At 60.7% G+C, this 57013-nt stretch carries 55 protein-coding genes (1 of these 55 cut by a window edge); all 55 read right to left on the bottom strand.

Features of this window, described 5'->3' with window-relative positions; all coding sequences use genetic code 11:
* On the bottom strand, positions 1 to 468 hold the 5' portion of the coding sequence (locus tag DFT_RS26855; protein WP_081428179.1) for a DUF2188 domain-containing protein. The gene continues 120 nt to the left of window position 1, outside the view; the window shows 468 of its 588 coding nt (coding positions 1–468); it begins with the start codon at positions 466 to 468; the stop codon falls past the left edge of the window.
* Complete coding sequence (locus DFT_RS20120; protein ID WP_235506315.1) at positions 396 to 4817, bottom strand: acyl-CoA dehydratase activase; 4422 nt, start codon at positions 4815 to 4817, stop codon at positions 396 to 398. The genes DFT_RS26855 and DFT_RS20120 overlap by 73 nt, the downstream gene beginning before the upstream one ends.
* Positions 4818 to 4903: 86 nt before the next feature.
* Positions 4904 to 5932, bottom strand: a complete 1029-nt coding sequence (locus DFT_RS20115; RefSeq protein WP_011367012.1) for a putative ABC transporter permease — start codon at positions 5930 to 5932, stop codon at positions 4904 to 4906.
* A complete protein-coding gene (locus DFT_RS20110; protein ID WP_011367011.1) occupies positions 5929 to 9003 on the bottom strand; it encodes an efflux RND transporter permease subunit in 3075 nt (1024 codons plus the stop codon). Before DFT_RS20110 ends, DFT_RS20115 begins: the two co-directional genes overlap by 4 nt.
* Positions 9000 to 9494: a hypothetical protein gene (locus DFT_RS20105; RefSeq protein ID WP_011367010.1), complete on the bottom strand. Its 495-nt coding sequence runs from the start codon at positions 9492 to 9494 to the stop codon at positions 9000 to 9002. Before DFT_RS20105 ends, DFT_RS20110 begins: the two co-directional genes overlap by 4 nt.
* On the bottom strand, positions 9484 to 10491 hold the full coding sequence (locus tag DFT_RS20100; RefSeq protein ID WP_011367009.1) for a patatin-like phospholipase family protein: 1008 nt from the start codon (positions 10489 to 10491) through the stop codon (positions 9484 to 9486). Before DFT_RS20100 ends, DFT_RS20105 begins: the two co-directional genes overlap by 11 nt.
* Positions 10478 to 11695: an efflux RND transporter periplasmic adaptor subunit gene (locus DFT_RS20095; RefSeq protein ID WP_011367008.1), complete on the bottom strand. Its 1218-nt coding sequence runs from the start codon at positions 11693 to 11695 to the stop codon at positions 10478 to 10480. The genes DFT_RS20100 and DFT_RS20095 overlap by 14 nt, the downstream gene beginning before the upstream one ends.
* Entirely contained in the window at positions 11692 to 13167 is a 1476-nt protein-coding gene (locus DFT_RS20090; protein ID WP_011367007.1) for a TolC family protein, read from the bottom strand. The genes DFT_RS20095 and DFT_RS20090 overlap by 4 nt, the downstream gene beginning before the upstream one ends.
* On the bottom strand, positions 13164 to 13784 hold the full coding sequence (locus DFT_RS20085; RefSeq protein ID WP_011367006.1) for a TetR/AcrR family transcriptional regulator: 621 nt from the start codon (positions 13782 to 13784) through the stop codon (positions 13164 to 13166). Before DFT_RS20085 ends, DFT_RS20090 begins: the two co-directional genes overlap by 4 nt.
* A 148-nt stretch (positions 13785 to 13932) precedes the next feature.
* Positions 13933 to 14457 carry a gamma-glutamylcyclotransferase family protein gene (locus tag DFT_RS20080; protein ID WP_011367005.1) on the bottom strand — a complete coding sequence of 175 codons (525 nt, stop codon included), beginning with the start codon at positions 14455 to 14457 and terminating at the stop codon, positions 13933 to 13935.
* Positions 14454 to 15251 carry a glucosamine 6-phosphate synthetase gene (locus DFT_RS20075; protein WP_011367004.1) on the bottom strand — a complete coding sequence of 266 codons (798 nt, stop codon included), beginning with the start codon at positions 15249 to 15251 and terminating at the stop codon, positions 14454 to 14456. Before DFT_RS20075 ends, DFT_RS20080 begins: the two co-directional genes overlap by 4 nt.
* The gene (locus tag DFT_RS20070) at positions 15236 to 15757 is read right to left on the bottom strand and encodes a DUF5049 domain-containing protein (RefSeq protein WP_011367003.1); all 522 of its coding nucleotides are present in this window, start codon (positions 15755 to 15757) and stop codon (positions 15236 to 15238) included. The genes DFT_RS20075 and DFT_RS20070 overlap by 16 nt, the downstream gene beginning before the upstream one ends.
* 11 nt (positions 15758 to 15768) lie before the next feature.
* Complete coding sequence (locus tag DFT_RS20065) at positions 15769 to 16725, bottom strand: amidoligase family protein (RefSeq protein ID WP_028588142.1); 957 nt, start codon at positions 16723 to 16725, stop codon at positions 15769 to 15771.
* A 245-nt stretch (positions 16726 to 16970) separates the two neighbouring features.
* Positions 16971 to 17228, bottom strand: a complete 258-nt coding sequence (locus DFT_RS20060) for a hypothetical protein (protein ID WP_028588143.1) — start codon at positions 17226 to 17228, stop codon at positions 16971 to 16973.
* A 12-nt stretch (positions 17229 to 17240) separates the two neighbouring features.
* Positions 17241 to 20789: a DUF4815 domain-containing protein gene (locus tag DFT_RS20055; protein ID WP_054033041.1), complete on the bottom strand. Its 3549-nt coding sequence runs from the start codon at positions 20787 to 20789 to the stop codon at positions 17241 to 17243.
* Positions 20790 to 20804: 15 nt separating this feature from the next.
* Positions 20805 to 21338, bottom strand: coding sequence for a BW3TFN family phage tail fiber component (locus DFT_RS20050; protein ID WP_054033040.1), 534 nt, complete (start codon positions 21336 to 21338; stop codon positions 20805 to 20807).
* A gap of 12 nt (positions 21339 to 21350) precedes the next feature.
* Positions 21351 to 21806: a hypothetical protein gene (locus DFT_RS20045; RefSeq protein ID WP_200907117.1), complete on the bottom strand. Its 456-nt coding sequence runs from the start codon at positions 21804 to 21806 to the stop codon at positions 21351 to 21353.
* Entirely contained in the window at positions 21799 to 21930 is a 132-nt protein-coding gene (locus tag DFT_RS27050) for a hypothetical protein (protein WP_268750702.1), read from the bottom strand. Before DFT_RS27050 ends, DFT_RS20045 begins: the two co-directional genes overlap by 8 nt.
* 4 nt (positions 21931 to 21934) lie before the next feature.
* Entirely contained in the window at positions 21935 to 22924 is a 990-nt protein-coding gene (locus tag DFT_RS20040) for a hypothetical protein (protein ID WP_054033038.1), read from the bottom strand.
* A 10-nt stretch (positions 22925 to 22934) separates the two neighbouring features.
* Positions 22935 to 23528 carry a hypothetical protein gene (locus tag DFT_RS20035; RefSeq protein ID WP_054033037.1) on the bottom strand — a complete coding sequence of 198 codons (594 nt, stop codon included), beginning with the start codon at positions 23526 to 23528 and terminating at the stop codon, positions 22935 to 22937.
* Positions 23529 to 23538: 10 nt separating this feature from the next.
* Complete coding sequence (locus tag DFT_RS20030; RefSeq protein ID WP_054033036.1) at positions 23539 to 25113, bottom strand: phage tail protein; 1575 nt, start codon at positions 25111 to 25113, stop codon at positions 23539 to 23541.
* The gene (locus DFT_RS20025) at positions 25113 to 26573 is read right to left on the bottom strand and encodes a baseplate J/gp47 family protein (protein ID WP_200907116.1); all 1461 of its coding nucleotides are present in this window, start codon (positions 26571 to 26573) and stop codon (positions 25113 to 25115) included. Before DFT_RS20025 ends, DFT_RS20030 begins: the two co-directional genes overlap by 1 nt.
* A gap of 48 nt (positions 26574 to 26621) precedes the next feature.
* Positions 26622 to 27539, bottom strand: a complete 918-nt coding sequence (locus tag DFT_RS20020) for a GPW/gp25 family protein (RefSeq protein ID WP_054033034.1) — start codon at positions 27537 to 27539, stop codon at positions 26622 to 26624.
* Positions 27539 to 28429 (bottom strand): hypothetical protein, encoded by an 891-nt coding sequence (locus tag DFT_RS20015; RefSeq protein ID WP_054033033.1) that lies wholly within the window; start codon positions 28427 to 28429, stop codon positions 27539 to 27541. The genes DFT_RS20020 and DFT_RS20015 overlap by 1 nt, the downstream gene beginning before the upstream one ends.
* Positions 28430 to 28441: 12 nt before the next feature.
* Positions 28442 to 29344, bottom strand: coding sequence for a DUF2135 domain-containing protein (locus DFT_RS26850; RefSeq protein WP_235506290.1), 903 nt, complete (start codon positions 29342 to 29344; stop codon positions 28442 to 28444).
* 104 nt (positions 29345 to 29448) lie between these two features.
* Positions 29449 to 29757 (bottom strand): hypothetical protein, encoded by a 309-nt coding sequence (locus DFT_RS20005; protein ID WP_020886740.1) that lies wholly within the window; start codon positions 29755 to 29757, stop codon positions 29449 to 29451.
* 10 nt (positions 29758 to 29767) lie between these two features.
* Positions 29768 to 30031 (bottom strand): PAAR domain-containing protein, encoded by a 264-nt coding sequence (locus DFT_RS20000; protein WP_011366988.1) that lies wholly within the window; start codon positions 30029 to 30031, stop codon positions 29768 to 29770.
* Positions 30028 to 30402 (bottom strand): hypothetical protein, encoded by a 375-nt coding sequence (locus tag DFT_RS19995; protein WP_011700612.1) that lies wholly within the window; start codon positions 30400 to 30402, stop codon positions 30028 to 30030. Before DFT_RS19995 ends, DFT_RS20000 begins: the two co-directional genes overlap by 4 nt.
* Positions 30403 to 30414: 12 nt before the next feature.
* Entirely contained in the window at positions 30415 to 31464 is a 1050-nt protein-coding gene (locus DFT_RS19990; protein ID WP_054033031.1) for a phage baseplate assembly protein V, read from the bottom strand.
* Positions 31457 to 31876 (bottom strand): DUF1353 domain-containing protein, encoded by a 420-nt coding sequence (locus DFT_RS19985; protein WP_027182239.1) that lies wholly within the window; start codon positions 31874 to 31876, stop codon positions 31457 to 31459. The genes DFT_RS19990 and DFT_RS19985 overlap by 8 nt, the downstream gene beginning before the upstream one ends.
* The gene (locus DFT_RS19980; RefSeq protein WP_027182238.1) at positions 31873 to 32247 is read right to left on the bottom strand and encodes a YcbK family protein; all 375 of its coding nucleotides are present in this window, start codon (positions 32245 to 32247) and stop codon (positions 31873 to 31875) included. The genes DFT_RS19985 and DFT_RS19980 overlap by 4 nt, the downstream gene beginning before the upstream one ends.
* A complete protein-coding gene (locus DFT_RS19975) occupies positions 32240 to 33523 on the bottom strand; it encodes a phage late control D family protein (RefSeq protein WP_054033030.1) in 1284 nt (427 codons plus the stop codon). Before DFT_RS19975 ends, DFT_RS19980 begins: the two co-directional genes overlap by 8 nt.
* 66 nt (positions 33524 to 33589) lie before the next feature.
* Positions 33590 to 33880 (bottom strand): LysM peptidoglycan-binding domain-containing protein, encoded by a 291-nt coding sequence (locus DFT_RS19970; protein WP_022661714.1) that lies wholly within the window; start codon positions 33878 to 33880, stop codon positions 33590 to 33592.
* A complete protein-coding gene (locus DFT_RS19965) occupies positions 33877 to 34347 on the bottom strand; it encodes a CIS tube protein (protein WP_011366981.1) in 471 nt (156 codons plus the stop codon). The genes DFT_RS19970 and DFT_RS19965 overlap by 4 nt, the downstream gene beginning before the upstream one ends.
* 3 nt (positions 34348 to 34350) lie before the next feature.
* Positions 34351 to 34662: a DUF7768 domain-containing protein gene (locus tag DFT_RS19960; protein WP_054033029.1), complete on the bottom strand. Its 312-nt coding sequence runs from the start codon at positions 34660 to 34662 to the stop codon at positions 34351 to 34353.
* Positions 34663 to 34670: 8 nt separating this feature from the next.
* Positions 34671 to 38306 carry a phage tail tape measure protein gene (locus DFT_RS19955; protein ID WP_054033028.1) on the bottom strand — a complete coding sequence of 1212 codons (3636 nt, stop codon included), beginning with the start codon at positions 38304 to 38306 and terminating at the stop codon, positions 34671 to 34673.
* Positions 38307 to 38449: 143 nt separating this feature from the next.
* Complete coding sequence (locus tag DFT_RS19950) at positions 38450 to 39127, bottom strand: T4 family baseplate hub assembly chaperone (protein WP_054033027.1); 678 nt, start codon at positions 39125 to 39127, stop codon at positions 38450 to 38452.
* A 15-nt stretch (positions 39128 to 39142) separates the two neighbouring features.
* Positions 39143 to 39604: a phage tail protein gene (locus DFT_RS19945; RefSeq protein WP_011366977.1), complete on the bottom strand. Its 462-nt coding sequence runs from the start codon at positions 39602 to 39604 to the stop codon at positions 39143 to 39145.
* 15 nt (positions 39605 to 39619) lie between these two features.
* Positions 39620 to 41149 (bottom strand): phage tail sheath C-terminal domain-containing protein, encoded by a 1530-nt coding sequence (locus DFT_RS19940; RefSeq protein WP_054033026.1) that lies wholly within the window; start codon positions 41147 to 41149, stop codon positions 39620 to 39622.
* A 2-nt stretch (positions 41150 to 41151) separates the two neighbouring features.
* Positions 41152 to 41409 (bottom strand): hypothetical protein, encoded by a 258-nt coding sequence (locus tag DFT_RS19935; RefSeq protein WP_020886729.1) that lies wholly within the window; start codon positions 41407 to 41409, stop codon positions 41152 to 41154.
* A 12-nt stretch (positions 41410 to 41421) separates the two neighbouring features.
* Positions 41422 to 41970 carry a hypothetical protein gene (locus tag DFT_RS19930; protein ID WP_054033025.1) on the bottom strand — a complete coding sequence of 183 codons (549 nt, stop codon included), beginning with the start codon at positions 41968 to 41970 and terminating at the stop codon, positions 41422 to 41424.
* A gap of 59 nt (positions 41971 to 42029) precedes the next feature.
* Positions 42030 to 42515 carry a phage virion morphogenesis protein gene (locus DFT_RS19925; RefSeq protein ID WP_011700600.1) on the bottom strand — a complete coding sequence of 162 codons (486 nt, stop codon included), beginning with the start codon at positions 42513 to 42515 and terminating at the stop codon, positions 42030 to 42032.
* Entirely contained in the window at positions 42505 to 42864 is a 360-nt protein-coding gene (locus DFT_RS19920; RefSeq protein WP_054033024.1) for a hypothetical protein, read from the bottom strand. Before DFT_RS19920 ends, DFT_RS19925 begins: the two co-directional genes overlap by 11 nt.
* Positions 42851 to 43315 carry a hypothetical protein gene (locus tag DFT_RS19915; RefSeq protein WP_054033023.1) on the bottom strand — a complete coding sequence of 155 codons (465 nt, stop codon included), beginning with the start codon at positions 43313 to 43315 and terminating at the stop codon, positions 42851 to 42853. Before DFT_RS19915 ends, DFT_RS19920 begins: the two co-directional genes overlap by 14 nt.
* The gene (locus DFT_RS19910; protein ID WP_054033022.1) at positions 43302 to 43661 is read right to left on the bottom strand and encodes a hypothetical protein; all 360 of its coding nucleotides are present in this window, start codon (positions 43659 to 43661) and stop codon (positions 43302 to 43304) included. The genes DFT_RS19915 and DFT_RS19910 overlap by 14 nt, the downstream gene beginning before the upstream one ends.
* A gap of 18 nt (positions 43662 to 43679) precedes the next feature.
* Positions 43680 to 44543, bottom strand: coding sequence for an HK97-fold major capsid protein (locus tag DFT_RS19905; RefSeq protein WP_054033021.1), 864 nt, complete (start codon positions 44541 to 44543; stop codon positions 43680 to 43682).
* Between the two features lie 18 nt (positions 44544 to 44561).
* Positions 44562 to 44924, bottom strand: a complete 363-nt coding sequence (locus DFT_RS19900; RefSeq protein WP_054033020.1) for a hypothetical protein — start codon at positions 44922 to 44924, stop codon at positions 44562 to 44564.
* Between the two features lie 12 nt (positions 44925 to 44936).
* On the bottom strand, positions 44937 to 47345 hold the full coding sequence (locus DFT_RS19895) for a DNA adenine methylase (RefSeq protein WP_054033019.1): 2409 nt from the start codon (positions 47343 to 47345) through the stop codon (positions 44937 to 44939).
* Positions 47346 to 47448: 103 nt separating this feature from the next.
* A complete protein-coding gene (locus DFT_RS19890; protein ID WP_054033018.1) occupies positions 47449 to 47802 on the bottom strand; it encodes a hypothetical protein in 354 nt (117 codons plus the stop codon).
* Complete coding sequence (locus DFT_RS19885) at positions 47799 to 48311, bottom strand: hypothetical protein (protein ID WP_029917951.1); 513 nt, start codon at positions 48309 to 48311, stop codon at positions 47799 to 47801. The genes DFT_RS19890 and DFT_RS19885 overlap by 4 nt, the downstream gene beginning before the upstream one ends.
* On the bottom strand, positions 48308 to 52897 hold the full coding sequence (locus DFT_RS19880; protein WP_022661702.1) for a minor capsid protein: 4590 nt from the start codon (positions 52895 to 52897) through the stop codon (positions 48308 to 48310). The genes DFT_RS19885 and DFT_RS19880 overlap by 4 nt, the downstream gene beginning before the upstream one ends.
* Positions 52897 to 54444, bottom strand: a complete 1548-nt coding sequence (locus DFT_RS19875) for a phage portal protein family protein (RefSeq protein WP_235506288.1) — start codon at positions 54442 to 54444, stop codon at positions 52897 to 52899. Before DFT_RS19875 ends, DFT_RS19880 begins: the two co-directional genes overlap by 1 nt.
* 217 nt (positions 54445 to 54661) lie before the next feature.
* Positions 54662 to 56185 carry a terminase large subunit domain-containing protein gene (locus DFT_RS19870; protein WP_054033017.1) on the bottom strand — a complete coding sequence of 508 codons (1524 nt, stop codon included), beginning with the start codon at positions 56183 to 56185 and terminating at the stop codon, positions 54662 to 54664.
* Positions 56185 to 56463: a hypothetical protein gene (locus DFT_RS19865; RefSeq protein WP_054033016.1), complete on the bottom strand. Its 279-nt coding sequence runs from the start codon at positions 56461 to 56463 to the stop codon at positions 56185 to 56187. Before DFT_RS19865 ends, DFT_RS19870 begins: the two co-directional genes overlap by 1 nt.
* On the bottom strand, positions 56460 to 56732 hold the full coding sequence (locus DFT_RS19860) for a hypothetical protein (RefSeq protein ID WP_054033015.1): 273 nt from the start codon (positions 56730 to 56732) through the stop codon (positions 56460 to 56462). Before DFT_RS19860 ends, DFT_RS19865 begins: the two co-directional genes overlap by 4 nt.
* Positions 56733 to 57013 lie beyond the last annotated feature (281 nt).

Genomic DNA, 57013 nt, shown 5'->3' with positions numbered 1-57013 from the left:
TGTGGCCATGCCGCTCAAGGAACGCATCAAAACGGCCCTGCATGGGGCGATAGTAATTCTCAAGCCAGCAATGCACTGGCAGTACAAAGTAGGTCTCGGGGCTGTAGCTATCCCTCTCGAAGAGCCAGATTTTCGCTGAAGCGATATCGATCTCCGGGTACTCCGTCTGCCAATGGGACTGGAGCTCCGCCGCTCGTGTGGAGCAAAGCCAGGTGATCTCGGAAAAGATGAGCTTTCCACGTTCTGGATCTTTCCATCCTTGCCGTGGATGTAGAACTCGGTGCCTTGATTCTGGCTGATCTTGCGCCCGGCATCGACGGCATCCTGCTTCTCGTTTGACGAGCGGAGGGTTATGCCCTCTGCCTTCTGACCGTCAAATTCAGCAATGCTGCAGGTTACATGCCGACCCAGCGCTTCATCTGCCGCGTCTTCTCCCACAGTCCCAGGTTGGACGCCCAGGCCCTCCATTTTTCGACCTCCAAAGACGTGTAGGCGTTGAAAGAATCCAGTTCGCGCGGCCATGCATCGGGAATGGCAAATCTTCGAGCGGTCTTCTGCGCCGGCTGTGTTCCCACCTCGCGGTCCACCTCTTCCCGTGCGGCTGTCACCATAAAATGGAGGCGGTTCATCATGTTGACCTCGCTTGCCCCTGCATCCATGTCCAGTGAAAGTAGGTTCAGATGAGGAAACATCTCCCTGAGTTTGTTTTCCATGCCCCGCCCGGTGATGTGGTTGGCAATGCAGCCGAAGGGCTGGAGACAGACGATGTTGTCGATTCCTTCATTGAGCATGGCGATCATTTCAGCCGTAAGAAGCCATCCTTCGCCAAACTGATTGGCCAAACTGACTACCTCGCCGGTTATCGCCGCCAGTTTTCTTAAGTCATGAGCCTTTCTGTAAAAACGAAATCCCTGCATAATCCGCTCGATTTGGCCGACATGGTAATTTGAGTATATCTCCAGCAGCCTGTACTTGATACGATCCGCCAAAGAACGTTTAAAAAAGGCCTTTTGGTCGTAGGTCTCATTGATAAAGCGCTGGGCGAAAAAATTCTGTATAGGAGGAAGAACCACTTCCACCCCCTGGCCGGACAGCCAGTCGATGATATTTCCGTTGGAGAAGAAGTTATATTTAACGAAGATTTCTCCAACGATCCCGACTCTTGGGACAGTCTTGTCGTTGATCTCAACCCGGTTGAAGTCCGCCACGGCCCTTTTCAGAAGATTGAGAAGATAATAATAATCTGCATTCTCGATACCTGTTTCCATTTCAAAGAGATATTTTTCATGCAGGTTCTTGGATGTCCCGGGCACCTTTTCCCTGACCATTGTTGATAAATACATCCTGGCCAGGGGATCGGCGAAAATAATTCCCAAGCCCATCCGTTTTATCAGCCCCATTTTATCTATTTTAAACCACGGTTGTGCATTGATTTCCTCATTGGATATAGCGATTATCGGAACCTCATCCAGGCCGGCGGCGGCCAGTGCTTTTTTGATAAGCGACACGTAAGAGGATGCCCGGCATTGACCGCCGGTTTGGGTCATGACGACAGCGGTTTTTTCAGGATCGTACCTGCCTGATTGAAATGCCTTGATAATGTCGCCGGCTACCAGGACAGAGGGGTAGCACATATCGTTGTTGATGGTTTTAAGTCCCCATTCAACCGACTCCCTGTCCTGGGGCGGAAGGACTTCAACCCGGTGACCGAAGGGCCTGAAAGCCGACGGGACCAGCGGTGAATAGAAGGGTGAAAAATAGGGGGCGATCAGGGTTCTCTTTCCGGACTTGCCCACAACCGCCCGGCCCGTTTGCATTGTGCCGCCCCCTACGGCTCTCGTTTTGCCGTTCTTTTCCTTCACCGCTTCCAGCATGGAGCGCAGTCTGATCCTGACGGCGCCCACGTTGACGATTTCATCCATTTTGATCAAGGTATGAATCTTCCCGCCATGGCGCAGAATTTCTTTGACCTCATCGGCCGAAATCGCATCCGGCCCACAGCCGAAAGAGGTCAACTGAACCATTTGGGCATTCGCCGTGTTTGTTACCCACCTTGCCGCTGCGTACAGCCTGTTGGCATAGCTCCACTGGGTCAGGACATTGACATCTTCCAGAGCGACGGTATCTGCATTCAGGGGAAGCGCGGTTTCACTGACGACGTCCACGCCGAGTTCCGTCAATACATCCGGAACACCGTGGTTGACAAGCGGGTCTGCATGGTAGGGTCGGCCGCAGAGGACAACGGTTGTCCGTCTCTCGGCCTCCGACCTGACCAGCAGCGTTTTCGCCATGGACCTGAGTTCCGTCTTGTAATTCGATTGCGCCTTGACGCCCTTTTCAACCCCTTCCGATATCGTGCGGTAATTGATTCCAAACCGCCTGAAGAACAGATAAAGCTGATCTTTCAGCAAACCGAAATCCTTAAAGCTGACAGATGGATTGTCCAGGGGGATTTTGAATTTTTTCTCTGGATTGACAGCACTCTTCAATAGATCGGGATATCCGGTAACCACCGGGCAATTATAACTGTTTAAGGCATCTGCGTATTCTTCTTCCTCATAGACGACGGTCGGATAGAACAGCCTGTCGATGTCTTTCCCGGCAAGATCGAAAATATGCCCATGGGCAAGTTTGGCGGGGAAACAGATGTTTTCCGACATGACAGTGGAAGACCCCTTTTCATATAATTGGAAATTGGACTCGGACGAGAGAACCACCCTGAAGCCGCATGTGGTCAAAAAGGCGCACCAAAAGGGAAAGTTTTCATACATGTTCAGGCAGCGGGGGATACCGTAGGTGAAAATCGGTTCGCCTTCGGGTTCCGTGTTTCGCTCAAACAGGAGCCTTATCTGATCATCAATCAGGTTCCTTCCTTTGCGTTGAGCATCCGGATTGTTGCTGAAGCGCCGCTCGCATCGGTTCCCTGTATAAAAATGGTTTCCGTTGCTGAAAGTCAGCTTCAAAACCCTGCACTGGTTTTCACATCCCCGGCAGCGGATTTCCTTTTTTGAAAAACCACTTCCCATCACCAATTTCTCAAAAACCAGGTCGTCGGTCTCCCGTCCCGGCCGATCCGGACCTTTCAGCGCTTCTTGCTGCGGAGCAACGGCCGCCACAACATGCGCACGATGATTGGCAAGGGCTGTCAGGGCCGCACCGTAGGCTCCCATCAGCTCGGAAATATCCGGTCTCATAACCTCCTTGTTCAGAAGCACCTCCAAGGCGCGTAATACGGCTGGATTTCGAAATGTTCCGCCCTGAACTACGATTTTGTCCCCCAGGACATCGACGTCCTTCAGCTTCAGCACTTTGTACAGAGCATTTTTGATAACCGAATACGCCAAACCTGCCGAAATGTCGCCGACCGTCGCCCCTTCCCGAAGGGCCTGCTTCACTTTGGAGTTCATGAAGATGGTGCAGCGGGTTCCCAGATCAAAAGGTGATTTGCTATCGCATGCAATCTCTGCGAATTCCTGGACACTATACCCTAGCGAACGGGCAAACGTCTCAATAAAGGAACCACATCCCGATGAGCAGGCCTCATTGATCTGAATTTCAGCCACGGCGTTGTCATGAATATAGATCGCCTTCATGTCCTGCCCGCCGATATCCAGAATAAAGGATACATCCGGCTCAAAGCGCCGCGCCGCCCGGTAATGCGCCATGGTCTCAACCAGGCCGTCGTCCAACCCGAAGGCGGTTCTTATGAGACTTTCACCATAGCCGGTGGCCGCCGTTCTGGTGATCCGCGGGGCAAAGCCGGCAGAAACAAACTTTTTTCTGAATTCAGCCAGTCCCTTTTTTACCGCCTGGATGGGATCGCCGTTGTTGGGGCCGTAATAGCTCAGAACCAGTTTGCCTTTCTCATCGACAAGGACGATCTTGGTGGTGGTTGACCCCGAATCCACACCTAAAAAAAGATCTTTTCCTTTTGCCTCAGGCAGGTCAATCCTGGGAACCAAATTTCGCTCATGCCTTTTTTGCCATATTTCAAATTCGTAATTGCTTGCAAACAGGGGGGGCAGCCTTTTGGTGCCGCTGTTGGTTGCACGGCTGACACCTCTCTCGGACATGGATAAAAAATTGCTGATCCGGCCCCGACATGGTTTGCCATTGCGCACCATGGCCGCTCCCATGGCGGGAAGCAGTTCCGGATGATCCGGAAGTACCAGGTCATCCGGATGCTCAATGCCGAGCAGATTTGCAAAGGCTTTCCGCAGGATTGGATAAAATGTCAGCGGCCCGCCTCCGATCAGTATTTTTCTTTCCATCTCCCGTCCACGGGACAAGGCGGTTATCACCTGAAGGGCGACCGAATGAAATATGGAAGCCGCCACATCTTCCCTGGATACATGGCGGCTCAGCAGGGCCTGGATGTCGGTTTTGGCGAAAACGCCGCACCGCGACGCAATCGGATAAATATTCGTGGCTTTTCCGGCCAGAACGTTCAGTTCCGCTACATCAACACCCAGGAGAACCGCCATTTGATCGATAAAAGCACCGGTCCCGCCGGCGCAACTTCCGTTCATCCGGATATCGGGGCGGCCACTGCCGTCAAAGAATATTATTTTGGAGTCTTCTCCGCCGATTTCGATAAATGTCCTGGCTTCGGGGAAAAACTTTTCGATGACGTGCGCGGAGGCCACCACTTCCTGCACGAACGGCAGGCCGAAGAATTCGGCCGCACCCATCCCCGCCGATCCGGTAACCGCCAAATCAAGCTCCACGTCGCCAAGTTTCTCAAGGGCGTCATTGAAAATACGCCGTGTTGTTTCCACTGTTTTGCCCTGATGACGACAGTAGCGGAAAAATACCATGCCACCCTCTTTATCCAGGATAACCGCCTTGGCTGTAGTTGAACCGATATCGATCCCGGCAAAATAGAGACTTTCTGCATGGTTCTTCATCTTTTTTCATCTCCCGGTTCCGGATGAACGCAACGGGAGGCCGCCTCTGTGGGTTTGTCTTGTTTCTTCATGCTCAGATAGTCCCTTGCAGAGCAAAAGGTATCCACCAGAGAAACCACCAGCGATTCCATATGGCGCGGCGGTATAACAGTAAGCGGCCACATGTGTTTTTTAATAATATCCGCTTCTTTTTCGGTAAGACCGGTGATGCTGCGGGCGTTCTCAAGAGCGATAGTATGGTGCCGGAAACCGTGCAGCCTGGGTCCGTCATGCAGCCAGTCATAGTAGAAAAGATCGTGCAGCAACGCACCCCGGATAATCGCCCGGGTGTCAAGGGAAAGTCTTTTTCCCCAGCGAAAGCTCAGGCAGGCCACCTCCTCCACATGATCCAATCGGGTTTTCCCCCTGTGATGGTTATACTGCGCCAGTTTTGCAACCTCCGGCAGATCGAGAAGCGGCCTTGCCGTGTTGACGAATTCCGCCTCCATCAGAGTTTTCTCTTCCGGCGTCAGGCGGAGGAAACGCCCGGCTGCAACCGCCAGGAAATCCATCGACATGATTGAGATCGTTGCTCCGGCCACTATCCACTTGAAGACCGGTGAAAGCAGGACGAGCATGCTTTGATAGGGGGGCAAAACGGCATATTCAAAAGCGAAGGCCAGCAGTATCCAGTACAGGGAGAATTTTAGACAGATGTGCCCCCTGTAATTAAATCTTTGGTCCGAATAGTCCCACAGACGGATCTGGAAAAAGTATTGAGCAACCAATCCGGAGCCGAATTCGAGTCCGGTTGTGATTATGAAATAAGCGAAGGCCTTGGTTCCCCAATTGGATTCCTGCAGCAATGAAACCGCTGCCATAAGCATCACTGCGCCGGCACCGTAAAGGATGAGATACGGCCCCTTCAGGAGGCCGGGATTGACGAACCGCTTGTCACGCACGGAACGATAGGAGACCTCCAGCATCCATCCAAGAATGGAAAAAAAGGAGAAAGAAAAGAAGAAGTTTACAACATCGGCCGTCATTTTGCTTTACCCCGGTGAACCAGCGAATACATTAGCGGCACCAGAATCAATGTCACAAGGCCGCTGACCGACAGTCCCCCAATGACCGTGATGCCCAGTGCATTCCATATTTCAGAGCCTTCCCCTCTGGAAAGGGCTAATGGGACCATGCCGAATATGGTGGTCAAACTCGTCATGAGCACCGGCCTCAGGCGTGTTTTTCCGCCCGTGACCACCGCTTCGTTTAGCGTCATCCCACCTGCTCTCAGTTGCTTGGTATAATCCACGAGCACAATGGCGTTCTTTACAACAATGCCCATGAGCATGATTACCCCGATGAAGCTCATCAGGTTGAGCGGAGTGGCCGTGGCAACGAAGGCCCATATCACTCCGGCGAAGGCGAAAGGAACCGAAAACATGATGATGAATGGATCAACGAAATCCTCGAACTCCCCTGCCATGACCATGTAGACAAGGACTATTCCCAGAATCAAAAGGAGGGTCAGGTCGCGGAACGCTTTTCGCTGTTCCTCCACCTCCCCGCCCCATTCGATGGAAACGCCGGGAGGCAGGTCAAGAGAGGCCATCTTTTCTCGAACATCCCGTACCACATCCCCCAGAACCCTGCCCTGGACGCCCGCCTGAACCTTTGTGACGCGGGTCCTGTTTTTCCGGTCGATCTCCACGGGCCCAAAGGTTTCCCGAACAGACGCGACGTTCCGGAGCTTAATGGTCTGACCGGTCAGGGTGGTGATGGGGGTTTCCCCGATTTCACGAATCGTTTCCCGCTGGTCTTTTTTCAGTCGCAACTCGATGTCGAAGTCGTCACCCGCCTCCCGGAACTTCGTATCATCGAATCCATAGTAGTTGGTCCTCAATGCGTCGGCGACAAGCGCCACATTCAATCCCAGGGATGCCGCCTTATCCCGGTCAAGACAAATCCGCACTTCCGGCCGTGGTCTCTTTCTGCTGACAGAGACATCCACTGCGCCGGGTGTGGTTTCCACGATGCGCTGGATCTTTGCGGCGGCTTTGTCGGTCGTCTCGATATCATGGCCCAGAATATCGATGCTGATAGGCCGGCCGCCTCCCAGGAACGCCTTTTGGATGACGCTTACGGCGCTGGCGGAAAAATTCTCAACGCCCGGCAGTTTTATGACCTGCTCACGAAGCTCCGAAGCGACCTCCTTGGCATGGCGACTCCGTTCTTTTTTATCAATGAGACGCCCTCCGATGCGACCGATGCCGGTTCCCTCTTCAAAACCGAGGGCTGTTAAAAATCCTTTCTTGGTCTGACCTGCCAGGGCATAGGAGGCTTCCATTTCCGGAATGGCGTTCACCGCGTTGAGCATTTCTTCCGTGGTTCCGGCCGTGACCTCCACTCGGGTGCCCTGCGCCATCTCCAGGACCACCTCCACTTCCCCCGAATCCACTTCGGGGAAAAATTCCGTACCGACCAAAGGAATCAGTGCCAGACTGCCGATAAATACAATAACTATAAGTGAAAGCAAAATGTTACGGTGCCTTAGTCCCCATCCCAGGACGTGAGAATAACCGGCTTCGATTCCATTCAGCAAACGCTCGCTCCATACAAATACCGGATTGAGCTTTCTTTGATCCCGTGAACGGAGCAAACGGGAAGCAGCCATGGGGGTCAACGTCAATGAAATGAAAAGCGAGGCCAGAATCGTAATCAAGATCATGAACGCCAACTGACCAAAGATGATGCCGGCGATCCCTTTCACTAAGAGAAGAGGGGCGAAGACAGCTACAATGGTCAATGTTGACGCGGCTACCGCCATACCCACTTCGGATGTTCCCTCCACGGCGGCCAACTGCGGAGGCTTGCCATCGTCCACATGCCGCACGATGTTTTCAAGTACGACGATGGCATCGTCCACCACCATTCCCACAGCAATGGCAAGACTCATCATGGAAATGACGTTGATGGTATAATCCATGACGAAGAGGCCGATAAAGGCGACGATAATCGAAAAAGGAATTGCCATTGAGACGACCAGGCTGGTGCGAAACCGCCGGAGAAACAGGAAACAGACGACAATGACCAAAAGGCCTCCGACGACGGCGGCTTCGGTCAAACTATTGATCATCGCATAAATGTGATCTGAGTTATCCAGAATCCCGTGGATTTCGATATCCGCCGGCACTTCGGTCTTCAGTGTCTTGAGGCGATCTTTTATGGCTTCGATCACGTTGACGGTGTTGGTCCCGGACTGCTTCTGAATAATCAAGGCAATCGCAGGAAGCTTGCCGGAACGCGCCCACTCCTGCGGCTCCTCAAAGGCATCGGTGACCGTGGCCACGTCTCTGAGCCGCACAAGCGCGTCGCCGTTGCTTCCGATCACCGTATTTGCGATTTCCGCTGCATCCCGATAGCGCCCCGCCACTCTGATCTGGAGTTCATTCCTCCCGATCTTGACGGTGCCCACCGGAAGGTTCAGGTTTTCAGCGGCGAGAACATTTCTGATCTGCTGGACGGAAATGTGATAAGCATCTATTGCTTCGCGGTCGAAATGCACATTGATCTGTCTTTCCTGACCGCCGATATAGACGACAGCGCCCACGCCGGGCACACGCTTCAACGGATCGGCGATCTGCTTGTCCACAATTCTGTAAAGATCGGGACTGCTTTCTTCCGCCGTCACCGTCATGATGAGCACCGGCACCATGGAACTGCTGAACTTGAAGATAAAGGGGTCTTCCGCTCCATCGGCAAGGTCCGGCTTGGCAAGATCGATCTTCTCCCGGATATCGTTGACCGCAACATCCAGGTCGGTGCCCCAGTTGAATATGCAATTGACGATGGCGATGTTGTCTTTGGACTTTGACTCCAGCCGGTCGAGATTCGGTGTGGTGGAAAGCTGGTCTTCCAGGTACTTGGTCACCTCCGACTCAACATCCGTGGCGGAAGCCCCCGGATAGGGTGTGATGACACTCACGGCCGGAGGTTCAATATCCGGCAACAAGTCGAGGTTGAGCCTGAAAAAAGCCACGCAACCCAGCAATGTAATGGCAGCGAAAACCATAACGGTCGTGACCGGCCTGCGGACGGATATCTCCGGTAATTTCATTTCTGTTCCCCTTGCTTGTCGTCACCGTCAGCTTCAAAAAAGTCGACTTCCGTCTTAAGGTCCCGAAGGCATTTGCTTTGCTCGTGCGAACATATCCTGGCCCAGGCAATAACGCTGATCCAACCTGCTGCGACAAGAGAAAGGATAGCGGCGGTTTTTCCAGGAAAATGGGTTGTGATGGCCCAGATTGCCAGTGCCCCAGATGTGATTCCAACAATCAGCCAGACGAATAGATGGCAAGTGCACGGATCACGATCAGGGACCGGAGGAGAGAACCAAATCCGTTCCCCGATCTCAGTCCGTTCGAATTCTGCGTCATCAAGGTTTGTTTCAATTATCCTGTTCTTGAACTTGACAACGACAATCTTCCTTTCGGGCCGTCCACTGAATGATTCCATTCTTTTTTTCTCGATCACTTCTCCTTTGACCCTCAGAGAACGCAGACGATCAACGAGGCGTTTTTCTTGTAACTGACAAATATTAATTCCCATCTTCCGTCCTCCCCGGTAAAAAACCTCCTGGCAAATCTCTTTTGGCGGCACACTTCCATCTTTCTTTGAGCTGCACCATGGCTTCTCGGTACCCCTCGGCAATGGCCTCCTCGGCCCGATGGAATTCGAGAAAACGAACATCCCCCAGCTTCGGCCGAATCAGCAGATCGGGCGGATCGGTTGCCAATCTTGTTGCGGTGATCTGCACTTCCATAATATTGATTGCAGTCGTCAACACATCAAAGATATTTGGCACGGGGTCCCTTTGCAGCCACTGGCGCACTTGCGATAACGCGGGCGAACCGAATTCGCTGAGCCTGTTGGTCAGATCCTGCGCGATTCTCCATTCTGCGGGCTGGGGCTGAACAACCATACCTGCCACCGATGAATCAACCGGAGCGATGCCGGCGGTACTCCTTTTGTCGATAATGTCATGGTTCAAATCAACAGCGATGACGTAATCCGCTCCCATTTTCCTGACAGCGCTCACCGGCACGGGGTTGACCAGCCCTCCATCCACCAGAAAGCCGCCGTTTTTCCTGACCGGCGTGAAAATGCCCGGAACCGAGATGCTCGCGCGGATTGCCTCTATGAGGTCCCCTTTGTTCAACACGACCTCACGACCCGTGGCCAGGTCGGTGGCAACCGCGCAATAGCGGAGAGGTAATTCTTCAATGTTCATTTCTCGAACATGAGAACGAAAGAAATCGCTGATCTTCTTTCCATCAATGAGTCCCGACCTCGGAAAAGTTACATCCAGGAAGGAAACAATCTGTTTCCAGTCGAGCTGACGGGCAAAATTTTCCAGCACATCCATTTTGCCAAGGGCACATGCGGCCCCTACCAACGAACCAATGCTGGTGCCGGCGACGTACCTGATTTCTATTCCTGCCTCAGCTAGTGCCTGCAATACACCGATATGAGACCATCCCCGTGCGGAGCCGCTACCCAGAGCCAGGCCGATATTTTTCGGAAAACCTGAGCTATCGTCCGACATGTTCACCGCCGTTCTTCTTGAAAAGTTGTCCCCCAGAGTTATCCGTCCCATTCTTGTTCAAAATATCTTGCACGCTTACCTCCATGCCTGACTGTAAACGTCCCGCTCCGCTGGTGACCACTTTGTCATTCTCAACCAAGCCGCCCATCACTTCGGCAAATTGGTCATCCATGGCCCTAATTTCGACCGTTCGCTTATGGGCCTTATTTCCTTCCACCACAAAAACGTAATAGGTGCCGCTGCCGGGGAGGCGTTGCAAGGTTTCACGGGGAACGGCAAGGGACCTTCTTTTCTCTGCCGAAAGCTTCACCCTGGCATACATTCCGTCCACCAACTTCCCGGACGGATTCGGCACCTCGATTCTCATGCGGAAAGTACGCGTCTTTCGGTCCACCAATGGATTGATAACGGTTACTTTCCCTGAATACTCATGTCCCGGGAAGGCGTCTGTCGTGATCAGCGCAACAGTTCCAACGACAATCCGGCCAATGTCTGCTTCCGGCAAATCGACATCCAGGTTCAGAGATGTTTGGTCCACGATTAGCAGAAGTCGGCCGCCGGGAGCGACCGCCTGACCGATTTCCACATTTCTCTCCACGACAGCGCCGCCGATAGGCGATCGGATATCTGCATCCTTGAGATGTTCCAGCGCTGTCTCCAAGGCGGCCTTTGCCTGGTCCCTCTGTGCTCGGGCGTAGAACACCGCTTCCTTGGCGCTTTTAAAGGCCGCTTCTGATGCATCAAAGCGACTTTGCGGAATCACTTTTTCCTTCAGCAGTTCGATTGCGCGTCGGTATTCTTTCTCGGCCTGTTCAAAATGGGCTTCAGCCTGCGGAACTGCTGCTTCCGCAGCTGCTAGCGCCGCCCGGGCCTGCTTGACGCCGAGATCATAGTTTGTTCTGTCCAGTTTTATAACGACCTCACCGGCATTGACGCGCTCACCGATATCAACCAGAACCCGGCTCACCGTTCCTGCCACCTTGGGGCTTAGCGGACTCGTGTCTCGGGCTTTCAAGGTGCCGACGGCGCTGATTTCATCAGCGAATTCGTGCGGGACAACAGATGCGATTGTGACAGGCAACGCCTTGCCCGCCGCGTTCGGATCTTCATCTTTTTGCCATTGCTTCCTGGAAACTTGGACAGCCAAGAACGCAATAACAGCAGCCGCAATAGCAATGGATATATAGACTCCTCTTCGTCTCATTCGGCAGACTCCTTTTCCTTGATATCAGGCGGCTCTATCACCATTACGCCCACCGCTCGATGAAGGGCGGCAAGGGCAACGTTGTAATCAAAAAGAGCCTGTGTGTGATTCGCTTCAGCTCGACTTAAGGCCGTACGAACGTCCAGCACGTCGGTATTTGTGCCTTCTCCTGCCCGGTAGCTGGCTCTTGCCAGGCGGTAAGCCTCCCTGGCTGTCTTCAGTGCACTCTCAGCCGCATCGATATTCTTTTCTGCTTTTCCGAGGTCCAGGAAGGCTTGGCGCACTTCAAGACGAATGCGATCTGTCGTTTTATCTCGCTGGATTTTTACCTGAGCCCGTTGCGATCCCGCCTCTCTGACCTTGGCAGCGGTTTTCCCCCAATTCCAGAGGGGAAACTGCGCCCCTATTCCAACCGTCCAATGCTCTCCGCCTTCCAGATCCCGAAAATCGCCTTCCATATATTCGTAACGCCCTTCCAGGGCAATGGTAGGCAGGTATTCTCCCCTGGCCGCTTTAAGCGCCTGCTCCGCAGCTGCCATTTTGGAATCCATTGCAGACAGTTCGGGACGTTGCGAAAGGGCCAACTCGGTGAGAGACGAAAGATCCGCCCCCGGCCCGGGCGACCGCACCAAGGCTTCCGTCAAACGGACTGATTCTTCAAGGGGCATGCTCAGCAAGTTCTTAAGTGCAGAATATGCCAGGTCGACGGCGTTGTCAGCGCCATTCAGATCTTTGCGGGCATTGGCAAGTTCCGTTCGGGTGCGAAGCAGGTCAATTTCCGGATTCGCCCCTTTCTCCACCAGAATCGCCACGTCATGTTCATGCACATTGAGAAGATCGACGGCCTCCACGGCAACACCTTGAAACGCTTCGGCCAACTGTGCGGTCCGATAAGCGCGTGTAACCTGGAAAACGACTTCCTCTTCAACGGCCCTGTTCTCTTGAGCTTGAGCGTCTCGTGAATACTGGGATGCCTTGCGCGCCGCATTCAATCGCCCTCCCGTGAAAATGGGCTGCCGGATGACGAGCCCCGCCTTGTATTGATCACGATCCATGAAGGTCAATGATTGCGGTCCCATTGCAAAACTCAACTCCTCGTCCAGTCGTGTATAGGAAGCCTCCGCCCCCAAAAATGGGAGCATAGCCGATCTGGCCTGAGTTATCTTTGTATTGGCTTGAGTCAGGGCTTCCCGTGTAAGGCGGATATCGTAATTCTGTTGCAACGCTATTTTCAGGCAATCGCTTAACGAAAGGTGTATATTGCCATCCTTTTCGAGCTTGCGAAGCTCCTCAACGGGAGCAGAGGGACGATTGCCTTCTATTTCCGGCGATTTTTCGGCGATTGCATCGGAATGGCCGTGCAACGGCTCGGCGGCAGCGCTAATAGAAATACAACCCGCTGTCAGCAGCAATCCACCTCCCACCAGAAGCATAACCATGGTGCGAGCTGTTATCCTTAAGGCTTTTTTCATTCGGCCATCACCCCTTTGAGAAACATGTCACTGATCACCGGGGCATTCGCCTTGTATGAATGCCGTTCCGGATCTTCCAGCCAACAGAAGAGAAAAGCGTTGGTGATTCCCTCCAGGGCCACGGCCATATAGTAGGGGTTCAGATCGCGAAGCACGTTTTTGCGAATACCTTTTTCCAGTGTCGAAGCCAGTTGCTCTACCAGTTCGTCATAAAGCTTGCGAATGTCCTGATCGAGACCGGCCTTGATGTTGAAACTCGCACCCCGCGTTTCAGCAAAATAGAGCCGCAACGTGGCAACGTCATCGGCAAAGATCCCCGCTTTAGCGGAAATGTAGTCTTTGAGAATAGTCAGGACGTCACCTTCCCTCGAAAGGACTCCGCTCAGGGTATGATGATATTCCGCTGCCTTTTCCATCATGAGGGCCTTGTAGAGGTGCTCCTTGTTCTTGAAGAATTTGTAAAGCGTTCCGATGGCAAACTCTGCTCTTTCTGCAATCTCGTGCATGGATACGTTGTGGTATCCTTTCTTCGAGAAAAGCTCGAGTGCAGCGGCAAGCATCTGCCGACGATGTCTGCGTTTTTCTCTTTCCCGACGTGGGAGCTTCTCATCTTGCATTGCCTGACCTCCGTTTCCTTGGCAGCATAGAACATTTAAAAACGTGACGGCATGTTCATTTTATGACGTTATATTCTAACCAATACGCGCGTTGGCTCCTTGTGTCAAGCGGAAAACCAATAATCCGGATAAGGCCGCAAAGATCGGTTCACGGGCGTAACCACTGGCCACTGGCGACTCTTTCCGCGTAAGGCGGGCATGGAATCCAATAGGTCCAGGCTGGAATCGAGGTGCGACCGCATAGCACCGCCACCATCACCCGCTGGTACATGCTGTGCCCGCCGGGCCGGAAGCCTTCCAGCCGGTCGATGGGCGGCAGGTCGCGTTGCGGGTCGGTGAAGGTCACCAGCTCTCCGTGGATCAGATTCCAGTCGCCGGTCGGGCGTCCGAAGCACGGCGTGCCGATCTCCTGCTGTCTGCGGGCGTCGGCCAATGGATCAACACTGCCCCGGGCCAGGATCAGGCCTTCCGGCACCTCGATGGCCGGGAACCCGGCGTGGAGATGGTAGAGCCTGCCCCAGACCACGGCCTGTTCGATGCTGCGGGCCTGGGCGCAGAAGCGCTGATGGTTCCAATAGCCCCGTTTCAGGGTGCCGTAGACGAAGAGCCGGAGGATGGTCTCGGGACTGTCTTCCGGATTTGTGTTCAGCTTTGATGGTTCTCCAATGTTCATGCATTCACTCCTTCGGGCAGTGTCCCTTTGCGCTCCTGGGGTATGAAGCGGAATTCGCTGTTTTCGATGGCCCGCACATCCTTGTGGCGGATGGTGAGCATGGTCATGGGCGGCACCTCCAGCTCGCGCCAGCCCGGATCAAAGTCCACGGCAAAGTCGATGAAGGCTGGCTCCGAGGCGTAGAGCACCACCCGGTGCTGGCGGTGGATGCGCAGGCAGAGCGGTTTGTTGCCCTTGAGCACGGTGATGGTGCCGGGGTCGAGCCGCGAGGCCAGCACGGCGCTCATCTGGCCGCGACAGAGGGCGAGCGCCTTCTTCAGGCCCTCCTGGTCGATGGGGCCTTCGGGCGCGAAGCGGTCGGCCAGGCGGAAGATCAGCTCGCTGTCCACTTCGGCGAAGCGCGGCAGCCCGAGACGGCGGAACAGATAATCGGCGTTGTAGATGGTGCCGTTGTGGGTACCGATGACGATCCCGGCCCGGATGGGATGGTTGTTGCGGTTGTTGAACTCGTTGCCCCGGGTGCGCCAGCGGGTGTGGCCCATGAGGATGGTGGTCTCGTTGTCGACCTGCCCGAGCAGCTCCTGGAACGGCTTCTCGTAGACCAGTTCGTGCGCCCGCATCGGCCGCTTGAAGATCCGGTGGCTGCCGTCGATCTTGAGCCAGGCCAGACCGGAGGCGTGCGGGCCGCGCTCCTCGCTGTGCAGCAGCATGCGGATGAAGACCTCGCGCAGGTAATCCTGCTCGTCCGGCCGTCTGCGCTTGCGGCCGAAGATGATGCCTACTTGTCCGCACATGGAGCCGGGTCCTCCTTGCCGCCGAAGTTCTTGCCGAGCGGTCTTGTCCCATCGAGGACGAAGGCCGCGTACTCGCGCCGGTGGCCCGTCAGCCACTCGGCCACCTCTGGGTAGCCCATCTCGGCGGTCAGCCGGGTCACCTCCAGGTGGTCGAGCATGTTGGTGCGCCCGGAGAGCCGCACCGTTTCCAGGGCTTCGAGGAATCGTTCCGGCCAGGGATCGCTGGCCTTGTCGTCGGGCAGGAACTCGATCAGGCCGTGCCGCGCCAGGCGGGTGAGAAACTCGGCGGCCGCAGCGGCGGCGTCCTCCGGCAACGGCTGGGTCGGACCGCCTTCGATGCCGGAGAGCACCTCGGTCATGTAGTCCCGGGGCGCTCGGCTGGCGGTAAACGGCGTCTGGCCGCGCATCAACTCGACAACTTCGAGGCAGTCGGCGGCCTGCAGGGTTTCCCCGCTGCCGGGGATCGGTTCGCCGGAAAGCCGGGTGGAGCGGATCAGAATTTTCATGGAGCCCCTCCTTAAACAGTGAGGCCGGGAACTTGCCCGGCCTCGTTGGTGTGAGTGGTGGTTTCGTCCGGAAGGACCTCCTCCGGTTTAGGCCGTCCGTTCTTGAAGGCGGCGTCGCCGGGCATGTTGGCCATCAGATGCTTGCGGGCGGTCTTAAACTCGTCGCCGATCAGGCCGAGGTGGAGCAGGAAGACTCGAAAGTCGTACTTGGCGCTCTGGGGATCGAAGTCCCGCTTGCGGCTGGAGGCGGCCCGACCGTTGAGCGCCTTGGCGGCGACGGCGAGGCAGAACTGCAGGTAGGCCTTGATCCGTCCCGCGTGGAGGGTCGCCTCGAACCAGCGGAACTCCACCGTGCCCCGGTACCAGATGTTGTGCAGGTTGACCCCGTGGTAGCGGCTGTTGTCGTAGTGCTGGGGCTGGCGGTTGTGATAGCCGTACCAGATGCGGTTGAGCTGGTCCTTGGTGCGGGGGCGATGCTGTTCGATGCGCTGGATCAGCTCGTCGCTCACCGGCCGCGTGTAGCGGTTGAGCCGGTCGCGGCTGATGCCGAGGGCGTGGAGGATCAGCGGCTCCTGCTTGTAGATGATCTTGGCCAGGTTACCCAGGTGCCTGCCGTCGAAGGGCGCGGCGTCGATATGGATGTGGATGCCGCACTGGCTGTTGATCTTGCCTCCGGCGCGGCGGATGGCCCGGACCGCCTCCTGCAGTTGCGGGATGTCGTCGTAGCCGAGCACCGGGCTGACCACCTCGGCCCGCAGATGGGCCGGGACGCTGGTCAGGGAGGCGTCCCCCACCACCTTCCAGACGCGGCCGCGCAGGTCCTCGACCTCCCAGGGGTCATAGCTGCTGGGGATGCCGACATGGCGGACCGTGCCGCCCACCACCGAGTGGATGGCCCAGGCGATCTGTTCCCGGGTGCGTTTTACGGTCTCGATCTCGATCCCGTAGTGGATCTCTTTCAGGTTCATGCGTGCCTCCGTCGTTCGTGGCGCTTCTAAGTCGTTGTCAGGCAAGGCTTTTTAGCCTCCGCTTACACCATGAATGCTTCTTTCCGGACACAAATCAAGTAGAAGAACAGCCGAAGCCGACATTTAACACGTTTATTTTCAATGACTTGCGAACTAGGCCGGATTGGGCGGCGCACAGGCGGCAGAAACCCCGGAACGGGCTGGCCGTATCCGGGGTTTCTGGGTTGGCGGTGGCAGTGAGCCGGTCAGCCGGAGGCGGTATCAGCGGTGATCAGGCTGGCGTGCAGCTCGAGGTTGCGCGACTCGTCGGCCCGCATCCGCGCCAGCAGCGCCGTGAAGGCCTCCGCTTCGTCGGCCGGGAGCTTTGATGCCCGTTCCAGCCGCGCCAGGCGCTGGTGCAGGTTTTCGAGCAGGCCCAGGGCATGGTCGCGGATCAGCCCGTCGCGCTTCTCCTGCGGCGAGGGAATGAACTCGGTCAGGCCGCCTTTGCGTCGAACGATCATGGCCGTGCCTCCTTAGCTCAGGGTCGCGCCCAGCGAATGGATGCGCGGGTAGATCAGCGGCGTGCCGGTCATCTCGGCTTTGTAGCGCACCTTGTTGCCGGTGTTGTCGGTGAAGGTGCGCACCAGGGTGTACTCGGTCCAGTTCTCGTCGATGGGCCGGGTGTCCTGGATGGTCATCGCCTCCCAGGTCAGGCCGCCGTCGTTGCTGGCGAACCATTGCAGGGTGGTGCCACTGGGGATCTGCATCTGCACATAGGCTTTGGTCGATTCCACACCCTGGGTCAGCTCGTTCTCGCGGGTCAGGTAGGCCCCGGTGGTCTTGTTGAGGTAGCCCACCAGGTTGACGTCGCGAAAGTTGATGGCCGGAGTGTCGTTGGAAAGCGAGCTGCTCAGGCGCACGCGGATCTGGACCCGGGTGGCGAGGTTGGGCAGCCGTTCCTCCTCGGCGGGAACCATGGCGTCCCAGGTCACGCCGCCGTCGGTGGAGTATTCCCAGTCGAGACCGGTACCCTGGGGGATGGCCGAGTATTCGTCGAGGTTGATGTCGGAGAACTGCACGCCGGTGATCGGCTGAAAGCGAATCATCCCCTCGGACTGGAAGTTGTAGCCGTAGATCTTCATCGCCAGGTCGGAGCCGTTGAGCGGCGTCCAGGTCTCGGCGTTGGAGCTCTCCAGCAGCACGCCTTCCATATAGGTCTGCCGGGTGATGATGCCCCAGCGGCCCATCTTGCCCAGGGTGGCGGTGCGCACCTTGTAATTGGTGCTGTTGGTCAGCAGCACCACGGAATAGCTGGTGTTGGCCTCGGCGTAGAACGGGTCGTCGAAGCGAATGCGGGTCTCGCCGCTCAGGCTGATCTCGTTCGGGGCCAGCACTTTCTCGGCGAACACCACGCCGTTGGGCAGACCGGTGGTGACGCCGCGAATCTGCACCGTGACCGGAATGCTCGGGTCCCTGGCGGTGAACTGCAGTCCGATGCTGGAAATCACCTGGTTTTGGGTGAAGCTGAAAGTCTGGGCCAGCGGATCGCGGGGCACGAAGATGGTCTGGGTGCGCCAGACCACCTGCACCACGGGCACGCGGATGATGCGGTTCTCGATGATGCGCTCGATGCGGGTGATGACCAGCGGATCGTTGATCTGCAGGCTGGCCCGGGCCGAGTAGACGCCGTCGGCCATCTCCACGATGCGGTTGCCGTTGCGGGCGTTGGTCGGAATGGTGAAGGAGGCGCTGACCCGACCGGCCTCGTCGCTGATCAGGTTGCTGGCCATCACCTGGCCGTCGCAGCGCAGCACGATGCCGGACTTGCTCGGGGTGAAGTTGATACCGGTGACGGCGATGCCGGTCTGGCCGCGCCGCCCGAGGTTGGGCGTGATCTGCAGCATGGCCGGAGGCTTGTCGAACACGGCGTAGGGGTTGATGTTGCGCTCTTCGGACCAGTCGTTCTGTTCTACCAGCACGGTCTCGTTGCCCGGCAGCAGCGCCAGGCTGCCGAAGAAGCTGGCGTTGCTGCCCGCCTGATCGACCGAGAGCGCGTTGGAGTGCGGAATGCGGTCCGGCGCGACGAAGCGGGCGATCTCGTTCACCCGGGCGTCCCATTCGGCGTGGTAAATGTCCGACTGGGCGGTGTTCGAGAAGTCGTCCGAGTAGATGCCTTTCTTGGTCTGGGCGTCCCGGTTCTGCAGCTCATTGTTTATCTGGTACTGGGCATCGTTGTACTTCAGGTCCTCGACGTCCTGGATGATGTCGTGGATCTGGTCCATGGTGATGCGGGTCAGGCCGAAGTTGCGGATCTCCATGTCGGTGGAGTTGGGCGGGCAGTCGATGCTGCACAGCCCCAGGGCGTTTTCCGGGACGATGGGCAGCTTCGGAAAATCCGCCGGAGCCCCTTCCAGCCGCTTGATCTCGGTGGTGGTGGCGTAAACGATGTCGCGGCGGCCGAGGTAATAGTCATAATCCAGGCTGCAGTTGGAGCCGTTCACCGGCTGGTCGCCGAGGCTGCCACGCCCGAAGTTGATCACGTTGAGATTGCCCAGCTCGAGCTGGACCGGGGACATGGTGAGTCCGGCCGTGTTGGTAGCCGGAGGCGAAGCGGTGCCGATCTCCTCGACGCCGTCGTCGACGTAGGAGAGCGCCTCGCTGCCCAGCTCCATCAGGCGCTTGTAGTCGGTGCGTGCGCCGTTGGTAGCGGCCCGGTAGACGCGATAGCCGGTCGCGCCGCTGACCGGCAGCCAGGAGAGTTTGTTCATCTCCCCGGCTGCGGTGGCCCGGGCGATGACCGCAGCGGCGTTGAAGGCCGTCTCGCCGGTGGCGTTGTAAGCGGTCACCAGATAGAAGTAGTTTCCGGCCGCCGGATGGTTGGCCTGGCCGAACCAGCCGCTGTCCACATAGTCGGTACCCTTGACCATCTGCTTGGTGTAGGTCCAGCGCACCGTGTAGGTGGTGCCGATGGCCGGTTCGTTGCCGGAGCCGAGCCAGTCGACATGGTTGCCCGACTGCTGCCAGTCCACGCCCTCTTGGAAGATGGTCGCTCCCTGGCTGACCTCGAGGATGTCTACCACGGGATTGGGATCGAGCAGGTCTTCGCCGCCGCCCACCGAGCCGCGAGTGACGTTGCGGGTAATCTCGACGATGGCCTCCACCTGGGTCGTCTCCTTGAGCGGCGTGGAGTTAACCGGATAGCGGCGCTTGTTGATGTCGAAGGTCTTCTGCTCGCCGCGCACCGACTTGGTGGCGATGGATTTGGGCACCAGGGTCGAGGTGGGCAGGTCGCGCTGATGCCGGAAGCCCTGGATGTAGGCGCGTCCGGCGTTGGTGATCGCCTCTACGCTGTCGTCGTCGACGCCGCCGATAAAGGTGTCGAAGCCCCGCACCAGGTAGCTTCCGGCCTGGTCGAAGGTGCGCTCGGCGAGATTCTGAATCAGGGAATTGAGCCCCTCTGCGGCGGCGAATGAGAGCTGATCCTCGGTGATCGAGGAGACGGTGATCCGGCTGCCCGGCAGCGTGCCCAGCAGATCCCGCAGGTAGAGGTTGGACTTCTCCTGCACCGTGGGCGTGACGTCGCCGCTCTCGCGGTCGAACTTGTAGATCGGGATCACCCGGCGCTCGGCCACGTTGTTGGGCAGCGTCTGGCCGCTGGTATCCGTCGCCTTGAGAGAGAGAACCCATTTTTCCCGCTCTGCGGTGGGCTCGCCGGTGGCCGGATTGATCAGGGCCGGGTCCTGGGTGTAGCCGTAGTTGTACTTCAGCAGCTCCACGTAAACGTAATCGGCCCCGCTGGTGGTGGCCGGATCATAGGTCAGGGTCGCGCCGCTCACCTGTTCCAGATGGCCGTCGATGTAGACCACGCCCGGGGCCATGGTCAGGACGTTGGCGGCCGCGCTGACCTCGAGGCCCATGATGATGGAGCCTTCCTTGAACAGGATGTCGGCGATCTTGCGCCGCTCCAGGTTGATGATGTCCTGCTGCTCGTTGAGTTCGGAATCCAGCAGGTCGCGATCCTGATGGTAGCGGATGCGCTTGTAGTTCTTGGTCGGGTCGAATGTCTCGCGTGAGATGCTCATGTTTGAATCCTCCAGTTAGATCTTGATGATCCCGACCAGCTCCACGCGGGTGTCGGAAATCTTGTTGAAGTCGGGAATGTTCTTCACCTCGTACAGGTAGCCCGGACGCAGCAACTCGCCGGTCGGGTTGGTGTCCTGATGGAACACGCCTCCCATGGCGAGATCCCCGGTGACGCTTTGCACGTACTGCACGTCGCCGCCGAAGAAGCCGTATTCGCGGATGGTGATGCCGTTGGCCTCTGCCTCGTCGAAGCGGAAGAAAATGCCGATGGTGTTGGTCTCCTCGCCGGTTTCGAGGTAGCGCACGCCGTTGACCAGCAGCGCCCCTTCGGCGTCCTCCTTGAGGAAAGTCCGCTTGTAGTAGCGCTTGCGGGCGCGTTCGTTTCTGAGCCCGGTCTGACCGATGTCCGGCGCGGGCGGATTCTGCGGGTCGCTGAAGCTGGCATCCCCGTCGCCGATGGCGCAGTGGGTGATGCCGTCCACGGCCTGGCCGAGGAGGAGTTTGGCCGTCAGTATCCGGCCGGTTTTGACGATGAGTCCCAGTGCCATTGCTGTTCTCCTTTAGGTCTGAATTTCGTGGTCTTGATCGATGAGCACCGCGAACAGGATCTGGCGCGTGTCGGCCAGCAGCCCGGCCGGGATCGCGATGCGCTGAACGGTGTCGGAGCGGCTGATGTGTGCGCCGGATGTCCGGACGCTGGTGTCGATACTCCGCAGCCAGGGGCGCGTCACCCGCACCGCCGCGTCAACATCGACGCCCAGACGGCCATGGACGACGAGCCACAGGTCGGCGCTCCGGTTCAGGCGGTTGTTCACGCGAAGCGCGAGGTCGGATCGACGTTCGAGCCGATGGGCGACCCGCATTGCGCTGTCGGCCCGAACCATCACCGTGCGCCTGGCCGGTGCCCCGGAAAACAGCTCGAAAAGCGCTCCGGGTTGCGCCGCTCCAATGGCGAGCAGTTCCGGCCGCCGTGTGCCTCTGCGGGTGGTGATGGATGCCAGTTGTCCCTTATGCACGGCCACGGCGAATCCTCCCGCTGAGCTTGAGCGCCTGGCCCCGGTTCATGGACATAAGCGTTTCCGGACGACGCTGGCCGGTGATCGTGCTGATGGGTTTGAGCTTTCCGCTATGCGTTGCCATGGGGTTATTCCTTCACCGCGCACCAGCCGCCGGTGGTCAGGTTGAACACGCGGTAGCTGTCCGTTCCGATTTGAATGGTGTCTTCCGAGGCGACGTTGCCGCCGCCCACGGAGAAGATCTCGATGAGTTCGCCGCGCAGTTCCTGGTAGGCAGCGGAACCGGACATCGAGGCGAGCCAGGGAAAAAGGATGGTGGTGCCGTAGCGCATCTCCGGATCGGTTTCGCCCTGGAGACCGCCGTTGGCCGCGCCGCAGCGGCCCTGCTGGCCGGAGGCGGAAGTCCAGCCGTCGAACTTGTTCACGGCGTAGAAGGTGCCCGGCGCGTTGTAGTAACTGTTTATGACCGGCTGCGGGTCCTCGCCGATCTTTGCCCCCGAGGCGTAATCCCGAACGAGGGCCTCCACAGTAATGGTGTTCGGCGTGGCTGCGGTGTCGATGGCGCTCACCCGCACGCGTTCGATGCCCGCGTCGTCCTTGATCACATAGTCTTGTCCGGGTGTGACTACGGTGGCGTCGTTGACCTGAAGCACCACGCCGCTTCCGGAGGTGACCGCCGCCTGCGTGAGCGCGATGGCCCCGGACCAGAAGCGTTTCAGCAAGCCGCTGTAATGGCCGTAGTAGGTAGAGACGAGCTTGGTCACCACGAAAACGTGATCCAGGTCGGCGAACAGCCAGAAGATGAAGTCGGCGCTGTCCTCCACCCGCAGGTAGGTGTAACTGGTGTGCGAAGCCTCGTTGACGCCGGTGTGGGTGGCCGCGTCCCAATACTGGAATGCGGCGACGTGAATCCGCCCGGAGGTGGTGCTGATACGGAACTGCAGATAGACGTCCTCGGCCCCGGATTCCCCGTGAGACTTGAAAACGAAATACGGCTGCGGGTCGGCCGACTGGTCGTCATGCAGTGTCCAGCCGATGGTGGTCACCAGAAAGGTCCGCAGTTGATTGAGCAGGTCGAGCCGACCGTGGGCGAGTCCTTGAATGCTGTGGTATGCCATGGCGGCCTCCTTAGAGAATTGGGTTTTCCGTGCCGGTCAGGCGCAGCTTGATGTCGAGTTTGTTTTGCACCGGCGTGCCCGGGAGCACGGTGCAGCGCCGCCAGAAAGACAGCGTCTGCTGGAAGGCCTTGTCGCCGAGATTCAGCGGTGCGCCCTGGGTGGCGGTGTCGAGTCCGGCCTGGGTCAGGGATAGTCGGTACCAGACCGATTCGTCGGTGCCGGTTTCGTCGATGGGATCGAGCACCAGCCCGGTGTAGTCGTAGCCGGAATAGACAGTCGTCCCGGCGTCGTGCGCGGTCGGAGCGGTGTTGGCCACGCCCCGCTGAACGATGAGATTGACGGTTCGGCCGCCGCTTTCGACGAGCATCTGCTCGCCGTCGATGATGATGAGTTCGCCGTCGGCAAAGCGCGGTTCGGCCAGCGCGATGGCGGTCTGCGCCGCGTCGATGGCCGAGGCAAGGCCAGTCTGCTCGTTGGCGACGTAGAGTTGCCGATCCTTGATCTCGCCGTCGGTGCCGTTGTAGCTCTCGGCCTCGGGACGGCTGAAATCCCCCTCGGAAATCTGCTGGGTCAGCGCTTCGTCAAGATAGAGGTGAATTGCCATGGGTTCTCCTTCAGGTGGGCCACTGGGTGGCGCGATAGTTATTAGTGGCGGCCTCGAACCCGGCCTGCGTGGGCGCGTGCAGGTCCTGCTGACGGAACAGCCAGCGGTAGGACGGCCGCGACCAGCGGAATCCGGCCTGGTTGAGGCGCATGCGGCTGACGCGCATGGGGCGGGTCCGATCCACGGAAAGGCGCAGGCCGGTGGTGTTGAGCGGGCTTGCGCCCAGCTTCATGGTCTCGACCCGATGGCGCTGGAGAGAGCCCGTGTCCACGTAGACTTCAAGCGAGGCCCGTTCGCCGGTCAGATTCGCATTGCTCAGATACCGGGTGTTCAGGGTGTTCGCGTTGAGCCGGAACACAGGCCCTCTCCGCCGCCATCGGTCGATCCGGTCGACGGCCAAAGTGACGTCCGCGTCGCAGCCAGCGGTGGAGGCGAGCAGCAGATTGCTGATGCCGCCCTGGTTGGCGGTGAGGTCGAGACCTTCGTTGAGCCTGGCGCGGCCAAGCTGGAAGCAGAGGCGGTGCCGGGATTCCAGGGGCAGACGCAGGTCGTACTTGGCTTCCGCCCGTTCGACCGGTTCCGCCTGCGTGTCGAAAAAGAAGTCCTTCTGCCGAAAGCAGTAGCGCAGCTCGGTCTCGCCATGGGTCAGCGATTTGCGGTTGAGATGGCTCTCGCCCAGCCCGAAGCCGCTTTCCAGCACATCGCCTTCGAAATCGCGGCCGGTGTAGATGGGCGTGCAGAAGGAAACCCGGTCCTCCCCGATACGGGTGTACGGCAACCGCCAGTCGTTGAGGGCCTTGTGGTTCAGACGCACCCGGTTCTGGCGGCCGTGAAAACGGGAGACCTTCACGGCGGCCCGGTCGATCTCCGGGATCATCTCCGTGGTGCTGGTGAGCTGCAGCAGCTCCCAGGCCCTCTGCTTGTTGGTCAGGTGACGACATGAACCGAGCGAGGATCGTCCGAGGACGAAGGTTTCGTCGGGAAACGCCAGCACGATCCGGCGCACGGCGTTGGTATGCCCGAAATCGAGCATCGCGCCGCCTTCGATCCATTCCAGGAGGAACTGGAGCCAAAAACAGCGCGTGCCCGCCGGGTGGTGAAACACCAGGGCGTCGCGCAGCCCTTCGGTCTGGTTGAGGCACAGCACACGAAACACGCCGAGGCTGAACACCAGCCCGGGCAGCTTGGCGCTGCTGAGTCGGGAACGGGCATTGAGACGCAGAGCCGAGCGGAAGGTCTCCTGCAGTTCTCCCTGCCAACCGAGCGCGTCAAAGTCGCGTTCGATGGCCGGGATGGTGCCCTTGCGGCGATAGATTTCGACCGCCTCCCACACGCGGCGGCGCTGACAGTCCGGCGAACAGGTGCCGTCCACTTCGAGGCCGACCAGTCTCGCCAGCAGCGGCAGAAAGCGTTCGTCGCAATGATCGACGTCGAAGATGGTCGGGAAGTCGTCGATAGCCTGCTTGAGCTCGTCGAGCGTTCCGGCGGGAAGGCTCAGAAAGGTGCGCAGGTCACCGGCCTCGTCGTTGTGCTCGTAAAGCGGCGGCAGCAGGCCGAGCAGATTGTCCTTGAACCAATCCGACATCAACCGGCCCTCCGCAGATCGAGGTTGACGCTGCCGAGAACCGGGATTTCGCCGTGGCGCAGCAGGATGTCCTGCCTGGGCGCGTAGAGATGCATGTGGCTGACGCCACGCACGCCATCGATCAGGGCCACCAGGTCGGAGAAGTGAATGGTCTGGCCGAAAGAGACTTGGTCGAAGGAAAAGAAATCGGAGAGCGCGGCTTCGATGCGGCTACGCACGTTTTCCAGCGGTTCACCGGGCCAGACGTAGACCTCGGCGTCGATGGAAACGGGGCGGTAGATCGGATCGAACAGGTTGATCTCGACCGTGATGACCTTGCGGCGTTCGAGAAACTCCGCGAGGTCCCGCTTGAGCAGCGCCGAGGGCATTCCGCCGCCGTTGGGGGCGATGGCCAGTTGGACGTTGTAATAGCGAATGTTCTGGCAGGCATTGGTGTCGAGCACCTTGGCCTTGGCGACGCCGGGGTAACCTTCGGCGAGCGCCTGGTAATCCTCCAGGGTGACGGCCTTCCAGAGACTGCGCAGCTCTGCCGGTGCCTGTCTGCGGGCGTGTTCGAGGGCTTCCCGCGAAGCGCCGCCAGTGGCGGGAACAGGATTGGTGACGGTCAGGGAGACCTGGCCGCCGTCGAGGTAGACCGGGCTCAGCAGTTGGGTGATCCGATTCGGACCGAGATTGCCCTGGTCTCCGATGGTCTGCAGATAGCTGACGGTGATGGCGCTTCCCTGAGCGGGTACAGCGCCGCTTTGCCCGTCGCCGAAAATCAGGGTAGAGATGTCGAGGGCGTCCAGGTCGGCCATGAAATGACGGCTGTCGGCCAGGCTGTCCTGGAAATGATCGACCTCGCTCCAGGCGTCGTCCCCCACCGTAACGGTGATGGTGCCCTGGGCGATGGCGTCGCCGGTCAGGCGGATGCGCTGGAATGGCAGCCCCGTCGATGTGAAGGTCTCGGTGCGGCGCACGCCTTGACGGGCCGGGATGTCTACCGAGAGCACGCCTCGCGGGATCAGGCCGTCCTCGACTGTCTCGAAATCCGCCTCGCCGTCATTCAGCAAGGCGCGGCAGGCCGTACCCGCCGGAATGGTCAAATCCTTGCCAAGCGGAGCGGAGAGCCGAAAACGCAGCGTGGTGGTGGAGGCCACCGGCGAATCCAGCCGGTAGCCGATGAGCTTGCAGAGGTTGATGACGTTCTGCCGCTGGCGGGCCGTGGGCAGGAAGGCCTCCGCCGCCTGGGCGTCCAGGTAGTAGGCCAGCATGTCGCCCACGCCGCAGAACAGATCGAGCAGGACGACGCCGAGATCGGAGTGGTTGAAATCGGTCCAGCGGTCGGTGAGCTGCGGGATCTTCGCCAACAGCTCCTGGCGGATCGATTCGTAATCCTTGTTGATATATCCGATGCTTGCGCGGCCCATGGTCTCTCCGGTTTTCGGCGGGTATGCGAGAGCGCCTGATGCTCTCGCCACGCCGGTTACTTACCGGAAGGGGCCTGGATGTGTCGGAGGCGGGATGCCTCAGAGCGGGCCGCGCAGTTGCCAGACGGGATTGGGCTGCCCGGAGGTGTTGTTGAGGTAGTGGGATTCCTTCTTGCCCTCGAAATAGAACAGGCCGATGCGACCAGACTCCGACGTGGTGATCCGGTGAACGGTGCCAGCGGCGTTGTCTTCCGCCTGGCTCTGGGTGTCGAAGCCCAGACCGCTCGCAGCCAGATAGAGGGAATGCTCGCTCTGGGGCGTTTCCGTTTCAGGTGCTCCCTTGAAGACCAGGTAATGGCCGTGATTGTCACCCGGATCGCTAACGATCCATTTGCCGTTGCGATCCTGATAGGCTCCCTCGATGTAGGCGACTTCGTATTCCCCGGCTGGCCAGATGAAGGAATCGTCCGGATCGGGGCTCATCTCGGCTGCGTCGAACCAGAGCAGATTGAACAGCGAGCGCACGTCCGGCGACAGGCGCACGCTGCGCACCGGCTGCGGTTCCGGCTCGGGCTCCGGCTGGGGATAGCTGGGCGCGGGATTGTTCGGGTCTTCTCTGTAGAAGGGATAGACCAGGTTGCCGTCCACCTGGCTCTGGATCACCCGGTAGGCGATATGCACCAGCAGCAGGTTGCAGTCGATGTTCAGCGGCCGGTCGTCGAAGCGCACCTCCGTGATGATCACCCGCTTTTCCCAGCGCTTGATGGCGTCGATCACGTAATGGCGCAGCAGACCCTTGAGCACCTCGTCGTTCTGTTCGAACACCAGATCCTTCAGCCTGGAGCCGAACTCCGGATTCATGAACCGTTCGCCGATCCGGGTGCCGAGGATCTGCAGGATGCTTTCGCGGATATGTTCGTGCTCCCGCGAGGTGGCGGCCGAGATCTGGGTGCCGCCGGATACCGACTGAAACCGGAACGGGTAGCGCAATCCCTTGCCGAGAAAGTCATAGCTCATCAGGTACGCTCCTCGCAGTCGATGCCGCACTGTCCCGAGCAGCCGCTTTCCGAAGTGTCGTCGTCGATAGCTTCTCCCTGGAAACGGATCACCAGATCCAGGCCGCTCTTGAGCCCCAGGTGAATGGTTCCGTCCGCCTCGATCAGCCCGCCGTGGCCGGACTTGCCGCACTGGAATCCCTTGGCTCCCCCGGAAAGCAGACGAACGGTGATGGTCTCGCCGATGCCCTCGATGCGGCCGATGCCGATGATGTCGATTGGTCCGGCCGGGTTGATCAGGGTGATGAACCGCTCCCGGTGATCGACGTCGAGACGGATGCCCTCGGGCAGATCCACCGCGAAGCGTTCCGCGCCCATGGCGGTCGGATCGATCCCGGCGGGCAGTCCGCTGATACCGGCTGCCTCCCGGGTCGCGCTCAGATAGGACTCGACCAGGGTGTAAAGGCGTCCCGGGGCAACCTCGATTGCCGTGCCGGGTCCGGGGGTGACGACCTGCTGCTCCCCTGCGTCGATGACGCAGATTCGCTGATCGTCAGTGGTCCGCAGGATCATGCCGTCGGGCAAGGTGAAGAGCCGGTTGCCGTCCGGCAGATCCCGAGGTTCGGTGCCCGCAGGCAGTTCGACGAAGGGATAGAAATCGGGCTCCGGCTCGACCTGTACCTGATCCAGATACTCCTGCGTCCTGGCCTGCTGGGCTTCCAGATAGGCCTGGGCCTGGCCGCGCATCGCCTCCGAGGCGGCGTGACCGGCCTCCAGCAGCGTGCGGATGCCGGAAAGCTCCTCACGAATGCCAGACAGGTGATCGCAGAGCGCCCGCAGCACATACTGCTGCTCGCCGGAATCGGTCTGCTCGATGGTGGCCTGCAAGTCGGAGGGTTCTTCGGAAATCATGGACAGCCCCCATTACATGCCGACATTGGCGGGTTGGGATTGATAACTCATGGCGTTGACCGGCGTCACTGTTCCGGTCGCGCCGTCGATTTCGAACACGGTCCAGACCGTGCCCGGGGCGTTGGGAACGGCGAATGTCTGCTCACGGCCATCGTTCAGGAACACTTTCACCGATGCTCCGGACTGCGCCAGGCCGGTGCTCGGATTGGCGTTGCGGTTGGTGTAGTCGTGGACCGCGTAACGGTAGACGCCGGGGATGAGCCGATGGATGGTGATGGTCTCCGGCCCGTAGGAACTGGTGTCGTCCACGTCCAATTCCGCCGCCTCGTTTTCGATGGTGTGGGAATAGAACACATGGAACCTGCCGCCGAATGGCGTCGGTCCGGTGAGATGGGAATCGAGGTCCCTGGGGTTGAGTCCCCACTGCAACACAATACGGGCGACCTGGCCGTCGAGCTCGGGCGAGAGAACGATCTGGATGTCGCCGGAGGTGTTGGGGTCGGCGTTCACCCAGCCATGCCAGGCGATGTATCCCGGCGCGGTGACCTCCACGTAATAGAACCCCTCGGGTACGGACAGCTCGAACCCGCCATAGGCGTTGGCGAAGGTCTGGTACGCAGCCGGGCCGGTTTCCGAGCGGCGGAATTCGATCAGCGCGTTGCCGACACCGCTGGTGTTGAGGGCGTTGACCACCGTGCCACTGAGGAAAACCGATGCTCCGCTGGCAAAGTCCGGGTGGTCGGCGAACCAGGACGGATCGCGGACCTCCACCAGTACATGGCGGAGGCTGTCCAGGACCGAGGATCGCCAGACCATGAGCACGGCGTTGCCGATGGTCCAGCCGCAGCGAATGACGCCATCCGGCCCGATCTCCGCGACCTCCGGATTGCTGGAGGCAAAGACCGGAGCGTCCACGTCGCCGCGCAGGGAGAGCGGAATCCGTTGCTCGAACTCGCCAGCGGAGAGGCGGAAGGAACGAGGTTGAACCTCCCAGTGGCTGAAGGCTGGCGGGGTATCCGTCATGAAGGAACCTCCACCGGTGCGGAGACGCCGCCGCCATAGACCTCGACCTGAACGTGCCGCAGGCTGAGCCGCTCGGGCGAATCCCAGACCAGAATCATGGCCGCTCCGGGAACGAAGCCGCATTCGACATTGCCGTCCTCATCGACACTGGCCACGTCGGGATTGGACGATTCGAACACCGGCGCTTCGGGCAGACCACGGATCGAGAGCGGAATGCGCTGAACGAATGGGGATCGCGAGACCCGGATCAACTTCGGGAAGACATCCCAGTAGTGCGGTTCCTGCGGCTGTTCTAGATTGTTCATGGCGTTCCCCTCAGTTGTCGATGGTGTCGGGACTGCCGGTAACGATGATGGCTCCGCAGGCGGTGATGTCGCCGATGCGGGCGTTGGGCAATCCTTCGGTGATGGTGTCGAAGCTGCCGGTCACGATGGGCGTCACGCCATGCCCCGGAATAGGACAGACGTGAAGGTCCCCCATGCGGGCCACCGGCATGCCGTTGTCCAGCGTCCGGCTTGCTCCGGTGATGATGACGCCGCCGTGACTGCTGATGTCGCCGAGTCGCGCCTGGGAGCTCATGGGTTAACCTTCAGCAACAGATGGATCAGAAAGCCGACGAGTCCACCGATGGTGCTGCCGATGGTCAACACCAGGCCGACGATCTTCCACATGGTCTCGGTCCCCATTTTGGAGCCGACCCGGGCGTGCAGCCGGTCGATCTCCTCGGCGTGCCGGTGCAGATCGGAATAGATCGAGCGAACCAGCACCTCGACGTTTTCCTTGTCCGATTTCTTCTCGATTTCACGCTCGATCTTCTCGAGGCGGTCCTGGATTTCCCGGCGATGGTTTTCGAGGATGCTGCGGAATTCCTCCCGCCAATGATCGAAAGTCCGGGCCAGCAATTCCTCGCTGGCCGAGAGTCCGGAGGGCGTTGTTGTTCTTTCTCCCATGCAATGCTTCCTTCAGGTGTTGATCAAGACAGTGTTCGTCGAGCGAATGATGATGTTTCCGGCCACCCCATCCATGAACACGAGGCTGCCGGACTTGTCGGTGGCGCTGATGCTTTCCTGGCCGGGCGCGGCGTTCATGCGCACCACCTGACCTGCCTTGTCGGTGAGCCGGATCTGTTCGGCTGCGGCGGTGGAATCGACAAGGATTTCCTGAGTGCCGTTGAGCCCCCAGATGTGAACCTTCTCCCGACCCTTGGTGGTATCGATGAGGATCTTCTGCCAGCGGGAGCGGCCCTTGTCGCACGAGAGGATGTGGACCTTCTCCTTGTCCTGCCAGGCTTCGAGGATCACCTGCTGGCGGCAGAGGTCGGTAAGCTGGATGCGGGCGCGGGAGCCGACGATCTGCGAAACGATGTCGAGCTGGTCGCCTTTCTCGGCATCCTTCGTGCCTCGCCGCAGGGCGTTGCCGCTCTGCATTTCCGGCTTCACCTTCCCTTCCATGGTGAGGATCTGTCCGGCGCGGTCGATGATCCGCAGCAGCTCGTCGCCGTCGCGGTCATCGGCCAGGATGGTGTGGCCGGTCTCGGTCTTGAGCAGGACCTTCAGGCGCGGGCAGTAATACGGCGGATGGCCGTGGTACTTCTTGTGTTCGAGATCGTCGTGCCGGTTGGCCTGATGCTCGACCTTGTCCTCGCAGTCATGGCAGAAGGCATTCGCGCAGGTGCGCTTGGATTCCTCGGGCTGTTCGCCGGGATTGCTCCTGGCCAGCCAGACCCCGGTCCAGATCGGATACTGGACGACGCCGCCCTCGAACTCGGCCCAGACCGAGGCCCCTTCCTCGGGGACCAGGAACATGCCGGTGTCGTCGTTGCCGCCGTAGGGGAAACAGGGCGCGGCCCATTCGGACCAGTTCTCCCGCCCGCTGCCGAGCACGGCGGGGATTTCCAGGCGGACCCGGCCGAGGCGTTCGGGGTCGTTGTTGTCGCGCACGAAGGCCCGGTACTTGCCGTACCAGCGGTTGCGGTAGCGCTCCTCGGATTGACGGTCGCGGGTTTCAAGCATGCTCCGCCTCCCGTTTTCGACTGGCGTCCCAGGCCAGCCATCCGCCGAGGCGAACCGCCCAATACATGACCTGGCGTTTCCACAGAGGCACGCCCAGGGCCGCCATCAGTTCGAGAAAGACGCGGTCGGCCGCAAGCCGCGAAACCTTGCCGGTGTGGTAGAGATAGTCGTGAACGACGGCCGCCGGGGAATATCGTCCCCAGGGCGGCACCACGCGCCAGAACAGGCGCGGCACCGAGGCGAAGTCGGTCTCGAACCCGGCGGGCACTTCGATGATGCGGCCAGCGCCGGTGCGGACACGGAACGGCTGGGTCAGCCTCGCGGTCATTCCATTGGGCAGGATCTCCACCCGAAGCGGTCCGGAGAGACCCAGCGCGGTGCCGGAAAACAGGGTCTTGGTTTGGGCGCTCATGACCGCCACCTCGCCTTGCCCGACTGGCGCACGTCGAGATGGACCCAGGAGGCGTAGACCCCGATGCCGCCCTCGCGGAAGAGAGGGATCTCCTCGGCGATGACCGCCAGTGCGTCAGGCGAAACGCCAGCGGGACAGCTCACGTCGGCCGCCATGCCCAGCGTGTGGAAACTCTGCTCCGCGCCGCCCACCGCCTGGTTGTGCCGGTTGCAGCGGAAGCCGCTGGTGATGGACAGCGGTTTGCCGATGCGGTCGCGCAAGGCCTGCAGGGCGTCGACCAGGTCGGGATGGACCGCAGCCGAATGGCCGCAGCAGTTCTTGCCCTTGCAGACGAATTCCGAACGGTTGAAATTCTTGCTGAGATCACCCATTGCCGCCTCCTTGTGTGACCGCGCCGGAATCCGCGTCGATGGTCACCATGGCTGGCGGCTCGTTTTGCGGCGTGGGCGGGGCCTCCCTGTCGTTGGGTTTGCCCTGGGACTCGGCGGACTTGTCGCCCGCGCCCTTGCCGAGGGCGTTCTTCTTGAGTTTGAGTTCGCAGAGATAGCCAGCGCCGCTGATGCTGTGGCGCACCGAGTGGCAGTAGTAGATGCCGGAAAACTTCCGGCCCACGCCCTTGATCTCGACGTTCTTCTTGGCGCGTAGCTGGGGAATGCCGATGGTTGCCGCATCCGCCTCGACCTGGCGCAGCTCGGCCTCGCGGAACTTGCCTTCGGCGCTGTCCTGGGCGGGCTCCTGGCGCGGCTCTTCGTGAAAGCCTTCGGAGCGGTCGAAGCTGGGCACGATCTGCCCCGTCTCCTGTTCCTTGAAGCTGCCTTCGCCGGTGTTGCCGTCGACCAGATAGGTCTGCTTGCCCAGGGCCGTCCGCTCGGGCGTACTGGCGTTGTTGGCCTTGTGCTCGACCACGTCCTTCTTGCGCGGGTCGACGCCGACCGTCTTGGTCTCGACACCCGCGCCCTTGGCTCCCTGGGATTGGGTGCTGGGGCGGAACGAGCGCAGCAGGCCCTTGGTGTCGGTGAAATATTCGAGGGTCAGAAGCGGCGTCTGGTCGAGCTCGCGGGGATGGAAATGGAGTTCGTCGTCCTGGATGTAGAAGACATAGCCGCTCACGCCGTCGCCATCGCGGTCGCGGGCCTTTTCCGCTAGCTCCTTGAGGAACTGGGCATCCGAAATGTTGCTCTGGGTGACGCGGAGATGGGTTCCCTTGGTGGCCGTGACCACCGGGGTGAGGCCGTTGGCGGCAGCGACTTGTTCGGCGATTTCCGAATAGAGGATGCCGGGAGCGGGTTTCTGCCAGACCTTCTGGTTTTCCTTGCCCGCGAGTTTGAAGCCCTTGTCGTAGGCCTTGATGCGGATGGTCGGATCGCCGTTTTCCGGGAAGTCGTAATCGATGTCCTTGATGACCGCCTTCTTGCGCGGAGAGAGGTTCCCCACGTAGCCGAAGCGGGCCACGATCTCGTTGCCTTCCTGGAACAGCGGATCGTCGACGAACTGCAGGTTACGGTCGGTCACCGACAGCTCGAGAACATCCAGCTCCTCCTCGTTGTCGGTGAAAACGAACGAGGTGATCTCCTGGGTGATGTCCTTCGAGAGGTCGTGCCCCTCGATCTGAATCAGAAATGTCGGTTTGAAGGTATCCAGATCCATGCGTCTCTCCGGCGGTTCGCAGTTCCCTGCTTACTTACCGGAAGGCATGGCGAGGTGTCGGACGCTTCAGTCGAGCAGGCGCATCTGGACGTGTTCGCGGGAGGGAATGCGCAGCGCCAGGCCCGGCTCGAGCGCCAACGGAAAAAAGAGGTCGTTGTAGTCGCAGATGATCCACCAGAGCCTGGCGTCACCCAGATAGCGGTGCGCGAGCAGATCCAGACGGTCGCCCTCGACCACGGTGTGCAGGCGGTCGTCGTGTCTGGGGGTGGTGTCGATGCGCTGGCGCATTCCGAGGGAGGTGCCGTCGCTGTCCCGGTAGAGAACGCAACGGGCGTATCGGGAATCGCGGCCGATCATGAGCGCACCTCCGACCAGTTGATGGAACGGTCCACATATTCCTCGAGGACGATGTCCACCTCGGCGCGTTGCGGCAGCAGGTTGTCCCGGTCGAACAGGCCGAAGAAACGCGCCTTCACCTGCCGGACGATGCAGGTCACGCCCGGGTAGAGATCGCCGAAAATCAGCAGCACACGGTGCGGCGCGTTCTTGAGCATGGTTCCGGCGTGTTCCGGATATTGCAGCGAGCGGAGCCAGTCGACCTTCTGTTTGACCGGCCCCTTGAACAGCTCGACCTTGAAGGCAATCCGGCGCGGTTCCCCGGCGACGTACTGGTAGCGCGGGTGGCTCATGCCGGGGATCTTGATCGTCGCGTAGTCGGTCGACTTCTCGTCGCTGATGGAGTTGGGGTTGTACTGGAATTCGAGCCGCTCCCCCGTGTCGGCGTCCACCAGATATCCCTTGATGGGCTGTTGATCCCAGGCCATTGCTTACTCCTCGGCGATCTCGAGGATCGGCTTGCCCAGTTGTCCGGCCCGGTCGAGTTCCTGCCGCATGCCGCTGGAAATGCCGTTGCCGGTGAACGCCCACACCTCGTCGCAACATTCCATGTAGGCCAGACCGCAGGCGATGCCAGTCTCCCGCTGCTCGGGGACGCTGTCATCGGTGAATGTTGGATACAACAGGTGCGGCGCGAACGGCGCGTGACCGTTTCTCATGACCCGTCGGCAAAGCGCCTCTGCGACCTTCACGTTTCGGGCTATGTCACCCGCGAACGGGCTGCAGACAAAGATGCGTTTCATCGGTCCTCTCAAAGTGTTTCGTAGTTTCTGATCTTCCGCTCCCGAAGATCCTTGTAGACGGCCTCGGCCACCTTCCGGCCATCGATGTTGGTGGTCACGCTCAGTTCCACCGGGCGGTCGGCCAGACCATCGAGGCGCGAGAGCAGCGATTCCAGAAGCTCGCGCAGACCCGGACCGGCGTCCTCTCCCCACAGGGGTGTCGCGGGAGCGGTGCGGGCCGGAGTAATCAACCGTTCGGAAGGCACCGTCTCGGCGAGTCCGGATTGCAGGGGCTTCGCTATCGGAGTCGGAGCGGCCGTTATGGGCCGCTCGATCCCGGCCGGAGCCAGAGAGGCGTCTCCCTTTTCCAGTGCCGGTTCCACCGCGAACGGCTGGATATAGCTCTTACTTACCGGCTCGACGGCCGCCGCGACGGTCTGCACGGTACCGTTCATCGGTTGCGGAGGCGGCGCGGCCGTGGCCATGACCGGCTGGAGCATCAGCATGGCGCTGAGGGCCTTGGGCACCAGGCGCTCGTCCAGACGCGGCACGAGACTGAGCACGCTTTCGATGATGCGTTGGCCAATCGATTCGGCGGGCGGCGCAGCTCCGAGCGGTTGCTTCTGCTCGGCCACCTGCGGGACCGGTCCTTGGACTCCCAGCATGGCGCGAGCGGAGGACAGTAAACCGTTGGCAATCCCGGCGCTGCGATCCTTGATCGCCTGAATGCCCGCGCTCGCGCCGCTGGAAAGCCTTTGCCAGAGGGATTGCCCTTCGGTACCGGTACTGGCAAAGATTCGGCCCACAGCCCCGGGGACGGCAGACAGCGTGGCAACGATCCGGTCACGGACAGTGACGGCTCCCGTGGCCAGCGCGTCCCAGGTATTGACCTGGGGCGGCTTGATCGCCAGCTCAGGTGTGTCGCCAAACAGGGATTGTTTGAGACCGCCGAAGATGGCACCGGCCTTGGCCGCGACGGATTGAGCCCCGGAGGTCAGACCGTCCCAGAGTTTTCCGGCCATCCGGAAAGGAGCCGAGGCGGCGTCCATGAGGTTTCCGCCTGCCGTTTTGATCTGCTGCCAGGCTCCCGCAGCGGCCGAGAGAATCCCGCGAGCGGCGAAGCCGAACACTTTCGCGGGCAGCGTCTGGGTAAGGCTCATGCCGTCGGCGAGGGTTTTGAGCAGCGCGGAGCCGGAGGCGGTCAGGCTGGCGAGCGGTCCCTCGCGGGCGTCGGAAAACGGCAGCAGATTGCGCAGCTTGCCCAAGGCGTTCTTGAGCATGGTGAAGGGATAGGTCACCGCCGACCAGATCCCTTCACCCAGGGTGATCAGTAGCTTCTTGCCCGCCTCGAAAAAGGTGGTGTCCCCGGCGAAGAAGGAGCGCACGGTGGCAAACAGATCCCGCAGGGTGCTGATGATCGGCAGATTCAAAATCGCCTGGCCGATCTGCCCGGCGGCGTCGGCCACCAGGCGTCCGATGGAGGTGAAGATGCCGGAAATGAAATTCCAGACACCGACCACCACATCCCGCGCCCATCGGAACGGGGTGGCAAGAAAATCGTAGACAGCGCCGCCGATGGCCTTGAGACCGTCCAGCAGGGAGATGTCGCCGGTCAGCACCTGCCAGACGGAATAGACGATCTTCCCGGCGGCCATGAAGGCCTCGCCGATCATGCGCACGGGTAGCAGTAACTTGTAGATGAACTTGGCCGCTCCGACCAGGGACCCGACGATGATCTTGCCGACCCAGACCACGCTGCGCACCACCACCGCCAGGGCTCGGACGATGAGCGACAGGTTCCAGGCCACGATCTTCAGCGCGAATGCCAGCCCCTGCAGAAGCACACCGGCGACGGTGCCGATAACCGTGCCGAAGGTGCGCCAGGACGACCCGTCGGTGGCGCTGGCGGCCACGCCGAAGATCTCCACCACCGAAAAGATCGCGCTGGCCAGCGCCGCATAGGCGCTCATCAGGGTGCGGACGGTCGGTTCGAGGATGGCGCGGATGCGGCCAAAGGCATGGGAAAACGCGCCCCACAATCCGGCCAAGGCTTCGCGAACGCGATAATAGGCTTTGAAGACGGTGACCACGAAGCCCAGCAGTCCGGCGGATTCGAGCTTATGGGCCAGTTCGGCCGACATCTGCCCGACGCCGCCGCTGAGCGAGCCCACCAGCTCCCTGATCCCCCGGAAGACCAGCGAGACCTTGTTCCAGACCCCGGTGATGACATCCTGGATGCCGCCGAAATTGGTTTCCCAGGCGCGTTTTAGCAAATACACCGAGAGGATCACGCCAGCGATAATCGCGGTTACGGGCAGAAAATAGGTCGCGACCGCCGAACCCACTCCGGCGAGCGCGGCGCTGATGGCCACGAACCCGGCCTTGATGGCGGGCAGCATGAGTCCCACCATACCCACGGCGGCGGTGACGGCTCCGGCCACAACCAGAATGGTGCCGAGGGCCATAGACAGCCCCAGGACCACCCGGGTCACGCCCGGCATTGATTTAGCCATGCGTTGCAGAAACAGAATGAAGCGGGAGACGCCGTTGATCACCGGCGTCACCGCCGGTAGCAGAGTGCGTCCCAGGATTTCGCTGAGGTTAGCCACCTGCTGGCGCAGGAGCAGGAACCGGGCTCCGATGTCCTGGTTCATGGCGTCGGCCATCTGTTCGGTGACCGCCGTGCCGGTCTTCATGGCCCGGCCCACCGACTGGATATTGCCTTCGAGGCTCTCCATGCCCGCCGACATCTGCAGCAGGAACTTGACCGCCTCGTCGGAGCCGAAGGCCTTCTTCAGCTTCACCTGGGCGGCGGCGTTGGAGAGATCGGGGAACTGGCGCTTGATCTCCTGCAGGATGGGAACCACGCCCTTGAGGCGGCCGCTGGTGTCGGTGAAGGACAGGCCCAGCTCGTCACCGGCCTCGGCCGCCTTCATGATGAACGCCTTGTACAGCGTGCCCGCCTCGGAGCCGGGCATGGTGGTCTGGAGCTGGCCGAGCACGGCGAGCTGCTCGTTCAGGGGAATGTTGCTCGCGGCCGCCACCGCGCCGATGTTCTTGATGGCGTCGGCCATCTGGGTGCCGTTGGTCTTGAACGAGGCCACGGTCTGCGCCATGGCTCCGGAAAAGGCGGTCGCCCATTCCATGTCGTTCATGTCGGCCATGATGGGCTTGAAGATCCCGTAGGCCGTGGTGAAGGTGCCGACCATCTCCTGGGTCGTGGCCTTGGTGGCCTTGGCCGTCATGGCGGCCATGGAGGTGAAGACGCCCACCGCCTCGTCGCTGAGGTTGGACAGGGCCGATTTCACGTCGTAGGTGGCGGTGATGAACGCCGCCTTGTCGGCACCGGACCACTGGTTGGTGAAGGATTCTGCGGCGTCCTCGATGGCCCGGAGGTCCTGCACGCCGAGGGACGCCAGCTCTCCCAGGGCCTTCTGGGTCGCGGCGGTGGAAGCGACCAGGGCGGCGGGCACCGCCATCAGGGCCAGTCCCGCCCCCAGCATCATGGTCCCTTGCTGGATGCGGTCCAGGTTGCGGGTCATCCGCTCACTGGCATCCGCCACGGTGGAATCGAGGTCCATCATGGAGCCACGGATGCGCTGCGCGTTCTGCGAGAACGCATCCTTCATCGATACCACTATGCCCAGTCCGAGATCGCCGTTCATCTATCGCCGTTCCGTTTGCTCACGTTCAAAATCAAGCTGCCGCTCGAGGGCCTCGACGAACTGACGCCGGACCCTGAGCGGCAGCGAGCGGGTTTCCGACCAGCCCCAGTGCAGTCCGCCGTAAGCGAGAAAGAATGCGTCGCTTACAAGCGAACTCCGGGGAACAAAAAAGCCGGTTCGGCCTCCAGGCGGGTGCGGATCTTGGTGCCGCAGCCATCGCATTCGGTTTCGACCGAGGTGTCGATTCCCGCGTCGACCCGCGACATCTCCTGCCGCAGCGCGTTGCGGTCGCGCATCGACATTTCCGCCAGGCTCTTCTTGGAGGGAGCCTTGCCGTCGATGTCGAGGATGCGGATGAGCATGGCCGAACTGATGTTGGGCTCGCGCAGGCTGGCCAGGCGCTTTTCCTTGTGGCCGTCGAGATATCCGAAGCGGACGGCTTTCTTCGAGCCGGGCAGCTTGAAGACGAACTCGCGCTCCTCGCCGTAGGGGGTGACCTTGAGATCCTCGAGATTGACGGTCACGAAGTTAGTCATGCGGCAGGCGCTGTTCGGGCAGCTCAGCTCCAGTTCCACCTCGTCACCGAGGGAAATCTGGCGCAGGCGGACCAGGGCGAACAGCCGGTCACCCGAGAGCAGGTTCATCACCTCGGCGAGATCGGGATCGGTCTTCTCGCCCAGCCGGACGAAACAGTTGCGGAGCACCTGGTTGATCGCCTCTCCGGAGCGGATCAGGCGCTGGTTGGTGAGCAGTTCTTCCTCGGTCCCGGTCATTTCCCGGAGCTCGAGTTCAGTGCCGCTTGGCAGTTCAAAGCTGTACATGGTCGATCCTCCGGTTTAGGTCCAGTATTGGAAGCAGATGGTGAGCTTCTCGATGGTGTTCTCGGTGTTGCCGCCCTCGAGCTCGTCATATTCGAGCGCCTTCACCCAGGCCCCGTGCAGGGTCCAGCGGCGGGTCTCGTTGCCGGTGCGGTCGTAGCGGACAACGTCGATGTCGCGCATGTAGTCGGCCGGAAGGCCGCCGGTGACGGCGTTCACATCCACCTGTTTCTTGATCCATTCGCGGGCCGCCTCGTCGGAGCCGTCCTGCAGGTTGCCTTTCTCGAGGGTGATGTCCTCGAACTTGACCCGCCCCGCCACCTTCTGGTCGAACATCGAACCGGCCGGGGCAAAGGCCACTTCCTCGAATTCTGTTTTGGGCTCCTGTCCCTTGTGGAACAGAGCCACGTCGAAGCCGTTTACCTCGATGGCGAACTGCCAGTTCTGGTAAAGGCTCTTGGGCATGTTTCCGCTTCTCATAGCCGTGTTCTCCCGTTAGATGATTTCTTTGAAGTCCGCGCCGGTGCTGGTCAGGATGAAGTTCAGCTCGATGAACTCCGCCGTCTTGGTCGGCTTGACGAACACGCGGGCCACCATTTCGTTGCGGTCGATGACCGCCGGGGTATTGGTCTCCTCGTCGCACTGGAAGGCGAAGTCGTAGAGGCCACCCTTGTCCTTGATGTCCTGCAAGAAGGGATTGATCAGGCGGCCGAGGGCACGCCAGGTCTGGGGATGGTTCGGCTCGAACACCACGAAGCGGGAGGATTCCGAGATGGCTTCCTCCATGTACATCATCAGGCGGCGGACGTTGATGCGGTCCACGGCCGAGGGCTGGCTCTGCAGTGTCTTCTGGCCCCAGATGTTGATGCCGGTGTCGGGGAACACGGCGATGACGTTGATCCCCTCCGGATAGAGCACATCGCGCTCGCCACGGCTGGTCTTGTAGGCCAGGGAGAGCGTGTTGAAGATGCGGCCACGGTCGATACCGGCGGGCGCGTTCCAGACGTTGGTCTTCTGGTCGCTGCGGGCGATGCAGCCCGCCACCGCGCCGCAGGGCGGCACCAGCTTCTTGCGCGAGTTGACCGGATCGCTGATCTCCAGCCAGGGGTAGTAGAGCGCCGCGTAGGAGGAGTTGAAGGCCGCGTGGCTGTACATCCCTTGTCCCTTGCGGAAGTCGACCGCTTCGAGCGGCTCCAGGTGCATTGGCGTGTCGGCGATGAACAGCAGATCCTTGCGCCCCTCGGCATAGGCGATTCCGGCGTTGATCACCGGCACCGTGGTGACGCCGGGGACCATCAGCAGGTTCAGGGCGTCGATCTCGTCAAAGCCATAGAGGCCGGTATGCTGCGAGGGATCGCCGATGAAATCCGCATCGGCCAGATCGGTCAGCCCGTTGTCGCCGCCGCTGAGCGTGAACACGCCCAATCCTGGACGGTCGCCGGGCGTTCCCGTTGCTGCGGCCAGATCCTGGACCAGGATGAAATCCGAGCGGTCGTTGATCGCCAGCTCCACATGGTTCGGCAGCGTCTCGTCCATGCTCAGATCCTTGAACACCTCGACCACATCGCCTTTATGACGGACCACCAGGTTGAAATGGTTGGCCGGGTCGAGCGAGCCGTCCTCGATGGAGATGGAGAGCCGGTCGCCCCAGACGCCTTCGTTCACGGCCTCGATCCGCAGGGCGTCGGCGGGCGTCGCCTCGCGGTTCTGCAGGACGACTGATGCCTTGAACGCCGTCAGAGTGTCCCGGTCGGTGGGATCGGTCAGATGGGCGATGCGGGTGACGTAGAGGACCGAGCCGCCGTTGTCGAAAAACGCCCGGGCGGCGTAGGCCAGATAGCTCTCGTTGATATAGGAGCCGAAACGGTTGATGAACTGCTCCCAACTCGTCACCAGTACGGGCTTGTTGATCGGACCTTTCTCGGCCACCCCGACCATGGCGGCCGACGAGGTCGAGATCTGCTTCACATAGAAACTGAAGTCCGTTTCCCGGGTGTAAATCCCGGGGGATAGATAGGTCGGCATGGTTATTTCCTCCGCTTGCTGGTGGTCTTGGCCTCATCGGTTCCGGCGTCCTCGGTCGCCGTGGGCTTTTCCGGCTCCGGTTCCGCGCCGCCGGTCAGGTCGGTGATGCGTACGAGTCCGCGTTTTCCGGCGGTCTTGATCTCGGCGGAGAGGTCCTTGCGGGCGATGCTCTTGCGTTCTCGCGGCCCGAGGTGAAGGGTTCCCTGGCCGGAGAGGTTGAACGTCAGGGGTTGGAACTGCAGGTTTCTGATCTCGATCACGGTTGTTCTCCTTTACGGTTGAATGGTTCGTTGCTCTGTCACGTCGCCGTGAAACTGGAAGGTCCGGTCCCGGATCAGCCGACCGTCGCGCAGGTCGCCGTCGTACACCGGGCAGGATTCAATGCGGATGCGTCCGGAGCTTTGCCGGAGGTTGGAGAGGTTCACCCGGGCCAGGCCGCCCAGAGGAACCAGTTCGGTAAGGTTCAGGCTGCCCTGGTCGGCGATGGCGATCTCCGGGTAAAGCTGGAGGAACCGCGACACCGATTCGTGAAAACCGAGTAGTTCGGCTTCCCGGTCCACGGTCACCACCAGATCGAAATCGAGGTGATAGAGCCGGGGAAACCGGCACTCCTCGAAACTCAGCTCCGCGACATTCTTCTCGAACAGGCGGCTCTGGCTGCGGCGGAAACGGTCTTCCGTCAGCTTCGGCCCCTGGAGGATGACGCTGGGGGTGCGCTGGACCTCGAACAGGTCATCCGGGAACACCAGAACGGTGTCCGGGTGGATGGCCTGCTTGGCCAGGCGGATCAGGGTTTCTGTGACGGTCTGTATCGTGCTCAAGGGACGCCTCCGTTTTCTGCCTGGTTACTTACCGGAAGCGTTGGCGATGTGTCGGAGGCTCAAAGCGCGGAGCGGATCGCCTCGCGATAGTTCTGGAGGATTTGCTCGCGGTACTTCTCCATCACCGGATGCAGAAAGGGTCTGGCGGGGATGACGATGGTCGCGCCGTTCGGATGTTTGATGGTGGCCCCGTACTCCATGACGGCACCGATGTTCACCATGTCTTCCCCGTCCTTGTTGACGGTGCCGCGCAGCAGGCCGACGAACGCCTTGTCGGCCATGATCTTCTGGGTGATGGCGTTGACGAGAAAGCCGGTGTCGATGAGCGCCTTGCTGGAACCTTTGCGCTCGATGGTGCTCTCGGCGAGTTTCACGAAGGCCTGTCCGCCCGGGGCCTGGGAGCGAATCCCCCGCTGGATCTCGCGCACCAGAAAAAGGGCGTTGCGGATCGTGGCCTGTCGCAGGGCCGTGGCCAGACGTGGCCCCATGCCGGTGGTCAGCTTGGCGCGGGCCTTGTCCCAGTCACCGGTCCGCCTAACGCCCATTGAGCTTCACCAGTTGCAGGTTCTTGTGAGTGACGGTGCCGAAGAAGTGTTCTTCTTCCACACTCTGTATGCGATAGGTTTCCCTGTCTGCGGCCAGGCGGTCTTCACCCTGGACATCAGCATTCGGAAGGACGCAGGCGAGCGCGTCGATCTTGCCGCTCAGCTCCTCCGGCGGGGTTTCGTTCAGTTCGAGGGGGATGACAGCGACTTCCGCGTATTCGGCATCGTCGGTGCCGTAGAGCCGCTCGCCGGGAACCACGCGCAGGACGCGTGCTGTCTGGCCGGAGGAGAGGATCAGCCGGGCGACGTCGGCCACGGCTTCGGCGCGTTCCCGGTCATTCAACAACATCGAGATCGATCCCTTGTTCGTAGATGACCGGCGTAAGGCCGCTCGGGGTCAGGATGTAGGCTTCCTGATCGAGCTGGGTGTCCGGACGCAGCTCGGTGAGCCGCTGGCGGTAGTCGGCGAGCAGATCGGCCTCGAGCTTGGCCCAGTGGCCGGGCTGGCCGGTTTTGTCCACCCGCTTGTCGCCGCTGGAAAAGGAGAAGGCGTTGGCGGTGGCCGAACGCATGACCTGGCAGGCGTGGATCTGCGCCATGATCACCAAAAGCTCGCGGACCTCGCCGGTGGGATCGGGGGTAATCTCTCCGGCCGTGATCGTCAGCGATTGGTCGAGGTCACGGCCGACACGGAAAACGGCCTTCCGGACGCACCTCTCCAGAGTCTGATCCTCGAAGAGAGATGCGCCCGGATCGGACAGGTCGAGCCGCAGGTCGGCGATCAGGTCACTCAGCAGCACCTTGCAGACCCTCCAGACGGCTCTTGAGCGCGTCGATCACCGTGCGGCGTTTCTCGGTGTCCATGTAGCCTTTGAGGGTTTCCGGATTGGCTTCCTCGTTGACCCGGGAGATGGCGTCGGTGGCGGAGAGTTTGCTCAGGTCCACCGGTTCCGCGTCCTGATCTGGCTCTGGAGAGGCGAGCGGTTCCTGCTTCGGTTTGTCGGTCATGGCCAGGCGGCCGTTCTTGAGCGCCGCCTGGATCTGCTTGGTGAGACGTTCCACCTCGACCACCTGACCGGGTTTGAGCTTCAACCCGGCGTCGGGGATCACCAGAACGCCGGGACGGATGTTCTTGATTCGATTCATGTCACGTCACCTCCCGGATTACGGAACCAGTTTGACCTTGGCCATGATGTCGGGGCGGGTAATGCCCTGACCGATCTCGGACCACACCAACCAGCCGGTCTTGAAGCGGGTCTTCTGATCGATGGACTCCGTCTTCAGGTTTTCGCGCACCGGCATCTTTCCGACCTCTTCATCCGGGACGATGATGATCTCGTCCAGCGGCATGGAGGCCGTCAACAGAATGCCGCCGGTGCCGTAGTTCTTGATGACGCCCTTCTGACGCAGCTCGAGCTTGGTCTGGGGATCGAGGTTCCAGCCGCGCATGTCGTTGAAACGGCGGCCGCGCATGACGATGTACTTCACCGACAGCTCCAGATCCTCGATGATCGAGATGGCCTCGTTCAGTGCATCCTCGGTGAGCAGGTCGCCGGTGACCTCGATGGTGTTGGCCGCCGGGATGGCCGAGGACAGCACCGAAATGGTGCGGCGGTCCATCTCCTTGCGGATGGCGTCGGCGGCGCTGGTCTGAATGTCCATCAGCGTGCCGATGTTGCCGTTTTTGAGGACGGAAACGTCCACCATCGGGTTGGAGTGGATGCGGTTGGTGGGGAACTCGACCTCGTCCTTGCCCACCTCCTGCTCCTGGGCGTCGCCGTCCTTGCTGATCCAGTGGGCCTTGACGGTCGGTTTCTTCTGGTAGACCGGACGTTCGCCCTTGGGCAACGTGTGCTTGGTGAGCAGCAGCGAGGAGATCTCCTTGCGCTTGATCTCCTGTTCGATGGGCGCGGCGATGGCGGCGGCAAGCGCCCGCATGCCTTCGGGCGACTCGAGAGCCTCGCTCATGAGCCGCGCCATGGTTTCCATGTATTCCTGGGAATGGATCTTCAACTGTTTGGTTTTCATGTGCGTTGGCTCCTTGGGTTAGACGAGCAATCGGAATTTGAGGACGCCGCTCTGTACGGAAATGGCGTGGGCGACGACGTGCTCTCCGGCCGAGACGCCGTTGGTCAGCCGACCGCTCGCCGAAACTTTCAGGTCGTCTCCGGCGACGACGGTCCCTTCGAAGGCGTCGGTCTCGTAAACGCCGCCGTCGCAGTAGATGCCGGGCATTTCGCCACCGGCGTAATCCTTGATCAGGATGCCGAAGGAGCGTTTGGTGGGATCGGTGTTGACGGCGAACAGGTCGTCGCCAACCACGCGGACCACCTGGCCGAGCTGGCCGTCGCCCTGGATGTGGCCGTCGCCATAGGCGAGGCTGCGGTGACACGGATTGATGAATGACATGGTGTTTCCTCCTTATGCGTTGATTTGCGAGTGTTCGGGAGAGTCCTCGCCGACACGGTTGCGGTAAGCGGCCATGAACCCGTCGCGCAGACGGTCCTCGAGCGACACCTTGCGGTCGTCCACATCGTGGGGCCTGACACCGGCGTCGCTGCGCAGCGGGGTTTCCGTCGATGCCTTGGCGGCGGGCTTGCCGCCCTGGTCGCTGTCAGCGGGTTTCTCTTCCTTGTCCTTGTCCGCCTTGGCCGATTTGGGCAGGCGCTCGTAAGCGGCCTCGGTGGCGGCGAAGGCTTCGTCGGACAGTTCGGCCAGTCGTTTCAGCTCGGCTTCCCGGTCCTCATCGGACGCAAAGGAGAGCCCCTGCTTCTCCAGCCGGGTGAGCAGCTTCTTGGCGCGGGAGCGGCAAGCGGCCGCCTTTTGTTCGGCTTCCAATTCCTGGACGCGTTTCTGCAGCTCGGCGACCTGGGCCTTGAGCTGCCGGTTTTCCTTTTCCAGGTCGGTAACGCGGGCAGGATCGCCTTCCTGCTGGGCCGGTTTCTTCTTGGCCGCGTCAGATTCAGTCTTGGCTGCCGGGTCATCGGTAGGTTTGGTTTTGTCTTCCATCGTGGAATCTCCTTCGGGTTGGGATTGGTCGGGCTGGCTCTGAAGGGACGCCACCTGCAGAATCCTGGCGTTCTCGTCCGCGCCTTTGCGGTCGAGCAGTCCCAGTCCGGTGAAAGTGACGCCGTGCAGAATCTCGAAAACGGGTTGGCCGCCCACATCACGGCCCTTGAATTTGCGCAGGTGGGTGCAGTAGTCGGCCTTGTTCTGGAAGCGCTTGTGGCAGACCGAGCATTCGCCCTCCTGGTAGTCGCATTCCATGGAGACCTGGGAGATGATCCCGCGCTTCATCAGCTTGTAGGCCAGCCGGGCGGCCGGGGTGTCGTGAACGTACAGCTCGCCGACGCATTCCACGCGGCCGCCGTTGTCGTCCTCCAGGTAGTCGGCGGCGACGATGCCGCCCACGATGTCGTTGAACTCCTGCGAATGCTGCAGATCGACCTTCTTGTTCACGGCCGTCATGTGCCGACCGGACAACTCCTCGGCGGTGAAGTGGTCGCCGTTCTTGTTGGTCCCGGTGCGGCAGAGCACGAAGCTGAACTGGGGGTCGCCCGCCGAGCCGACATCCATGGCCTCGGTCGCGAGACGTTCGCCTTCGCCCAGCCGGATATCCACGGGGATGCTGGTGTGGAAGTTCGCGGCGGCGGCCATCGGAACGGGTTTTTCCTCCCGCTCGGCGCTGGCCTTGGCCCCGGGAGCGCAGACGAAGAGACGCTCCTTGGCGTTGGATGCCTCGCCGTGCTTGGAGGTGATGGCGTAGTGGTGATCCTTGGACTTCATCCGGCTCTGCTTGCCGAAGGAGCCGATGATCCGCTTCATCTCCTGCTCGTTGGGATAGGCGTGATCGCGGTAGGAAATCAGCCAGTGCGGGATGTGCTTGGCGTTGCCGAGAAAGGTCTGGAAGAACTCGTTGGCGTTGGCCTTGGTGACGGTCTTGTGGTCGGTCTCGTAATACTTGACCTTGGTGTCGGCCTTGATTTCGAGCCCTTCCCAATAGGTCATGAGCCCCTCCACGAAGTGGTAGGCCCGCTCGTAGTTGGTGGTCGAAAACTCGGTGGCGTAGGGCGGATCGAAGTAGGCCAGATCCGCCTTGGCTTTCGGCAGCAGTTCGTTGATGTCCTGCCGGTATGCCTTGTTTTCCTTGTCGTTGTCGAAGATCAGGGCGTTGATGCGCTGCAGGTTCTTGCGCAAGCGATCCTTGAACTCGTCGGGGGTGTCCTGGCGGCGGCCATAATCGGTGGACGACGAGAAGTGGCCAAAGCCACCCTTGCCGCTCATGCAGGTCTTGCCGAGGCCGAACAGGGCGATGTCTTTCTTGAAGCCGGAGAGCTTGTCGCAGTTGGCGCGGATGGTGTCGATCAGCGCATGGACGCCCTTGGCGAAGAAGATGCCCTTGAAGTTGTCCTGAACGAAGCTGCCCGCCTTGGCGTTGTCGGCCAGGAGCGCCTCGATCTCGTCCTCGCTCAGGCGAACCGAGTTGTTCTCGATGATCGCCTTGGCGGCGTGGTGGCAGTAGCGGAGCCGGTCGTTGGCGATGACCTGGAGGCCCTTGGTCTTGTACATGTAGGCCACGACCGCAGACCCCGAAAAGGCATCCAGCACCGTGCCAGTGCCCTCCGGGGTATGCTTCCAGATCCAGTCGACGAGCTTCTGCTTACTGCCGATGTAGTTGGTGATGTACTTGGGGCGCTTCTCGGGAGGGAGCTCTTCAGGAGCGGACTGTTCGGCGGCCTCGGACCCGAGCGTGTCGGGATCAAGAGTCAGCGCCGCATCGGCCTCCAGTAGAAACGCCAGCCTTTCCAGGTCTGTGGCGAACAGTTCCATCAACGTCTCCGGTCAGTTTGCTGTGCTCTCCGCGACCTGCGGGGAGCGTTCTGCGGTTACTTACCGGAAGCGTCGGCGATGTGTCGGAGGGTGACGGCGAATTTCAGCGGGCGGGATTCAGCCGGGCCAGAACGGCCTTGCCGCAGGCGTCGAGGGAGGGGTATTCGCCGGTCTCGGTGATCTCGGAAAAGACCCCGTCGTAGGGAGAGCGGGACAGCCGGTGGTATTCGAGAAAATCCGCCGGAAGCGAGGTGGCCCCGGCCTCGACCAGACGGTTGACCACCCAGGCAGCCTCATCCTTGCGGTCGGCAAGCCCGTTCGGTCCCCGGTCGAGGTAGTACATCTCCACATCCAGACCGGGACCCGGTCCCTGAACCCAGACGCCCACGGGCACGTATTCCGGCACGGTGGCTTGCCGGTCGGCCATTATTGAGTCGATCATATAGCGCAGTTTCATGACCAGTCCTCCGCGATCCGGAGATGCTCGGTCAGAAGCTGGGCGTCGAGCCGGTGGAATCTTTCGGCGTTTTTCTGGCGGTAGGCGATCCAGCATTGCCAGTCCGCCGCGAGTTCGGGCTCCGAGACCGGCTCGATCATTTCGACATGGTGAATGCGGCCCAGGTCGTCGGTCATATCGACAATCAGCCAGCCTTCGACCTCCGTGTCGTCATGTTCGTCCGTCAGGGTATCTTCGACCCGGACATCCACCACCTTGATGGTGTGGGCGTGCTGGAAGCCCTCGTCGTAACCGAGCGCCTTCCACAACAGCCAGAAATCGGTGCGCAGATGGTTTCCAGCGGCGTCGAAATGGGGGGCGATCCGGGTGACGGTGAAGCTGTCCACCAGGGTGTCCAGAAAGAGATCCCCGGATTCTCTGACCGCCATGCGGCTGCCCCGGCTGTTGAACCAGTGCAGCGATTCCTGCAGCCGCCGTTTCTCCTGTTCGATAAAGTCCTTCATGGTCATTGTTTGCGTTTGCTCCAGCTTTGCGAGGTATGGACGATGTCCTCCACCTTGCGCCCGTCGGGCAGTTTCTTGATGCCACGCCGGGTGAAACTCTGGATGATCTCCCGGCGTTCGTTGTCGCTTCTGGCCACGATGAACTCGATGTTGTCCAGCAGCGTCACCGAGTATTTGAAGATGGTTTCGTTGCCATGGCGTTGCGAGAACCGCTTCCAATCATCGATGCTGGCTCCCCGGTTGCGCTGCACGTAGTCGTCGATCACCTTGCCGTAGGCGTCATGGTCATAGCTGATGGCGTCCATGCGCCGCAGCATCTGTTTCTTGAAGTAGAGGGCCGGTGAGGCGTCGCTGGCCGGTTGCTTCTTGATTCGGGTGAAGAAATAGCTCGCACCACCGGTCTGCATGTCGGCCACCGGGGACATTCCGCCCGGAGCCACGCCCATGCGCATCTTCTCGACCGTGCTGACCATGGCTCCGTTGTTTTCCATGATCGAGTCGATAAAGCCGGACATGCTCTCGCCGTTGGTCAGATCGTGGACCAGCGAGTAGCCCTTCATCTGTTTTTCCAGGTCCTCCTCGGTGATGTCGAACCGGAACTGGTGCCGGTATCCGCCCTTGGCGTCGCGGTCCAGAAAGCCCGCCTGGTATTCGCCCAGCGGGTTGTACCCGGAAAGCTGGGTGATGTCCTGGACACCCAGTTCCTTTTGCCAATAGCCGCGCAGAGCCTGAACCCGCTCGGTGGTGGTGGCGTTGCGGTCGTCGAGGGATTTCTGCAGCCGTTTGAAGTCGGCGCTCTTGTCGGTCTTGCGGATGTAGGCGAGCTTTTCGAGATACATCTGCTCGGCGTTTTCCGCCGTGGCCACCCGGGTATCGATGCCGAGCTGTTCGAGCTTTTCCAGCATCGCCTCGACCCGTCCGGGGGTGGCGTCGCCTTCCAGGATCATTTCCAGCTCGCCGCGCTGGGCATAGAGGTTGGTGTCCGACCAGGGGCGATAGCGGACCCGGGTGCCGTCCTCGAAGGTGACGGTGTACTGGTGTCCGTCCTGCATGCGGGAGTTGTGATTGAACAGCGCCCGATTGTCGATGTCGTCGGCCTCTACAGTGATGGTGCCGGAACCGATCCTGCGCTTGGTGTGGGTCACCTTGCCGCGCTCCACCTTGAACGGCGGTTTCTCCTTGGGTTTCTGCGCGTCGAGCTTGGGCAGATACTGTTCGAAAACGCCATTGGTGGCCCGGTCCCAATCGACGGACTCCTCAATCTCCTTCACCCATTTCAGATAGTGGTCCGCCATCTCCTTGACCTTGGGGTCGGCGCTCTTCTGCAGAGTCTCCAGTTTCTTGCGCAGGCGCAGGGCCTTGTCGATCTTGGTCCGGTTGTACTTGCCGTCGCCCACGTGGAAGTTGACGTTTTTGACGGCGTCCAGAATCGTCGGATAGAAGCTGTCTTCGACCAGCGGTTGTCCCTTTTCCCCGGCCGCCGTCTGCACATACCTGCGCAGCACCTCGTCGATGCGGCGGTCGGTGTCCGGCCGGATCTTCATCTTGACCACGGTACGCTTCTTCCCCTTGAAGCTCTCGGTGAAGATCAGCGCGTTTTGGTCCTCCACGTCGCCGCTGTCGAAGGGCAGCGTCTTGCCCTGCCAGCCGAGTTTGCGGGCCTCCTCGACCAGGGTCTCTTCGGCGGCGGAGAGCAGCTTTTTCTTGCCGGTGGCGGTACTCAGCTTGTCGAAGCGGAAACCCCGATCCCCCAGCACATCGGCGTAATAGCCCTCGAAGTCCCGCCGGAGATTGTGTTTTCGCTCCAGGGCCAGGTCGTAGAAATGCCGCAGCCCGGCCGGGTCCTTGGCGAACCGTCCCTCGGCGTAGGGCCGCAACAGATCGAGGTAATCCTCGTCGGCGATCTTTTCGACTTCCTGGATGTAGCGAAGGGTCGCGTTCGGATCGACCCGTACCTTCCCTTCCTTGGCCGCCCGGAAGACCTTGTTGTAAAACGGCTCTTCCTCGCCGCAGACGCCGTTGGGGTGATAGTCGAGCGAGAGCTTGTCCTGGCCCAGAAACTTGAAGGCCTGGCCTTTGTCGATTCCGTAGACGCGACCGTCCCGGGCACGGATGAACTGCTTGGAATGTCCGTCGTGATTGGCGATCAGCCAGTCGACCACATGCTCGCGCTGGATCTGCTCCAGTTCGATGGTGGTCAGATCCTGGGGCAGGATGTTGCGAAAATCGAAGTCTTCCCGCAGATCGGTGCGCCATTTCTGGATGGAGCCGGTGCGGCCATTCAATTGGATGGTGTGCACCTCGATGGAATGGGGGTCGATCAGGCGGCCGATCTTGTAGGCGGCTTCCTCTCCGAAGGCGATGAACTCATCGTCCTTGCGGCCAATGGGCTTGAACAGCCATTTGTCGCCGTTCTCATCGGTCCAGAATTCCTTTTCGTGTGCGCCGCCGACAGCGGCCTTGCCGGATTTCTTGAATTTCGAAGACAGACCCTTCTGCTGCCACGCGGTATCGACGGTGGCGAACTCCGCGCCTTTCTTGCCGATCTTGGGCTCGGGCGGCTTGACCGGGATCGGCTGCGGAGCCGGTTTCGGTGGCTCTTTCTTCGGCGTGGCGGGCTTGGCCGGAGCGGTTTTCTTTTTGCCGCCATGCTTTTCGGCCCAGGCTGCGTGCTTGGTGTCGATGCTGGCCTGAACCGCTTTGATTTTCGCGGGATCGGTCTCGGTGAAGAGCGTGGTCAGCTCGTCTTTGTTGGCCCACTGCCAATACTGGACCTTGGTCTCCTTGGCGAGCGTCTTGAGCTCCGCCGATTTCAGTTTGCCGACCTGATCCTGGAAGAGCTGTTTTTTGAGGGCGATTTCCTTGCTGTGGGCCGCGAGCAGCTCCTGGGGCAGATCTGTGCCGCCGGAAACCGCCTGTTCCGCCTTGGCAATCGCGTCGAGGAAATCCTTGTAGCTGCTCGGCGTGTCGGGAACGACGACGGCCTTGGCGGCGTCTTCGAGGGCCGTTTTCTGTTTCAGAATCAGCTTCAGCTTGGCCTCGTCGACCGCCTTTTTCTTGACCGACTCGGCCATGTCGGCACCGGCCTTCTTCTGCAGCGCCTCGACGAGCTGCTGCTTGTTCTTGAGGATGCCAATGCCGTGCTTCTGTTTGGCCGCCGCGAGTTCCTTGCCCATCAGGCCGCTGTGGTCCACGCCGGGTTCCAGCTTGTCCAACAGCTCGATGGTCTCCTGTTTGGTCATGTTGAGGGAGATGCCGTTCTCCTTCGCCATCTCCTTGAGCTGCTGGGCGGTCATGCCCTCCAGCCCCTCGGCGGGAGGGATCTTCGCCATCTGGGCGGCGAGCAGCTTGGCCTGTTTGAGTTCCGCCTGTTTCAGTCCGAGCAGCTCGACCAGTTCTTCCTTGGTCCGCAGCAGGCCGATCTTGTGTTCCTTGAGCTTGGCGCTGAGCGCCGCTCCGGCCAGGTCACCGTGATCGATCCCGGGTTCGGCCAGGTCGAGCAGCTTGATGAAATCGGCCTTGGTCCGGGCAATGGCCACGCCGTTCTGCTTCGCCAGGGTCTGGAGCTGTTTAACCGTCAGCGAGCCGAGGTCGGCGATGTCGCCGTTTTCAAAGGCGCTCTTGAGCTTGGCGTTCTCCTTGGCCTGGGCGTCGGCCATGCCTTCCAGCACATGGGGCGGGAGAATGCAGGCGTCCCCCTGCGATGCCTGGGCTGCGGCCTTGGCGACCATCTCGCTGCCGCAGACGGTCATCGGCCACGCCACGATATTGGTGCAGCGGCAGTGCGGATGCGCGGGTTGCTGGGGGAACTTGTCGATGGGAAAGGTCTTGCCGTCCAGGCCGCCGCAGACCGGGCACATGCGCTCGTCCTCCATGGCCAGCCATTCCAGTTTCTGGATGCCGACACGCTCGTGGAACTTGAGCCTGCCCATGTTGTGGGCGCGGAGGACCTCAGTGCGGGCGATCATCTCCATGCGGTACTGCGCCTTGCTGAACACCCGGCTTCCGGCCTGGCGAAAGGAGTCCTTGTCGATGATCACCTTGCCCATGTCCCGGACGATGTCGTCGGCTCCCTTGCCCGTGGCGACGCCGTTCAGGATGGTGCGCTTGATGCCGTCTGCGAGTTCGCGGTGGACGTCACCGGCGAGTGTGAGGTTGTACTGCGCCATGAAGTCGAGGGCGTTGGTGTCGACGATGGTGAACACCTTGGTGGCCAACTTGTCGATGCCCTCGGGCTTCAGGTCAGCGTAGAACGGCAGCGCCGCGTCGGCGAGCTCTCCAATTCCCTGTTGGATGCCGAGTTTGAAGGAGTCCTTGGTCGTCTTGCGAAAGACCAGGGTCTGCTCCCGTTTGAGCCGCTTCATGGTGTCGTCGAGTTCGAGCTGGAGCTTTTCCAGCCCCTTGAGAGCGGCGAGCTTGTTGTCCGGCAGGGAGCCGAGAGAGCGGTACTGGAGGATGGCGCGGGCGACCTCGTCTTCGGCCTGTTTCAGCGCCTGGGTGAGCTGGGCCGTGACCTGGTCGTTGTAGCGGTTGCGGGCCGTCAGACTCTTCAGTGTGGCCGCCTGGATGCGTTGCTTGAGGTCCGACGGCATCAGCGGGGCTCCCGGCGGTCGATGAAACGACAGGCCGGGGCGTCGAAGGTGCGCTCGCTGTTGTGGACCCGGCAGTGGTTGGTGTCAGCAATGAAGTGGCTGCACTCGTCGCACACGGCAGCAATGCCGGTGGACTCCAGGTCGCCCGACCAGACTAATGCCGCCTCCGCCGTGGGTTCATCATCCTCGGCCGGAATCCCGAGCATCTTCCGGGCGCGAGGCACGCTGAGGATGCCGGAGACCACCATATCCACCACCGGCTTCACCTGCTTCTCGTCCATCAGGTCGATCTGTTTGCGTTCGGTCTCGCGGTTGGCTGCCTCGATGTCCGGGTCCAGGTCCATCTTGAGCTGAAGGCTGGAGCGGCTGATGAGCTTGCGGTCGTAGAGTTCGATGAGGAGCTTTTTGAAATCGACCGCGTCGCTGGGATCGAGGTCGTTGAAGATGAACTGGATGCTCTTGTCGCCATGGCCGTTCAGTTCCATCCAGTCGTCGAACACCCAGTCGAGGAGCTTGCGTGCGGCCTGTTTGATCTCGCGGATCATGACCATCATCTTCTGCATGCTCACCGAGGCGGTGGCGAAATTCGGACCGTCGCCGGTCACCAGCGAGCGTGACAGCCCCAGAGCCACCACGATGTCTTCCTTCACCTCCTTGACCTTGTCCTCGACGTTGAGGACCTGTCCGTCGGTGCCGTGGGTCTCGACGCTGACGTAGAACGGGACCACCAGGCCGCTTTTCATGTCCATCTTGTTGACCATGTCGCGGACCTGTTCGAGCATCCGCTGGTCCGGCATCACCATCTTCTGGCCGAACGCGCCGCCCACCTTGAGCAGGCGGAACGGCGTGGCCCAGCGCTTGGCGATGGCCTGTTCGGCCCGGCGGTAGTCGCGCAGCAGTTCGATGGCTTGAAAGGCGGGAAGCACGAGGGAGTTGCCCCGGGGCGAGAAGGCCGGTGCGTCCCATTTAAGGTGGACCACCTGCTCGACGGGCAGCGGAATGGATTCGCCGCCGCCGGGTGTGTCCTCGGGAAATTGCCGGGCCTCGATCAGTTCGCCCTGGGCGTATTTGACCTTGACCGAAACCGGGTTGACACAGACTAGCTCCTCGATGTCCTGGCCGGACTTGGTGAAGCGCTTGAAGCCGATGGCGTCACCTTTCACCAGAAGCTGAAGAACCATGTCCTTGATGAACTGCGAGACGTTCAGCCGCCAGGCGGCCTCCAGGGCCTGCTCCTTTAGGTTCTCGTCATCGCTGGTGATTTTGATCTCGTCGCCCACGGCGAAGGTGCGCCAGGAGTTGACGCAGTTCTTCACCAGCGGCTCCTCGACGTAGTATTCCCAGGCCTTGCGGGCGCGTTCTTCCCAGGTGGCCGGAATCGCTTCGGCGGCGTTCACCTTGCTGAAGGCTGCCGAGTCGAGCGCGGCCGCAGCGGCCAACGGCGCGATGACAAAGCCGGTGGTGTCCAGGCTTTCGGGTTGTTCGTCTTGATGAGCGGTGCTTTCCACGTGATCCTCTCGGTAGTTTCGGCCATGACAGCCGCACATCCGGCCCGTGTGGGCCGAACCCGGCTCGATGCCGGTTACTTACCGGAGAGGGGTGGAAAGCGTCGGAGGATGAGTCTGGCGGGTGGTCAATATGCGAAACCTCTGCACTTGTTCCTAAGTGAAGAGGTTTTGCATCAACTTGCGATAGAGCTGGTTCGTATCGATTTTTCAGACGTATTGTTGCCACTTCTGAATAACTGGTAGCGATTTGTCTGGTTCAGATAAAAATCGGATTGGTGAGGACCGGCTTGAGCGAAACCACTTCTTCGCCGACCGGGTCGAGGTTGCCTTCTTCCCGGATCAGCATGGCGCAGCGCACCGCGTCGATGATGTGGTCGTTGCCCTTGGAATAGATGATCTTGCCGTCCCGCAGGGTGTAGGTGTGGGTGGTGAACTGGTCTTCCACCTCCAGGTCGTCCGAGGGGAAAATGAGCTGCTTGCGCTGCAGGGCTCCGTTGATGAGGCTGGTCATCAGCTCCTTGGTTCGCTTCTTGATTTCCTTGCCGTCCCGCACCGCCAGCCGGGTCATGCCGCCGAAGTCGTATCCCTTGAGCCTGCCTTCCAGCTCCAGCCCTTTGTACTTGTCCAGGGTGAGCAATTCCTGAACCACCGCCAGACCGTTTCCACCGTTGTCCACACCGATGCCCGCCGGGGTGTAGTAACGCTCCAGCAGCGCGATGATCTGGGCGATGTGCGGATAGGAAACGTGTTCGAGATGAACGCGCAGGATCATCTTCAGCAACGTCCGCTCGCCGATCTCCATCTCCTGGAATACAACGATCTCGGTGGGATCGTTGGTGTAGCCCAGGTCGCCGCCGACCCAGAACTGACCGCTGCGGGGCGTGAGGTTGAGCAGCATCTCCAGACGGTCGTGGGCCGCTTCCTCGGTGTCGCAGTCGCGCATCTCGGAATCGGTGATGACGATCTTCTGATACTCCAGCAGATCCTGCCGACAGAGGTTGAACTGCTCGACATTGAAGGCCCCATAGGAGGGCTTGCCGTGTTCACCGGCCACCTCGTGCTGCCAGCCGGAGCTGTCGCGGCCGCCGTAGAACTCCAGCAGTTCGGCCTCGCGATCCTCGGTCCACAGGGGGTTGAGCCATGACGGCCAGCGGAACACATGGAACTGATCCGACGAGGTGAGCCGGTAATAGGTGGTGTCGCGCAGGCCGTTGGGCGTTGAGTAGATGCGTAGCGTCCCCCCGACCTTGAGGCACTGGCGCAGCGCCTTCCAGGCCCGTTCGGTCAGCCAGGCTCCTTCATCGACCCAGACGCGGCCCACGTGCAACGAACGAAAGGCGTCGCCATAGGCCCCGGCCGGGCGGAAATAGAGCACCGAACCGTTGGTGAACTCCAGCCGGAAATAGGGTTTGCGGTGGATCTTGGGCTTGCCGTACTTGGTCAGGGCAATGCTGTTCATCAGATCGGGGTTGGTGTCGAGCTGGAACTCGATCTCCTCGATGATGGTATCGAGGTGGCCCTGGTGCGGAGCCGCGACGAGGCCTTGGCCGCCCCGGGTGGTGAAGGCGTAATGGAGCGCGTCGGTCGAGAGCACGATGGACTTGCCCACGTCCCGGCCGTCGAGGTGGATGATGTTTTTGGCCGGGCAGCGCAGGTCCTCCACCTGATGCGGCCAGTAGTCGCGGCCTGAGCCATCCCGGTTGTAGAGGTAGGCTTGCCCCCACAACACGGGATCGCTCAGGGTCGCCGCAAGTTTGCGCTCCTTGTCGGTTACCGCCATCAGTGCATTCCCGTCCTCAAGGCGCTGCCGAGGATGGTGCCCACCAATTCCGTCAGGATCTGCTGCACGGCCAGAGTGTTCTTCCTGTCGTGGACAGCCTCCTGAATGTCGATGATGGCCTGGTCCAACTCCGCCCAGGCTTTGTACTGCTGCTGGGCCGCTTCCAGACGGCCGAGTGCGTTCTCGATCCGTCCCGCCGCCAGCTCGGTGCCGATTTCAACCAGGGCCTCACCGGCCTGGCGAACGGCATCGCTGTTCTCCTGAAGAATCTCTTTCATTGGCCTGCCTCCTGGTTCGCGCCGTTGGCCCACTGGTCAAGGGCGTCCACGGCGTTCTGCAGGCGCAGACCGACTCCGGTCAGGCGCTCGGCATCCGGGTGGCCGACCTCGCGCAGCGCCTTGTTGGCCTCGGTCACGTACTCGGGCGTGTGGCGGTTGACGGTGGCCACCGCCGACTGGATCTGGGCCGGAGGCCGGTAGGTTGCGCAGCCGGTCATGATCCCGGCCAGCGCCAGCGGGATGGTCCATTCGAGGGTCTTCTTCAACATGTTGTTCTCCTTTGGGTTATGGGTTTGGGGCACATGCAGAAAGATCTCTGCAAACACTTGATTTCCAACGAAATAGAAGCGTCATTGGATGTGACGCGGGATGGTCCCGCATCCACGAAAACGGAACCGGAGGCAGGCCATGACCTACGACAGAAACCGCCAGCAGGCACTCAAGGCGTACCGAGAAAAGCAGGAGAATATCGCCCGGCTGATCGAGGGCATTCGCGGCAAGCTCGAAGCGGACGCGAAGCAACCGGACATCACCTGGGCAAGCGTCGGTT

It is taken from the genome of Desulfatitalea tepidiphila (assembly GCF_001293685.1).
Taxonomy (GTDB): domain Bacteria; phylum Desulfobacterota; class Desulfobacteria; order Desulfobacterales; family Desulfosarcinaceae; genus Desulfatitalea; species Desulfatitalea tepidiphila.
This window is presented reverse-complemented; position numbering and strand designations above follow the sequence as displayed.

Bases quoted from the DNA above. Each gene is read 5' to 3' on its own strand.
- DFT_RS20120 (WP_235506315.1), bottom strand. From the start codon at position 4,817: ATGGTATTTTTCCGCTACTGTCGTCATCAGGGCAAAACAGTGGAAACA.
- DFT_RS20115 (WP_011367012.1), bottom strand. From the start codon at position 5,932: ATGACGGCCGATGTTGTAAACTTCTTCTTTTCTTTCTCCTTTTTTTCC.
- DFT_RS20110 (WP_011367011.1), bottom strand. From the start codon at position 9,003: ATGAAATTACCGGAGATATCCGTCCGCAGGCCGGTCACGACCGTTATG.
- DFT_RS20105 (WP_011367010.1), bottom strand. From the start codon at position 9,494: ATGGGAATTAATATTTGTCAGTTACAAGAAAAACGCCTCGTTGATCGT.
- DFT_RS20100 (WP_011367009.1), bottom strand. From the start codon at position 10,491: ATGTCGGACGATAGCTCAGGTTTTCCGAAAAATATCGGCCTGGCTCTG.
- DFT_RS20095 (WP_011367008.1), bottom strand. From the start codon at position 11,695: ATGAGACGAAGAGGAGTCTATATATCCATTGCTATTGCGGCTGCTGTT.
- DFT_RS20090 (WP_011367007.1), bottom strand. From the start codon at position 13,167: ATGAAAAAAGCCTTAAGGATAACAGCTCGCACCATGGTTATGCTTCTG.
- DFT_RS20085 (WP_011367006.1), bottom strand. From the start codon at position 13,784: ATGCAAGATGAGAAGCTCCCACGTCGGGAAAGAGAAAAACGCAGACAT.
- DFT_RS20080 (WP_011367005.1), bottom strand. From the start codon at position 14,457: ATGAACATTGGAGAACCATCAAAGCTGAACACAAATCCGGAAGACAGT.
- DFT_RS20075 (WP_011367004.1), bottom strand. From the start codon at position 15,251: ATGTGCGGACAAGTAGGCATCATCTTCGGCCGCAAGCGCAGACGGCCG.
- DFT_RS20070 (WP_011367003.1), bottom strand. From the start codon at position 15,757: ATGAAAATTCTGATCCGCTCCACCCGGCTTTCCGGCGAACCGATCCCC.
- DFT_RS20065 (WP_028588142.1), bottom strand. From the start codon at position 16,725: ATGAACCTGAAAGAGATCCACTACGGGATCGAGATCGAGACCGTAAAA.
- DFT_RS20060 (WP_028588143.1), bottom strand. From the start codon at position 17,228: ATGATCGTTCGACGCAAAGGCGGCCTGACCGAGTTCATTCCCTCGCCG.
- DFT_RS20055 (WP_054033041.1), bottom strand. From the start codon at position 20,789: ATGAGCATCTCACGCGAGACATTCGACCCGACCAAGAACTACAAGCGC.
- DFT_RS20050 (WP_054033040.1), bottom strand. From the start codon at position 21,338: ATGGCACTGGGACTCATCGTCAAAACCGGCCGGATACTGACGGCCAAA.
- DFT_RS27050 (WP_268750702.1), bottom strand. From the start codon at position 21,930: ATGGCAACGCATAGCGGAAAGCTCAAACCCATCAGCACGATCACCGGC.
- DFT_RS20040 (WP_054033038.1), bottom strand. From the start codon at position 22,924: ATGGCATACCACAGCATTCAAGGACTCGCCCACGGTCGGCTCGACCTG.
- DFT_RS20035 (WP_054033037.1), bottom strand. From the start codon at position 23,528: ATGGCAATTCACCTCTATCTTGACGAAGCGCTGACCCAGCAGATTTCC.
- DFT_RS20030 (WP_054033036.1), bottom strand. From the start codon at position 25,113: ATGTCGGATTGGTTCAAGGACAATCTGCTCGGCCTGCTGCCGCCGCTT.
- DFT_RS20020 (WP_054033034.1), bottom strand. From the start codon at position 27,539: ATGAGCTATGACTTTCTCGGCAAGGGATTGCGCTACCCGTTCCGGTTT.
- DFT_RS20015 (WP_054033033.1), bottom strand. From the start codon at position 28,429: ATGATTTCCGAAGAACCCTCCGACTTGCAGGCCACCATCGAGCAGACC.
- DFT_RS20005 (WP_020886740.1), bottom strand. From the start codon at position 29,757: ATGAACAATCTAGAACAGCCGCAGGAACCGCACTACTGGGATGTCTTC.
- DFT_RS20000 (WP_011366988.1), bottom strand. From the start codon at position 30,031: ATGAGCTCCCAGGCGCGACTCGGCGACATCAGCAGTCACGGCGGCGTC.
- DFT_RS19995 (WP_011700612.1), bottom strand. From the start codon at position 30,402: ATGGGAGAAAGAACAACAACGCCCTCCGGACTCTCGGCCAGCGAGGAA.
- DFT_RS19990 (WP_054033031.1), bottom strand. From the start codon at position 31,464: ATGCTTGAAACCCGCGACCGTCAATCCGAGGAGCGCTACCGCAACCGC.
- DFT_RS19985 (WP_027182239.1), bottom strand. From the start codon at position 31,876: ATGAGCGCCCAAACCAAGACCCTGTTTTCCGGCACCGCGCTGGGTCTC.
- DFT_RS19980 (WP_027182238.1), bottom strand. From the start codon at position 32,247: ATGGGTGATCTCAGCAAGAATTTCAACCGTTCGGAATTCGTCTGCAAG.
- DFT_RS19975 (WP_054033030.1), bottom strand. From the start codon at position 33,523: ATGGATCTGGATACCTTCAAACCGACATTTCTGATTCAGATCGAGGGG.
- DFT_RS19970 (WP_022661714.1), bottom strand. From the start codon at position 33,880: ATGATCGGCCGCGATTCCCGATACGCCCGTTGCGTTCTCTACCGGGAC.
- DFT_RS19965 (WP_011366981.1), bottom strand. From the start codon at position 34,347: ATGGCCTGGGATCAACAGCCCATCAAGGGATATCTGGTGGACGCCGAC.
- DFT_RS19960 (WP_054033029.1), bottom strand. From the start codon at position 34,662: ATGAAACGCATCTTTGTCTGCAGCCCGTTCGCGGGTGACATAGCCCGA.
- DFT_RS19955 (WP_054033028.1), bottom strand. From the start codon at position 38,306: ATGAACGGCGATCTCGGACTGGGCATAGTGGTATCGATGAAGGATGCG.
- DFT_RS19950 (WP_054033027.1), bottom strand. From the start codon at position 39,127: ATGTACAGCTTTGAACTGCCAAGCGGCACTGAACTCGAGCTCCGGGAA.
- DFT_RS19945 (WP_011366977.1), bottom strand. From the start codon at position 39,604: ATGAGAAGCGGAAACATGCCCAAGAGCCTTTACCAGAACTGGCAGTTC.
- DFT_RS19940 (WP_054033026.1), bottom strand. From the start codon at position 41,149: ATGCCGACCTATCTATCCCCCGGGATTTACACCCGGGAAACGGACTTC.
- DFT_RS19925 (WP_011700600.1), bottom strand. From the start codon at position 42,515: ATGGGCGTTAGGCGGACCGGTGACTGGGACAAGGCCCGCGCCAAGCTG.
- DFT_RS19920 (WP_054033024.1), bottom strand. From the start codon at position 42,864: ATGTTGTTGAATGACCGGGAACGCGCCGAAGCCGTGGCCGACGTCGCC.
- DFT_RS19910 (WP_054033022.1), bottom strand. From the start codon at position 43,661: ATGAATCGAATCAAGAACATCCGTCCCGGCGTTCTGGTGATCCCCGAC.
- DFT_RS19905 (WP_054033021.1), bottom strand. From the start codon at position 44,543: ATGAAAACCAAACAGTTGAAGATCCATTCCCAGGAATACATGGAAACC.
- DFT_RS19900 (WP_054033020.1), bottom strand. From the start codon at position 44,924: ATGTCATTCATCAATCCGTGTCACCGCAGCCTCGCCTATGGCGACGGC.
- DFT_RS19895 (WP_054033019.1), bottom strand. From the start codon at position 47,345: ATGGAACTGTTCGCCACAGACCTGGAAAGGCTGGCGTTTCTACTGGAG.
- DFT_RS19890 (WP_054033018.1), bottom strand. From the start codon at position 47,802: ATGAAACTGCGCTATATGATCGACTCAATAATGGCCGACCGGCAAGCC.
- DFT_RS19885 (WP_029917951.1), bottom strand. From the start codon at position 48,311: ATGACCATGAAGGACTTTATCGAACAGGAGAAACGGCGGCTGCAGGAA.
- DFT_RS19880 (WP_022661702.1), bottom strand. From the start codon at position 52,897: ATGCCGTCGGACCTCAAGCAACGCATCCAGGCGGCCACACTGAAGAGT.
- DFT_RS19875 (WP_235506288.1), bottom strand. From the start codon at position 54,444: ATGTGCGGCTGTCATGGCCGAAACTACCGAGAGGATCACGTGGAAAGC.
- DFT_RS19870 (WP_054033017.1), bottom strand. From the start codon at position 56,185: ATGGCGGTAACCGACAAGGAGCGCAAACTTGCGGCGACCCTGAGCGAT.
- DFT_RS19865 (WP_054033016.1), bottom strand. From the start codon at position 56,463: ATGAAAGAGATTCTTCAGGAGAACAGCGATGCCGTTCGCCAGGCCGGT.
- DFT_RS19860 (WP_054033015.1), bottom strand. From the start codon at position 56,732: ATGTTGAAGAAGACCCTCGAATGGACCATCCCGCTGGCGCTGGCCGGG.